We start from the raw sequence: 51,976 nt of genomic DNA on the forward strand, positions 1-51,976 counted from the left end.
GTCGTTGCCGAAGATCAGCGCCAGGCCGCTGCCGCCATGGATGACGTCGTTGCCGCCCTCGCCATGCAGGAAGTCGGCCGCGCCGATATCGGTGCCGGCATTGGTGATGATGTCGTCGCCTTCGCCACCGTGGACGTGGTCGACGCCGTAGCCGGCTTCTAGTGTGTCGTTGCCGCCATAGCCCCAGATCGTGTCGTCGCCTTCGCCGGCGATGATCGTATCGTCTTCTTCGGTGCCGCCCATGACGACGTGGTCGCCGCCGTGATAGGCCATGTAGTCGAGGTCGCCGTCACCATCGGTGTCGCGGCGCACGACCAGCGGGGTGAGGGCCTGCAGGATCGGATCGGTGAAGATCGGGTCATCGCCGACCTGTTTGCTCTCATCCATTTCAAGCGTGTAGTCGGGTGTCGAGAAGATGTCGCCCGGCAGAGAGGTGGAGCCCGCGCCGAGATCGGTGTTGCGCATGATGATCTTGCTCAGCGAGTTGTTTTCCAGCTCGTTGAGAAGGTTCAGGCCCTGGACACGCGAGAGATAGTAGAAGCGGTCGGATTCCTGCAGGTTTTCCATCTGCAGTTCGAAGACGAAGGAGAAGGTGGAGCCCAGCATGCCGCCGAAGTCCATCTTCTTCTCGGCAAGGCCGCCGATCCAGAGGTCGATGTCGTTCAGGCCGGTCTCGGCATTCGCCCAGGCGCCGGTCGAGTTCAGGAAGTCGAGGCGGTCGGACGGTGCGCCTGCCGTGCCGAGCACGATGGAGGCTGCCGCGGCGCGCTTGGCGTCGAGCGACGTTGCGCCGGTGATCGAGGAATGCGTGCCGTAGGCGGCGATGAAATTGACGATCGAGGCGGTGTTCTGCAGGTTCAGCGCAAAGTCCGTCCAGCTGACATAGGGCTTCAGCTGCGTATCCTGGCCGGCGGCCTGATAGAACTGCGCACGCGCCTCGTTGAGCGTCGGCAGGCCGACGTCGCGGCCGCGGGCGATGTTGAGGGCTGCAAGGTCGAGCGGGATGCCGACCAGCTGGTTGCGCAGCACGTCGGTGACGAATTCATCGATCTCGTTGCCGCCCTGGCGGGTCATGCCGCGGATGATCGCGCCGGCTGCCTGGTCGTGATCGATCAGTACGTCGCCGTTGGCATCGACCTCGCCGAGTTCGAGCGGGTTCAGGAAGCCGTCGAAGAGCGTGATGTTGTCGAAGCTGAAGGTGCCGTCGGGATTTTCGACGAGACGGTCGATATCCTGGTTCAGCATCGAGTGACCGAAGCGGTAAACCGCGTGGGCGAATTCGGCAAAGATCGCCGGGTTGATATCGGTCGACGGTTCGAAGAGGAAGGCGTCGATATCCGGCTGCATCTTGCGGCCGAATTCTTCGAAGACCAGATGCTGATACTGCATTTCGGTCGTGAAGCGGCCGGCCTGGAAGAGGCGCTCGCCGTTCCAGACAAGGCCTTCGAGCTCGGCTTCGGTGGTCGGCAATGTGGTGATCGGCTCAAGGAGCCACTGGTTGATGAAGACCAGATCAGCGCTGTCGAGGACCACCTGCTTCGTCTGCTCGACGACGCTGTTGTGTTCCGAATGGAAGATGTGGTGGATCGAGGTGAGGCCGATATTCTCGTTACCGCGGCCGTCGCCGGTGATGTAGTGGGCGTCGAGCAGCTCGTCGTCATAGGCGGTCTGCTGGCCGCGGGTGTTGAAGCCACCGGAATAACCGACGGCATCGTCGCCATCGGCCTGCAGCACGCCACCGGCGATGACCGGCACTGCGGCATGGGCGATATCGTCGAGGAAGGCATGGCCGATGCGAACGGCGCCGGCTGTGCTGACCGGGGCGCCCGGCGTGCCGGAGACGACGATGTCGTCAGCCGTGTTCGGGATGCCGTCGGCGCCAATGCCGGTGATGACCTGTGCGAAGCCGTTGGCATCGGGGATGAAGCGGCCATAGGGATCGGTGCGCAGCAGCGGAATGTTGGTGACATCGGCATCCGTCAGCTCGATGCCGAGCATCTCGCGGGCCTGTTCCTTGATGTCGGCCCAGGTCGGCAGGCCGCGGGCGCCGTCGAGCAGGTTGCCGGTCGCGACCGGCTTGCCTTCGTGCATGACATATTCGCGCAGGAAGACCTGATGCGAGGCATGCGAGGTATAGGTCTGGTTCTGGTCGACCCAGGGGGTCGTGGTGTTGGCGGCGACTTCGCCGTCGGCGTCGCGGCTGGCGCGGGTCAGAACCATGAAATTGGTATGCGGCGATGCCGGATTGTAAAGCGGGTCGTCCGGCGACAGCGGGATATAGACCGTGCCGGCGCCGCCCTTGGCCACGAGATCGAGGCCGTGGTCGAAGAACTGGCCGAACAGTGTGAACATCGAATTGTAAGGTGCGGAGTCGCCGATATCGGGCGAGACGTTTTCGAAGGTGTAGACGTAGACCGGCGTGCCGGCCGCAGCGAGAACGGTGCCGTCGGGACCGATCACGTCATTCGCATGGACGACGGCGGCGCCGTTGGCGTCCTGCATCGGCGCGCGGGTCGCCGTCTTGCCCTCGGCGAGCATGGCGTCATAGACCATGATCGCGGCCGGGTTATTGCTGGTCTGATCGACGATCAGGTTGGAGATGATGCGCGGATCGGCATCGACGACGGTGCCCGGGCCGACGGCGCTGGGAGTTCCCGGCGTATAGTTGCCGTTGGTGAGGACCGATCCCGGACCGAATGCCAGCGTGTCATCGTTCTCGTTGAGGTAGTTCGGCTGCACCAGCGGCGTGAACGGCTGGTCGGCTGCGCCCCAGGTTTCCTTGCCGTCGAGCAGATTATTGTAGCTGCCGTCGACTGTCCTGAGACCGTAAGGCAGGAGATGTGCCTGCGGCGCACCGGTGCCGGTCGCGCCGGCGGCTTCGCCGGCTTCGGCGACGAGTGCTGCGAGGTCGCCACCGGCCGCATGCTGTTCGGCGATGGCGATCTGCTTCAGGATGAATTCGAGGTCGTGTCTTACAAGCGTTACCATTTTCCCCTCCGTCGGCGCGCTGTCCCGGCGCCTGGTTTTTCGCAAACTTGTCCTGTCCGCCGGATCGCGCTGCGAAGCCGGCGGGGTTGAATTGCCCCTGATGTTTCAAGAAGCCCGCCTTGCACGGCTGGCTTGGGATGATGCGATCTTGCGGAAAATTGCCGGGGTTTTGAACGGCGCATGGTCGGACGATGTTTTCGATGTTCGTCCACCGGCGGAGCAGGTCTTCGGTCCTTATTACTCCGGGAGCAAAGTCCTATGATGAATTGGCCTTTGGTCTGATAGAATCGGCCTGCACCTATAGTATAAAAATGGTCCTTTCTTTCGCGCCGCAATACTGCGACGATAGAGGCCTGATCGGCATTGGGGGACGTTTTGCCGAGTGAATACTTTGGGGTGGGGATATTAACGTGCATGAAGAGGTGAAGGAGCCAGCGCAGCAGCGCTCGCCGCTGTTCACGCATGTGATCGCCTGGGTGACGCACCGGACGCTTTCGACGCAGTTTCTGATTGCGAGCGGGCTTGTCATCCTGATCGCCACGCTCTCGGCTGGCTATCTGACGACGCGGCTGGTGTCCGACAAGGCGCTGAACAGCAAGGCGGGGACGACAGCACTTCTGGTGCAGAGCCTGACGGAGGCGGAGGTCCAGGCGCTGGCGCTCTCGAAGGTTCTTCCGGCGGCCAGCATTACGCTGCTCGATTCATTGTTCGACGGCCCGGATTTCAAGGCGCGGTTTCCGCATATCGAGATATGGGCACCCGACGGTACCGTCGCTTACTCGCGGACCAAGCAGATGATCGGCCATCGGTTCAGTTTTCCGGAGGGCCTGAAGCGCGCCCTCAAAGGTGATATCGTTGCCGTCTATGCGGACCTTCATGCCGATGAGCATACATTCCGCAACATCGACACCCAGTATCTTGAGATATACAGCCCGCTGCACGACCAAGCCTCGGGGAGAATTATCGGTGTCGCCGAGATACACGAGGATCCGAGTGGCTTCGCCGGCGAAGTCGCGCGCCTGCGGATCGTCACCTGGACGACCGTCGCGCTGTTTTCCTTCGTTGTCATGCTCGGCCTGTTCCTGATCGTCAGGCGCGGCAGCCGGACGATTGAGACCCAGCGCCATGCGCTGAGCCATCGCGCCGAGGAGGCGGAGCTTGCCTCGAAGGAGCTGATGGAGCTGCGCGATACGGCGCGGCGGGCCTCGATGGAGCTCGCCAACATGAATGAGACCTTCATCCGCCGCATCGGCGCCGATCTGCATGATGGTCCCGTTCAGCTGATGACGCTCGCCATCCTGCAGCTCGACGAGCTGCGGGACCTGACCCGCAAGGATGAGCGCGACAGGGCTCTCGACGCGACGAACAAGGCGCTGGGGGAAGCGCTCATCGAAACGCGCGCGGTGACGAAGTCGCTGCTCCTGCCGGAGATCCTGCATCTCTGGGCCAAGGATGTGGTGGCCGAAGCGATCAAGCAGCACGAGGCGCGCACGCGAACCAAGGTCGCCTTCACCTCAAGCGGCACGAATGCCGATCTGCCCCCGGCGCTGAAGACGTGCATCTACCGCTTCGTGCAGGAGGGGCTCAACAATGCCTACCGACATGCCGGCGCCAACGGTCAGCGTGTCCGATGTCGGATCGACATGCCGGTCATCTCGATTTCGGTCGAGGATGACGGTCTGCCTCCGGGGACGCTGCCGCTTGCGGCGCGCGAAGGGGGAATGGGCCTTTACGGCCTTCGCCAGCGCATCGAAAGCTTCGGCGGGTCGCTGACCATCGGCAAGCGCCCGGATGGCGGCATGGTGCTGGCGATGACGCTGGAACTGCAGCAGGCGGATGCCGCCGCCCATTGAGCCGGAACTAGCCGAATTGATAGGTAGCTATAAGCATAGATGTGGCATAGACACAAATACGATGAAGTTAACCAAGCATTAAAATCCAGCTTTATGTTTTGCTCTGATTACATTAGAGCTGTTGGATAGAAAGACGAGGGGGTTATTCGTCATCATGTCTATCTCGGTCGCGTTCGTAGATGATCATCCAATATTACTGGATGGACTGGTTAATCTTTACTCCGCTAAGGATGACCTCCGGGTCACGGCGCGCGGGGAGAATGCCATCGACGCCCTGAAGATCGTCGAGGAGCATCGTCCCGATGTCCTCGTCACCGATCTCAGCATGCCGGGCGACACGCTGGCGGCGCTTGAGCTGATCCAGAAGAACTACGAAGGCACCAAGGTCGTGGTCTTCACGGCGACCGCCAATATCGACACGGCGATCCAGGTTCTCAATCTCGGCGTCTGCGGCTATGTGCTGAAGGGCAGCACGGCACGCGATCTCTACGAGGCGATCAAGACCGTCCATGACGGCAGCACTTTCATCACGCCGGGCTTTGCCACCAAGGTCATCCTGTCGATGAAGACGGCGGAAATCCGCCGCAAGGCGCAGATGCAGAAGCGGCTCAGCGCCCGCGAGGAGCAGATCGTCAACTACCTGCTGCAGGGCAAGACCAACCGCGAAATCGCCAGCATGCTCGATATCAGCGAGAAGACCGTCAAGCACTACATGACGCTGCTGATGCAGAAACTCGACGCCCGCAATCGCGTCGAAGTCGTGCTCGCGGCGCAGAAGCTGCAGGCGCCGGTCGAGACCAGCGCTCCGTCCTCGATGCTTCTCTCCTGAGCTGAGAAACTAGGCCGGCAATGCTGCCGGCTGGCCGCGGCCGAGCGAGAAGCGGATGCGGTATTCGGCCGGCGAAAGGCCGAGAATCTTCCTGAAAACCTTCCGGTATGTCTTCGGATCCTCGTAGCCGCTTTGCCAGGCCACCTGCTCGATCGTCATATGCGACCGCTCCAGCAACTCGCGGGACTTGGCGATCCGCAGGCGCTGGCAGTATTCGGTCGGATTGATGCCCGTCGCCTTCTGGAAGCGGCGCAGGAAGGTGCGCTCGCCAAGCCCGGCGCGCTCGGCCATGGCAAGCAGCGTCAATCCTTTCACGTTCGTCCCATGTAGCCAGTGCTGGATCTTCAGGATCACGGTGTCGCCATGATCGAGCTTCGGCGAGAAGGTGGCGTAGTAGCTCTGCTCGCGGGCGCCGGGATCAACCAGCATGAAGCGCGCGGTCGCCAGCATGACGCTCGAGCCCATCAGCCGGTCTACGAGTTTCAGCCCGAGATTGATCCAGGCCATCATGCCGCCGGCAGTCATGATATCGCCCTCGTCGATGATCAGCTTGTCGGTATTGACGCCGACATCGCCGTAGCGACTGGCGATTAGCTCCTGATGCGACCAGTGGGTGGTGATCGTGCGGCCGGAGGCGAGCCCGGTTTCTGCGAGCAGATAGGCGCCGCCGCAGACCGAGCAAATCGTCGTACCCTCGGCGTGGCGGGCGCGGATCCAGCCGGGAAGGCCGCCCATGCGGCGGCCGACCGGCAGGTCGTTCAGCGTTGGCGGCAAGATCAGCGCCATCAGCTTCTCGCCGGTGCCGGGCTGGCTTTCGAACATCTTGCGGACGGAACCATCCTCCTGCAGGTGCCAGTGGCTGACGCGCACCTGCGGCGCGGTCTCGCTGTGCTCGGCCGCCTGCATGCCGGCCACCTGGAACATGTCGGTCAGACCATAGATCGCCGACATCAGGGCACCCGGATAAATGACGATGCCGATATCCACCGGCGCGTCCAAAGCCGCTTTTGTCAATTCCGCCCCCATCGTTGTCAGCTTCGCCCGTCGAGAGCCTAGGCCCGCGGGTCTATCAAATCAACCAGCGCACCGGACAGGACGCGACGAGATCTGAGAGACCAACCGGAGGACAGGACAATGGCACAGGCAACCGCAGCAACCGCAATGATTTCCCGCAGAAACATGCTGGCCGGCGCATTCGGCGCAGCAGCGACGGCAACCGCACTTTCCACCATCGCAACCCCAGCCAAGGCCGAAACGAAGGCCAACCAGAGCAACGAAGGAACACGGACCATGGGCAGCAGGATCATCACCCGCGACGGCGTCGAGATCTATTACAAGGACTGGGGCAAGGGCCAGACGGTCATCCTCAGCCACGGCTGGCCGCTTTCGGCCGACAGCTGGGAAGCGCAGGCCTTCCATCTCGCCAATAACGGCTTCCGCGTCATCACCCATGACCGCCGCGGTCACGGCCGGTCCAGCCAGCCGTGGGACGGCAACGACATGGACCACTATGCCGATGACCTCTCCGATCTCATCGGGCAGCTCGATCTCAAGGAGATCATCCTGATCGGCTTTTCGACCGGCGGCGGCGAGATCAGCCGCTATATCGGGCGCCATGGCACAGGCCGCGTCGCCAAGGCCGGCCTCATCTCCGCCGTGCCGCCGCTGATGGTCAAAACAGACAAGAACCCGGGCGGCCTGCCGAAGGAAGTTTTCGACGGCATCCAGGCAGCGAGCCTCAAGGATCGTTCGCAGCTCTACAAGGATATCGCCGGCGGCCCGTTCTTCGGCTTCAACCGTCCGGGTGCCAAGGCTTCGCAGGGCATGATCGACAGCTTCTGGATGCAGGGCATGATGGGCGGCCACAAGAACACCTACGACAGCGTCGTCGCCTTCTCGCAGACCGATTTTACCGAGGATCTGAAGAAGTTCGACGTGCCGACGCTGATCGTGCATGGAGACGACGACCAGATCGTGCCGATCGATGCCGCCGGGCGTACTTCCAAGACGCTCATCCCGCACGCGATCCTCAAGGTTTATCCCGGTGCGCCGCATGGCCTGACGGATACCCACAAGGATCAGCTGAACGCTGATCTTCTCGAATTCGCCCGTTCGTAACCCCTGTCGCGGGCGGCGCCATCGATCCCGGCGCCGCCCTGCCTTACACCGAAACCGGAGGATGTTCAGATGACCCGCATGACCGAAACCAAGCCCTACAGCTTCGAACATGGTGCATTCGACATAACCGTCTTCAGCGATGGTTTCATCATGCTGCCGGACCAGATCATTCTGCCGGATACGCCGGCGGAGGATCGCCCCGCCATCCTCGGCCGTATCGGCGGCGATGCGACGGCCGCTCCTTTCCAGGTCAACATTCCGCTGATCCGGTCCGGCAAGGATTTGATCCTCGTCGACAACGGATCGGGCACGCGCTTTCAGGATACCGCGGGCCGCCTCGTAGGAAATCTGAAGGCCGCCGGCATCGACCCTGAAGCGATCACCAAGGTGATCTTCACCCATGTTCATCCCGATCACTCCGGCGCCACGGTCAATTCCGACGGAACGCTGCTCTATCCGAATGCCGACTACTATGTCAGCGAAGCGGAATGGGCCTTCTGGACGGACAAGGATTTCGAGATCCACATGCCCGAAGCGCTTCACGGCTTTGCCCGTGGCGCCCAGCGTGATCTGAACGCCGTCAGGGATCGCCTGACGCTGGTAAAGCCCGGCGACGAGATCGTCTCCGGCATGCAGGCGGTCAGCACGCGCGGGCATACGCCCGGCCATATCTCGCTCGAGCTTCGCGGCCGCGACAATCTGCTGATCACCGGCGATGCGGCAACCAGCAATGTCGTCTTCTTCGAGCACCCGGACTGGCACTTCGGCTTCGACACCGAGCCGGAGATCGCGCTCGCAAACCGCAAGATGGTGCTCGACCGCGCCGCCGGCGAGAAGCTCAAGCTGCTCGGCTACCACTGGGCCTATCCCGGTGTCGGCTATGCCGAGCGGCAGGGCACCGCATATCGATTTTCGGCTGCGGATTGATCGCGGGAGGGGAGTGGGCGGCCTTGATACAAAGGCTGCGTTTACTCCCCATTCACCATGTTCGCCGGATTTCCCCACTTTCCTCAGTGCTGTTGGCAAACAAATTATTGACGCTGATTTTGACTCGCGTACTATATCTAGTGTTCGAGGTTCTCGCGATTCGTAGGGATCGTGGGCTAAGACGGGAATTCGGTGAGACCCGCTGCAAGGCGGGACAATGCCGGAGCTGCCCCCGCAACTGTAAGCGGCGAGCATCTGTCCCATTTCGGGTCACTGGGTCATGAAGACCCGGGAAGGCCGGGATGAATGTGATGATCCGCAAGCCAGGAGACCTGCCTTGAGCGAAAAACGTCCACGGGCGGGGTGTCCGGCTGGCGAGCGATGAGGTGAGCGCATGATGCGGCTCTTCGCTTCCTCCGGTGTGTCCTGCATGAGCCACTTCGGGGTGAAGTCTTATGTCTTTGAGTTTCAGATCATACCGGCGCGAATGACGGGCTGCTGACGCCCGGCAATCGGCAACGGCTGCCTTCCATTTCGATCTTCCCAAGCGCGGACATCGGCGGATGTCCGAGCGATATCCCATGCCTTCCAGTCACGAGGTTTTCACAATGAGCATCACCGTCTACAGCAAGCCCGCCTGCGTCCAATGCACCGCGACCACCCGCGCCCTCGACCGCCAGGGCATCGACTACACGATCATCGACGTTTCCACCGATAGCGCTGCCTACGAGCTGGTACAGGGTCTTGGCTACCGCCAGGTGCCCGTCGTCATCGCCGGCGAGCAGCATTGGGCGGGCTTCCGCCCTGACATGATCAGCGCGCTCGCCTGATCGGCTGCCGCGATGGGCGAGATCGTCTATTTTTCCAGCCGGTCGGAGAACACCCATCGTTTCGTCGAGAAGCTCGGCCTTCCCGCGCAGCGCATCCCCATTACCGGCGAGACCCTGCAGGCAGGGTCGCCCTATGTGCTTGTCGTCCCGACCTATAGCGGCGAGGGCGGCAAGGGGGCCGTTCCCAAACAGGTGATCCGTTTCTTGAACGATGCGGCAAACCGTTCGAACCTTCGCGGCGTGATCGCTGCGGGCAACAGCAACTTCGGCGAGACCTACGGGCTCGCCGGCGACATCATCTCGCGCAAATGCCAGGTGCCGTACCTCTACAGGTTCGAGCTTCTCGGCACGGCCGACGACGTCGCCAATGTCAAACACGGATTGGAACGATTTTGGACACGGCAGTTCTCGAGCGCCCCTTGAAGGCGCAGGCCGCTGATGCCGCGTTGGATTATCACGCGCTGAACGCGATGCTGAACCTCTATGACGGCGAGGGGAAGATCCAGCTGGACAAGGACCGGCAGGCGGCCAAGCAATATTTCCTGCAGCACGTCAACCAGAACACCGTCTTCTTCCATAACCTCCGGGAGAAGCTCGATTATCTGGTGACCGAGGGCTATTACGAGCAGGAGGTGCTTGACCAGTATTCGTTCAATTTCGTCCGCGATCTCTTCGATCACGCCTATGCCAAGAAATTCCGGTTTCCGACCTTCCTCGGCGCCTTCAAATACTACACCAGCTACACGCTGAAGACCTTCGACGGGAAGCGCTATCTGGAGCGCTACGAAGACCGTATCTGCATGGTGGCGCTGGCGCTGGCGCGCGGCAACGAGGCGCTCGCCCGCGATATGGTCGACGAGATCATTTCCGGGCGCTTCCAGCCGGCGACGCCGACCTTCCTCAATGCCGGCAAGAAGCAGCGCGGCGAGCTCGTCTCCTGCTTCCTGATGCGGGTCGAGGACAATATGGAATCGATCGGCCGCTCGATCAATTCGGCGCTGCAGCTTTCCAAGCGCGGCGGCGGCGTGGCGCTGTCGCTGACCAACATCCGCGAGGCCGGTGCGCCGATCAAGCATATCGAGAACCAGTCGTCGGGCATCATTCCGGTGATGAAGCTCCTGGAAGACGCATTCTCGTACGCCAACCAGCTCGGCGCGCGGCAGGGGGCCGGTGCGGTCTATCTGAATGCGCATCACCCCGATATCATGCGCTTCCTCGATACCAAGCGCGAAAATGCCGACGAGAAGATCCGCATCAAGACGCTGTCGCTCGGCGTCGTCATCCCCGACATCACCTTCGAGCTCGCCAAGAACAACGAGGACATGTACCTGTTCTCGCCCTATGACGTGGAACGCGTCTACGGCGTGCCCTTCACCGAGATCTCGGTCAGCGAAAAGTATCGCGAGATGGTGGCCGACAGCCGCATCCGCAAGAAGAAGATCAAGGCACGCGACTTCTTCCAGGTGATCGCCGAAATCCAGTTCGAGAGCGGCTATCCCTACATCATGTTCGAGGACACGGTGAACAAGGCGAACCCGATCGCCGGGCGCATCACCATGAGCAATCTCTGCTCGGAGATCCTGCAGGTCAGCGAGGCCAGCGAATATAACGACGACCTGTCCTACAAGCATATGGGCAAGGACATCTCCTGCAATCTCGGCTCTCTGAATATCGCGGCAGCGATGGATTCGGCCGATTTCGGCAAGACGATCGAGACGTCGATCCGGGCGCTGACGGCGGTTTCCGACATGAGCCATATCTCCTCGGTCCCGTCGATCGAGAAGGGCAATGACGAAAGCCACGCCATCGGTCTCGGACAGATGAACCTGCATGGCTATCTCGCCCGCGAGCGGATCCACTACGGCTCCGAAGCGGGCGTCGATTTCACCAACATGTATTTCTACACGGTGACCTATCACGCCATTCGTGCGTCGAACCGGCTGGCGGTCGAGCGTGGCCAGAGCTTCAAGGGTTTCGAGAATTCGAAATATGCGTCCGGCGAATATTTCGACAAATACACCGAGCAGGAATGGAAACCGGCTACACAGACGGTTGCCGACCTGTTCACAAATGCCGGTATCGAAATCCCCACGCAGGAAGACTGGCTGGCGCTGAAGGAAGCGGTCATGTCTGGTGGTCTCTATAACCAGAACCTGCAGGCCGTGCCGCCGACGGGGTCGATCTCTTACATCAACCACTCGACCTCCTCGATCCACCCGATCGTCTCGAAGATCGAGATCCGCAAGGAAGGCAAGATCGGCCGCGTCTATTACCCGGCCGCCTTCATGACCAACGACAATCTCGACTACTACCAGGATGCCTACGAGATCGGGCCGGAGAAGATCATCGACACCTATGCGGCGGCTACCCAGCACGTCGACCAGGGCCTGTCGCTGACGCTGTTCTTCCGGGATACCGCGACGACCCGCGACATCAACAAGGCGCAGATCTACGCCTGGAAGAAGGGCATCAAGACCATCTACTACATCCGCCTTCGCCAGATGGCGCTGGAGGGCACGCAGGTGGAGGGGTGTGTGTCGTGCACGCTGTGATCCCTCAGCTTTAATGTTCTGAGCAAGCGGCCCCCTCACCCTAGCCCTCTCCCCGGGGGAGAGGGGGATGTTGAGCGAGACGCCGCCGCGGTATCCCTTCTCCCCTCGGGGAGAAGGTGCCGGCAGGCGGATGAGGGGGCTACAGATGAATTCCTTCCAAAGGGCACACTATGAACATCGCCGTAAAACCAATCAGCCGCATCCGCGCCATCAACTGGAACCGCATCGAGGACGACAAGGATCTCGAGGTCTGGAACCGCCTCACCGGCAACTTCTGGCTTCCGGAAAAAGTGCCGCTATCGAACGACATCCCCTCCTGGGCGACGCTGAAGCCCGAGGAGCAGCAGCTGACCATCCGCGTCTTCACCGGGCTGACGCTGCTCGACACGATCCAGAACGGCGTCGGCTCGGTGAAGCTGATGGCCGATGCCGCGACCCAGCATGAGGAGGCGGTGCTCTCCAACATCTCCTTCATGGAAGCGGTCCATGCGCGCTCCTATTCGTCGATCTTCTCGACGCTCTGCCTGACGCCGGATGTCGACGATGCCTATCGCTGGTCGGAGGAGAACGAATTCCTGCAGCGGAAGTCGGCGCTGATCATGGAGCAATATGCTTCGGGCGATCCGTTGAAGAAAAAGGTCGCGAGCGTATTCCTCGAAAGCTTCCTGTTCTATTCCGGCTTCTATCTGCCGATGTACTGGTCGAGCCGCGCCAAGCTGACGAACACCGCCGACATGATCCGGTTGATCATTCGCGACGAAGCGGTGCATGGCTACTATATCGGCTACAAATTCCAGCGCGCCGTCGAACGCCTGCCGGAGGCAAGCCGCCAGGAAATCAAGGACTTTGCCTTCGATCTGCTGCTGGAGCTCTACGACAACGAGGCGAAATACACCGAGGCGCTCTATGACAGCGTCGGGCTGACCGAAGACGTCAAGAAGTTCCTGCATTACAACGCCAACAAGGCGCTGATGAACCTCGGCTATGAAGCGCTCTTTCCGCCGGAAGCCTGCAAGGTCAATCCGGCGATCCTATCGGCGCTCTCGCCGAATGCCGACGAGAACCACGACTTCTTCTCCGGCTCCGGCTCGTCCTACGTCATCGGTAAGGCGGTGGCTACGGAAGATGAGGACTGGGACTTCTGAGGAGCCTCAGTTCAGCGATGCAAGGTCGGCGCTATGGCTGCCGACCTCGACCGTTGCCGTCAGTCCGGCGATCAGCTTGATGTCATCCGGCACCTTGTCGAGATTGATGCGGACGGGAACGCGCTGCGCCAGGCGCACCCAGCTGAAGGTCGGGTTGATATTGGCAAGCAGGCCGGTACCTGACGTGCGCTCGCGATCCTCGATGCCGGTGGCGATGCTGTCGACATGGCCTTCCAGCGTCTGGCGATGGCCCATCAGATGGATGGTGACGTTGTCGCCGACATGGATGCGCGGCAGCTTGGTTTCCTCGAAATAGCCTTCGACGCGCAGCGAATCCGTATCGACGAGCGCGACCTTCGCCGTTCCCGCCGTCACGTAGTCGCCCGGGCGCAGGCTGAGGTTCGAGACCGTGCCGTTGACGGTGGCCTTGACGGCCGAGCGGTCGAGATTGAGCTGGGCCAGATCGCGGTTGGCGACGGCCTGGAGGTAAGTGGCTTCGGCCTGGTCGGCGGCGGTGCGCGCCTGTTCCTTCTGCTGCATGGAAGCAGCGTCGCCGAGGCGCTCCTGGCGCTCGGTCTCGCGCCGCGCCTGTTCGAGGGCCGCCTTGGCGCCTTCGAGGGCCGCTTCGGTCTGAGCGAGAGCAATCTTGAAACGTTCGCCATCGACGCGGAAGAGGATGTCGCCCTTCTTGACCGACTGGTTGTCCTTGACCGCGACGTCGCTGACGAGGCCGGACACATCGGGCGCGATGCCGACGACATCGGCGCGCAGGCGCGCGTCGCGCGTCCAGGGTTCATCCATGTAATGCACCCAGAGGCCATGGCCGGCATAGGCGGCAGCGGCAACGAAGGCGAGGGTGACGATCAGGCGGGAGATTGATTTCAGCGTGTTCATGCGAAGTACCAGCGTGTCAGAGAGGAGACCGCTCCAAGGAGCAGCACATAGAGGGAGAGATCGAAGAGGCCGCGGTGCCAGACGAGCGAATAGGCGCCGAGCCAGCTCAGTCCGCGGCGGACGATCATCACGAGAAGAAGAGAGAGCACCATGAGAACGAGGAGGCGCGGCACATAGACGCCATAAAGATCGAATTCGGCAGGCATGACAGTTTACTCGGCTGCAATCTGAAGAGGGGTGGGGATGGTTTCGGGCGCGGGCCAATGTTCGGGTGGCGGCGCCTCGGGGAAGAGTGCGCGGCGGAGGCCAACCAGCGCATCGATATTGTCCCGGGTTTCCGCCTGTTCATGGGCGATCGTTCCCAGGCTGTCGTCGATCGTCGCCCGTAACATATCGGGCGGATCGATCGCCTGACCGGCGTCGAGCCTCGAGCGGTAAAAATCGGAAACGCCTGTCAGCACGCGGCCGATGGAGACGGCGCTCGCGCCGCTCAGTTCCTTCCGCTTCGTCTGCAGCATCAAGACGTTGAAGCCGAGACGGACATCGGCAAAGCCGTCGACCTTCTTCAGCTCCCGGTCTTCGACCGCGGCAAGGCGCGGAACGAGTTGGCCGAGGCGGTCGAGAATACGTCCGGAAAGCCGCTCGTGATCGGTGCGCCGCTCACCGGCTGCCGTTTCCGCCAGATCCTTCCATCCAGCACGCACCAGCCGCCAGGCGGCAAGTTCAGCGCCGAACGGCCTTGCGATCAGCGTCCAGACGAGGGCAAAGCCGATGCCGGCAAGGGCTGCGATCGCCTCATTGGTGAAAGTCGTGAAGTCGGACGTATAGCGATCCTGCAGGGCAATGAAGGAGGCGCTGTTCACCGAGAGCAGCATTGCCAGCATGTTGAACTGCGGACGGGTGATCAGAAGACCGAGCAGCAGGAATGGCGGGGCGAAGGCCACGACTAGGAGCTCATAGGAATTGACCGCTGGCAGGATGGCAAAGATGTAGGTGAAGGAGATGACAAGGCTCACCGCCGACCAGATGAACATGGAGCGGATGAAAGGCGCCGGACGATCCATCGCGGCGAAGAACGAGCAGGCGACGGCCGCCATGGTCACGAAGCCCGCGCCATTCTGCCAGCCGGTGAAGATCCAGAAGAAGCAGGCCACGGCAATGCCCGCCACGACCGAACCGGCAGCAAAGGCAATCAGCGCAAAATCATAGTGCCGGACGCGACCAACCACCTGGCGATGACGAAAAACCGGATGCCACGGGCCCGCATGACGGCCGCTGGCGATCTCGTCACGGAGCGTCAGGCAATCGTGCCAGAGATCGACGATCTCGCCGAGGCGGGCAAGCGCGCTGCGATAGAGGAGCGCATTCCAGCCGGTCTGGCTGCTTTCGGATCGCTGAACATCATCGATGCGGCGGCGAAGGCTGGCGCCAGTTCCGTCCGGCTTTCCGGCGCCGCCCTGCTGCAGCCAGGATGCGGCGTCGTTGAGAAGCACGGATAATGCGGGCGGCAGTTCCGGTCCCGCGGATTTCAAAGCATGGAGGCGGTCGGCGAGGGAGGAAAACAGCGGCAGCAGCATCAGCAGCCGCCCACGCAACTCGCGCGAATGGCGCACGATATCGCGGCCGTTGGCATCATGCCCGAGCTGGCTGATGACGAGATCGAGGCCGGTGACGTCGGAGGCGAGCTTCTGCCGCTTCAGTGGGGTCGCCGGCGAGGCGCCTTCGCCGCGCAGGATCTCGTCGGCCCAGCTTCCGGCATCGTCGAGCCAGGTGGTGATGCGCTGGCCAAGCAGCGAGCTGACGCTGGCCGGAAAGACGACGGCACTGACGAGGCTGGCGCAGACGATGCCGATGATGATCTCTTCCGAACGGGCAAGCGCAGTGTCGAAGACCGTCTCCGGTGAGCCGACGGAGGGCAGGGCGATCATCGGCAGCGAATACCCGGCAAGCATGAAGACATAGCTTCTGGCGCTGCGATCAAGCATCGAGATGAAGAGCAGCGTGCCCGTCCACAGCGCGACGACGATCGACAGCAGTTCGGGGGCGTTGACGAAAAGGGGAACGAAGAACACGGCCGCCGACGCGCCGAGCAGCGTGCCGAGCGCGCGATAGAGCCCCTTGGAGCTTGTGGCGCCCGCCAGTGGATTTGCCACGACATAGACGGCCGCCATCGCCCAATAGGGTCGCGGCAGGTCGAGCGACAGCGCCACGAAAAGCGCCAGCATCGACGCAAGGAACGCCTTGCCCGAAAACAACCAGTCACGCCATCCAGGTGTCACGACGCTGCCTCGATTTCCTTTTCGATGGCGCCGGTCTGCGTCACGTCGATATTGTCGAAGGCCTGAAGCACACGCACGGCGGCTTCGAGGTCAGCCTTGCTGACGTCCTGCATGATGCGTCCGCGCAACTCGTCGAGTACGGCTTCCATTCGCGCCGCAAGCGCGCTGCCTTCTTCGGTCAGGTAGAGACCCTTGGCCCGGCGATCGGCCGGGTCATCCTTGCGCACGACCAGACCGAGCGTCTCGAGCTGGTCGAGGAGGCGCACCAGCGAGGGGCCCTCGATGCCGACATGGCTTGCGAGCACCACTTGCCGGACACCGCCGCCGAGGCGGCCGATCCAGAGCAGAGGGGCGGCGCAGGCCTCGGAAATTCCGTGGCTGCTGAGGGCGAGATCGACGGCACGGCGCCACTGGCGGCCGGTCGAAAGCAGGTTGGCGGTGAAGACGCGCTGAAGGCTGTTGTAGGAGGTCATGCGGCGTATATAGCATCAAAATAGATAGGATTCAAATTATTCGCTATCTATTTTATCCGATGCGGCGATTTGGCCAGTCGTGGTTGCCAGAACCTTTCAGATCGCCGTGAAGCCGTTATCGACGAAGAGGTGGACGCCGTTGACGAAATTCGAGTCGTCGCTGGCGAGGTAGAGTGCGGCACGCGCCACATCCTCGGGCTCGCCGATGCGGCCCTGCTGGGCGGCGATCGCCGCGTCGGAGACATCGACGCCGAGCTTCTGCAGTTCGGCGACCTCGCGCAGGCCATGCGGCGTGCGGATGAAGCCGGGGCAGACGGCATTGCAACGGATATTGCGGTCGCGGAACTCGACGGCGATGGCGCGGGCAAACATGTGCACGGCGCCCTTCGTCGTATCGTAGAGAACTTCCATCGGCGTTGCCGCAACGGCCGAGATAGACGAAGTGCAGACGATCGAGCCGCCACCTGATGCAATCATCTTCGGCAGCACGGCCTTGGTCATCAGGAACATCGAGCGGACGTTGACGCCATGCAGCCACTCCCACTCCTCGAGCGTCGTTTCGAGGAACGGCTTGATGACGATCGTGCCGGCGTGGTTGAAGAGTACCGTGACCGCGCCGAACTTCTCCTCGACGCCCTTCACCGCATCATTGACGGCCATCTCGTCGGAGACATCGGCGACCCAATATTCGGCGGTACCGCCCGCATCCCGGATAGCCTTCACGGTCTCGGCGGAGGCGGCCTCGTTGCGGTCGATGATCGCCACCTTTGCGCCCTCGGCTGCAAAGAGCTTCGATGCCGCCCCACCCATGCCCGTCGCGCCGCCGGAAATGATCGCAATCTTGCCTGCCAGTCTTCCGGCCATGGGGACGTCTCCGTGTTTGATATGAATGGGTTCAGTTTGCCGTCGAAATTCCCGAAGAGCGCAGGTCGCGGCGAAAATCGGAGGGCGACATGCCGGCGATGTGCCGGAAGGATTTGTTGAAGGCGCTGATCGAACCGAAGCCGCTGTCCATGGCGACCTGCAGCACGTTCGCCTCCTCGCTCATCAGCATCGCCTGGGCGCGCGAGAGCCGCAGCAGGTTCACATATTTGCTGAGCGTCATGCCGGTCGATTTCTTGAAGAGGTTCATCGCATATTTCGGATGCAGATCGGCTGCGCGGGCGATATCGATCGTGTCGATATCCTCCATGAAGTTGGCGGCGATGAAATCGCACATGCGCGCCACGTTGCGCGACGACTGGGCGTAGGGCGGGTCGTTCTCGGCAAGCTCGGCGCCAAGGCCGATCATCGAATAGGGTTCGAGCAGAATACGCTCGATGCGCAGGAGCAGCTCGTCGACGGCGTGCTGCGACTTTGCCGGATCGCCGGAGGTCGCGTAGCGGTGCCAGCGAGCGAAATTCTCGTTGTCGGCGGCATCGGTCGCCGAAGTCAGCATGGTCGCGCCGCGCATCAGCTGGCCGGAGATGGCGACCGGCAGGCGCATGCGGAAGAAATAGACGAGCGGCAGATGGGCGCCGGCATAAATCGAATCGTCGGATGATTCGTCCATCTGATGCGGCTGGCCGCCCCAGAACAGGCACATCTCACCGGCTTTCAGGGAAAATTGGTGGTCGCTCATGCGGTAATGCACGGTGCCGCGCATCACGTAGTTGACCTCGACCTGCGCGTGCCAGTGGGGCATGACCATGACGGGCGGATGGGCGTGGAACATCTGCAAAGCGGTGGGTAGGCCCTCGATGCTGCTCGCACCCGGTTGATAGATGGCTCTTCCCGCGACCTTACTTTCCGCCAAATCCATATTCCCTTTTTAGGAGACAGCCGGTGCCTGCAAGCTAGTGTAGGCACGTTCGCTAAGGGACGGCAATTGAAAAGGGAGGATTTTCAATGCGCTTCAATCTTATCGGTGCGACGGCTGCTGTCGCGCTTCTTGCTTCCGGCTCCGCATATGCAGAGCAGGGCACGCTCACCATCTGGAGCTGGAACGTCGCCGCATCGGCGCTGAAATCCACAGTGGAAGGCTTCAACAAGAAATACCCCGACGTCAAAGTCGACGTTCAGGATCTCGGCAACCAGCAGGTCTTCGACAAGATGCTGGCCGCCTGCGCCGCCGGAGGAGACGGCCTGCCTGACATCGTCACCGTCGAAAACTTCGAGGCGGAAATCTTCTGGAACCGCTTCCCGGATTGCTTCACCAACCTGAAGGACCTCGGCTACAACGCCGATATCCAGGCGAAATTCCCCGACTTCAAGCGCACCGAGCTGGAAGTGGGCGATGTCGCCTACGCCATGCCATGGGATTCCGGCCCGGTCGCCGTCTTCTACCGCCGCGATTTTTATGAGAAGGCAGGCGTCGATCCGGCGAGCATCAAGACCTGGGACGATTTCATCGCTGCCGGCAAGAAGATCTCCGAAGCCAATCCCGGCGTCGTCATGGCCCAGGCCGATTTCAACGGCGACAGCGAATGGTTCCGCATGATCTCCAACGAGCAGGGCTGCGGCTACTTCTCCGAGGATGGCCAGTCGATCACCATCAACAAGCCCGCCTGCGTCGCGACCCTCGATAAGGTCAAGCAGATGAAGGATGCCGGCACGCTGACGGCCGCCATCTGGGACGAGAAGATCCAGGCAAACACCGCAGGCAAGGTCGCCAGCCAGATGTATGGCGGCTGGTATGAAGGCACGATCCGCTCCGGCTCGCCCGATCTTTCCGGCAAGTGGGGCGTCTACATGATGCCGAGCCTGACGGCTGATGGCCCGCATGCCGCCAACCTCGGCGGTTCGTCGCTGGCGATCGCTGCCAATTCCGAAAACAAGGAAGCGGCCTGGAACTACATCAACTACGCGCTGGCCACCAATGAAGGCCAGGTGACGATGCTGAAGTCCTTCGGCCTTGTTCCATCGCTGCTCTCTGCCGTCCAGGACCCGTTCGTCAACGAGCCGCAGCCCTATTGGGGCGGCCAGAAGGTCTGGGCCGACATTCTCTCGACCCTGCCGAAGATCGTGCCGAGCCGCGGCACGCAGTTCCAGACGGATGCGGATGCCATCTACAAGGCATCGCAGACCAAGTATTTCGCCGGTGGCTATCCGGATGCCAAGGCAGCGCTTGACGACGCTGCCAAGCAGATCGCCACCGCGACGGGTCTTCCGGTCGCAGAATGAGTAACGAAGCCGGGCGCCCCGCGCGCCCGGCGCTCCATCCCCCGGGATGGCTCGTTGCGTCTGTGAGGAGGAAAATATGCCGATCCGCAACCGGAGCGCCTACGCGTTCCTCGCGCCCTATCTTATTGTTTTCGCCACCTTCTGGGTGTGGCCGATCATCAGCTCGTTTCTGATCTCGTTTCAGAATACGCGCGTCAATCCGTGGAAGTTCAGCCTCTCGGCCAATTGGGGGCGCCTGTTCGGCGACCCGGCCTTCTACAACGCGCTCTACAACACGCTGATCATCCTGGTGATCCAGGTTCCGGTGATGATCGCGATCGCCACCGTTATGGCGGTGCTCCTGAATTCGCCGCTCCTGAAGCTGCGCCCGCTCTTTCGCTTTGCCTTCTTTGCGCCCGTCGTCGTCGGTGAAGTTGCCTATGCGGCCGTCTTCCGGCTGATGTTCAGCATCGATTTCGGCATCGTCAACAAGCTGATCACCTCGATCGGTCTGCCCGCCGTCTCCTGGTTCGACAATGCCAATGCCGCCATGGCGCTCGTCATCATCGCGGTGACCTGGCGCTGGGCAGGCTACAACGCCATCATCATCCTGGCCGGCCTGCAGTCTATTCCAGATGATGTCTATGAAGCCGCGACGCTCGATCGCGTCAGCAAGACGCAGCAGTTCTTTCACATCACCCTGCCGCTGCTGAAGCCGATCATTCTTTTCTGCGTGGTGCTCTCGGTTATCGGCACGATGCAGCTCTTCACCGAACCCTTCCTGATCACCAATCGCGGTGGCCCGGGTGGCGGCACCGAGACGCTCGGCCTGCTGCTTTACCGCCAGGGCTTCCTGTCGCTCAACTTCGGTTATGCGTCAGCCGTCGCTTACACAATGGCAGCGCTCGCCGTTGCAATCTCGCTGCTCAATCTGTGGGTCGGGAGGGAGCCGAAATGAAATCCAAGTCGCAATCGCTTCTCCTCAGAAAGATCGCGCTGCATGCGGTGCTGACGCCGCTGGCGATCATCTGGCTCTTTCCGCTCTGGATGATGTTCATCTTCTCTACCATGCCCGACTACGGCATCTTCAGCCCGGAGATCGTTCTGCTGCCGTCGACGAACTTCGTCGCTAACTTCCAGGATCTGGAAGCGCAGACCGGCTTTACCCGGGCAATGTTCACCTCGATCTCGGTCGCCGTGATCTACACCGTGCTTTCGGTGCTCCTGACATCGATGGCAGGCTGGGCGCTGGCGCGCTACCGCTTCGCGGGGCGTTCCGTCGTCGTCGCCATCATCCTCGGCACCATCACGCTGCCCTTTGCCGTCGTCGTCATTCCGCAGTTCATCATGGTGGCGCGCGAGTTCAAGCTCGCCAATACCTGGGTGGCGCTCATCGTTCCGCCGCTCTTCAATTCGCTCGGCGTGCTCTTCATGCGCCAGTCCTTCTCGATGATGCCGAACGAGCTTTTCGATGCGGCGCGCGTCGAGGGTGTCAAGGAATGGCAGATCTTCCTGAGGATCGCGCTGCCCTTGGCGCGGCCGACCATGGCGGCGCTCGCCATCATCCTCTTCCTGGTGTCGTGGAACAACTATCTTTGGCCGCTGCTCATCAATTCGCGTCCGGCGATGATGACGGCACCCGTGGCATTGGGAACGCTGATCGGCCTCACCAAGGTTTCCTGGGGCGGCATCATGGCGGGCGCCACGATGCTGACCGCGCCGATCCTCATCATCTTCGTGCTCCTGCAGCGCCACTTCATCGCCGGCATCGCCGCCGGCGCAATCAAATAATCGGGGAGCCGCATGGCAGAGCTTTCACTCACGAACGTCATCAAGCGCTACGGCGCTCTCGAAATCATCCATGGCGCCAATCTGGAGGTCAAGGACGGCGAGTTCGTCGTCTTCGTCGGACCGTCCGGCTGCGGCAAGTCCACTCTTTTGCGCATGATCGCCGGGCTTGAGGATATTTCCGGCGGCGAGATCAATATCGGCGGCAAGGTGGTCAATGATGTCGAGCCCGCCGACCGCGGCATCGCCATGGTCTTCCAGTCCTATGCGCTCTATCCGCATATGACCGTTGCGGAAAACCTTTCTTTCGGCCTGCGCATGAATGGCAATCCGAAAGAGGATACCGAAAAGCGCGTCCAGCACGCCGCCGGAATCCTGCAGATCAACGAGCTGATGCAGCGCCGCCCGAAGCAGCTGTCCGGCGGCCAGCGCCAGCGCGTCGCGATCGGCCGCGCCATCGTCCGCGAGCCGGAGGTCTTCCTGTTCGACGAGCCGCTGTCGAACCTCGATGCCGAATTGCGCGTTCAGATGCGCGTCGAAATCTCCCGCCTGCACAAGCAGCTCGGGACGACGATGATCTACGTGACGCACGACCAGACGGAAGCGATGACGCTTGCCGACAAGATCGTGGTGCTGCGCGCCGGCAATATCGAGCAGGTCGGCGCTCCACTCGACCTCTATGACGATCCGGCAAACCAGTTCGTCGCCGGCTTCGTCGGTTCGCCGAAGATGAATTTCATCAAGGCTGTTGTCACCGGCAAGGACACTGCGGGACTGACGATCGCGCTCGCTGCAGACAAGAATGTCCGGTTGACGCTGCCGCTTGCCGCGTCACTTACCGAGGGTACCGAAGTGACGCTCGGCGTCCGTCCGGAGCATTTCGGCGATGCCGGCAAGGGCGATGCCGACCTGACCGTCAGCGTCGATGTCGCCGAGCATCTCGGCAATACCAGCTACATCTACGCAACGTTCGGCGGCGAGCAGCTCATCATCGAGCGGCCGGAATCGCGCGCCACCGGCAATCGCGACAGCCTCACCGTCTCGCTCTTCGCCAAACGCAGCTTCCTGTTCGACAGCACCGGCCAACGCCTGCGCTGACCATTCGCAATCCCAAGACGCATGTTATGAAAGAGGAATAGATATGAGCTCAGAACAACCGATCCGCTGGGGCATTATCGGTCCCGGCACCATCGCCCGCACCTTTGCGGATGGCATCGCGCATTCGCGGACCGGCAAGCTTGCAGCGATCGCGACGCGCAATCCCGACAAGCCCGGCCTCGGCGACGGCTTCCCGGGCGCCCGCATCGTCAATGGCTATGACGCGCTGCTCACCGACGCCGAGATCGACGCGATCTATATCGCCACCCCGCATACCGGCCATGCCGAATGGGCGATCAAGGCGATCCGCGCAGGCAAGCATGTGCTCGTCGAAAAGCCGATTGCGCTTTCCGCTTACGATGCCGACGCCATCTATCACGAGGCCAGGAAGGCTGGCGTCTTTGCCGGCGAAGCCTTCATGTATCGCGTCCATCCGCAGACCGCGAAGATCGTCGAGCTGGTGAAGAGCGGCGTCATCGGCACCGTCAGGATCATCCGCTCCAGCTTCGGTTTCAACATGGGCAGCTTCAAGTCCGAGCACCGGCTGTTTTCCAATGACACCGCAGGCGGCGGCATTCTCGATGTCGGCGGCTATCCGGTGTCGATGGCGCGGCTGATCGCCGGGGCTGTCGAAGGCAAGCCTTTCCTGGAGCCGGAAAAGGTCTCGGGCGTTGCCCATCTCGGCCAGTCCGGTGTCGACGAATGGGCCTCGGCGGTGCTGAAATTCCCCAACTCGATCATCGCCGAAGTCTCGTGCTCGATCATGGCCAACCAGGACAACACGCTGCGTATCATCGGCTCCGATGGACGTATCGAGGTCAAGGATTTCTGGTTCGCATCCGGCCACAAGGGCGGCACCGGCAAGATCGAGATCATCAAGGGTAACGAGCAGGAGACGGTCGAGGTCAAGGAAGACCGTTGGCTCTATTCCTTCGAGGTCGATGCCGCAGGCGATGCGATCCGCGCTGGAAAGCATGAGTTCACCTCGCCGGGCATGAGCTGGGCCGATTCTGTCGGAAACCTGAGGGTTCTCGACCAGTGGCGCGCTTCCGTCGGCCTGGAATACGGGGTCGAGAAGGCAACGAAGCGGACGCTCAATCTCGCAGGCGCACCGGTCAAGCTCGGCAACAGCATCCCGAAGCGAGAAATTCCAGGCATCCTGAAGCCCGCTTCGGTCGTGACGCTGGGCTTCGAATTCTTCCCGAATTTCGCCGCCGCATCGCTGACGCTCGATGCCTTCTACGAGGCAGGCGGCAATGCCTTCGACACGGCCTATGTCTATGGCGGTGGCAAGACGGAGGCGATCTTCGGCGACTGGCACACGAGCCGCAAGGTTTCGCGCGACGAGATCGTGCTGATCGGCAAGGGCGCCCATTCGCCGCTTTGCTACCCTGACATGATCGCCAAGCAGCTCGACCAGTCGCTCGACCGTCTCAAGACCGATTACGTCGACATCTATTTCATGCACCGCGATAACACGGCCGTCCCGGTCGGCGAATTCGTCGATGCTATGGATTCAGAGGTCAAGCGCGGCCGCATCCGCGGCATTTTCGGCGGCTCGAACTGGACCCGGGCGCGCATGGAAGAGGCGATCACCTATGCCGACAAAAACCGCAAGACGGCGCCGGCAGCCCTTTCCAACAACTTCTCGCTGGCCGAGATGCTGGATCCGATCTGGGCCGGTTGCGTCGCGGCTTCCGACGACGAGTGGAAGGCGTGGCTGAACAAGAAGCAGATCCCGAACTTCGCCTGGTCGAGCCAGGGCCGCGGCTTCTTCACCGACCGCGCCGGCCGCGACAAGCACGACGACGAGGAAATCGTCCGTTGCTGGTATTCGGATCGCAACTTCGAACGCCGCGACCGGGCCATCGAACTCGCCAACAAGCTCGGCCGCAGCCCGATCCATATCGCGCTCGCCTATGTGATCGCCCAGCCCTTCCCGGTCATCCCGCTGATTGGCCCGCGAACGATCGCCGAACTGGAAGACAGCCTCTCGGCACTCGACATCAAGCTGACGCCCGATCAGGTGAAGTGGCTGGAAGGCTGATCGAAGGTTCGGGGGGCCTCGCAAGGGCGCCCCGAATGCTTACAGGGCGGTCGTCACCTGCGACCTGACATCGTCGGCGAAGGAGTGAAGCTCGTTGCTCGGCAGCGAGCCGACGAGGCTATAGCCGAGACCGTCATTCGCCCAGCTCCAGCCATTCACGGCCCCGCTGGAACTCTCGATCATCGGTCTGTTTTGGTCGACCAGCATTTTGCGTGACAGCATCACCAGCCGACTTCCATGGTCGTTGTCATACATCAGCATGACGCCGGGACCATGCAGCGTGGACACCACCCGTCCGCCCATCAGCCGGTATCCGGCTTTCGACAGATCCGGGATGACTGCAGAGGCGCCCAGCGTCGAGGATGCCAGCTGCTTCAGCGTATCGCTCTCGTTGGCGCGAACTTCGACCGGGCGGACCTTGTCGGAAGCGAAGGTTCCGTAGCTCGCCGACGCTTCTTGCGCCAGCATCGCGACACCCTCGGTCGCAGGTGCCGTCATGCCCTTCACCAACCAGCCGCCGGTAGCGCCGACGGCCAGAAGCGCCATCGCCGCGGCGGCCATAGGCGCAAATCCGGCACGCGCCCGAGGCCGTCGGGCGGCGGCGATATGAGTCAGATTGAGCCGGCTCGGGACAGGCTCCTGCATGACGGGATCCATGGCTGAGCGCAATGCTGCAACCTGGCTTGCATAAGAGGAAAGGCGAGCGGCGGCTTCCGGGTTGCCCTGCAGATAATCCGAGACTTCGCGATGGCGCTCGGCATCGAGAACATCGTCAACATAGCCCTGAAGATCGTCTTCGGTGATGGGTTTCCTGGTCATTTGATCCTCCGCAGGTGCGGTCCGGCAGATGGCATATTGATGGGCTTACGCTCAAGCAGCGTTCGCAGCTGTTCCCTGGCGCGCGAGAGACGCGACATGACGGTGCCGATCGGAATATCGAGCACCTTGGCCGCTTCCGAATAGGTCATGTCCTCGACGGATACCAGAAGCAGGATGCTGCGATAATCGGGTGGCAGGCGGTCGATCGCCGCCATCACTTCCTGTCCATAGACAATGCTCTCCTGGACGGCCTCTCCAACGTTGCCGGCTTCCGGCACGTCTTCAATAGCGACCGCAAAGCCGCGGCGCGCCTGTTGCCGTAGGCGATTGACCGCCAGATTGTGGAGAATGGCGAAAACCCAGGAACGCGGGTCGTCGTTGCGCCGCCGGTGCCAGTTGGCCACGACCTTTTCCAGACAGTCCTGAACTGCGTCATCCGCGCTCTCGGGATCGCCGAGCAGACCGCGCGCGTAGCGGCGCAGCGCCGGAATCATCGGCTCAACATGTGAAAGCATATCGTCCATGTCACCAGTCTCCGCGAGGATGGCCCGCACTGCAAGCGCGGGCCATCCCTTTGTTATTCCACCTGGACCTGAACGATCTTGCCCGGCTTGCCGTCGGCCGAAGCGGCGACCACTAGGTAGCGCTGCTCGTCCTTGTGCTTGGCCTCGACGATCTGCCGGATCGGACCGACAGCGTTGACGATCGCTGCGCCCGCCGGATTGGTCATGAAGGCCGAAAGACTCTGCAGTGGGCCGCTGCCATCCGGCTTTTCAGAGAGAGCCAGGATATAGGGCGTCTTCGCATCAAGTCCGGTGACCGAAGCCTGCAGCACCTGCGTCAGACCCTGGTCGAACAATGAGACTGAGGTCGGCGCCTTGTCCTTCGAGCCCTTGGGACCGAGCTTGAAATGAGCTGCCTCGCCCGCCGCGCCGAGCGGCATGAGGTTCTGCATGCCGTCTCCCTCAGGCACGGCATTCGGCACGTAATTCACCGCCTGGGCAGCCTGCCCGATCGGAATGGTGGCGATGACCTTGTTGGTCAGGGTATCGATCGCGGCCATGGCATCGGCATTCTCAAGGCCGACATAGACGCGGGTGCCGTCACCGGAGGGCCAGATGCCGTGTGGCAGATTGCCGACCGGGATGGTGGCCACTTGTTCGAATGTGTCGGTGCGGAATGCCTTGACCTGATTGAGGCCGCCGACCGTGACGTAGGCGAAGCTGCCGTTCTTGTTGGTGACGAGATTGACGTGGTTGGTGATCGGTCCCGTATCGATCGTCTTGATCACGTCGAAGGGTGGCTTTGCGTCGAAGACCTGCACCTTGCCAGTGTCCTTCAGGGTGAACCAGACCTGCTTGCCATCTGGCGACGCCGCAATATTCGGGCAGAAGGGGCTCGCCTGCTTCACATGGCCGACGATCTGATGATCGGCGACGGAAACGGCGACGGTGTCGGGGTTAAAGGACGAGCAAATATAGGCATATTTGCCATCCGGCGAGAAGATCTGCATGCCCGGGCCAGAGGGAACCTTGATCTGAGCCTTTTCTGCAAAGCTGTCAGCGTCGATGACCGAGATATAGTCCTCGCCGCGGACGGTAACCCAGACTTCCTTGCCGTCAGGCGTGTAGAATGCTTCATGTGGCGAGCGGCCGATATAGGTGGTGTGCTTGACGGTGTTCGTTGCGGTATCGATGAAGGTCACCGAATTCGAGCCAATCGAGACAACTGCGATGGTCTTCTTGTCAGGTGAGAAGCCCATGCCATGAACGAGGACCTGTCCCTTATACAGCGGGCTCAGATTGCCCGGCTGCGGATCGCCGAGCTTGATGACGCCAAGCAGCTTGTTGGTGGAGGGATCGGTCACCGAGACGGTGTTGGAAAACTGCTCGGCAGCATAGACGCGATCTTTGCTGCTGACCGGGATGTCTGCATCGGAGGCGGCAAAGGGTGCCTGGCCGGCAAAGGCGGAAAGTGGTGCGAGCGTGCTGCCCGCCAGCAAGGCTGCGGCGATTGATCTGCGAATGGTCATGGGGCAATGCCTTCTTTACATCTTCATGTTCGGATCCATGCCCTGCATGGTTCCGGCTGGGGTATTATCCGGTGTGGCCTGGGTCGGGGCCGCCTCGGATGGTGGGAGCGGATCGCTGATCGCCAGCTTCATGGCGGCGATTTCCTGCTGCTGATCCACGATGATTTCCTGGGCGATACGCTTGATCTGCTCGTTCTTCCCGTATTTCAGGACGGCGATCGCTATATCGATGGCTCCCTGATGATGCGGTGTCATCATGGCCACGAAGTCGCGATCGACATCGCCGCTCGGCTTGAGCTCCATGTCGGCCATCATCTTGTCCATCGCGCTGTTGTTCTCGGCGAGATAGGCGGCTTCCGGACTGTCGGATATTGCGGCCGCGGCTGGCTGGTGCTGCGCGTCATGGGCAAAGGCGGTACAGGCACCAGCGGCTGCGAGGATCACGGCGATCGCCGCCGCGGATGTCTTGTGGGAATAGGCTCTCATGGCTTCCTTCCTTGCTGTGATGAATCGGTAGACACTGGCCGAGGCGGTCTATTCCCAGCCGGGCGAAAAAATTACGTCGGGTCGTCGAGGCCAAGCGAGGCGACCAGGGCAATGGCCGTTAGGCCGAGGACGATCTCTAGGGATGAGCCGAGCAGAAGAAGCCGGTTGGCGAGCTGCGGATATTTGCGCTGCATCGGCACGGCGCCATAGCGGTTGGCGGTTGCGATGACGGTCATTGAAAGGACTACCGCCATCTTGAGGGCGAGCTTTTCTTGATACGCGGATCGCATATCTGCAGGCAGATGGCCGAGAATCTGCAGGCTGTTTGCAAGCCCGCTAGCGAGTACCAGTGCCACAGCACCATGCCCAATCCGCGAGAAGCGCCGCAGCGACTTTACCGCCTCGGCCCGGAGGTCAGGTTGCCGCGCCAGCTGCATCAGAACAAGGAATGGCACCAGCGCGCCAAGCCACGCGGTCCCGGCAAGGATATGAATCGCCTCGGCCGAGATTTTTAGGACGCCAGCTGGCCCCCAACTCTCAGCGGCATGGCCGAGCAGCGCCGCCTCGGCAAGAGCCAGGCCGGACAAGAGGATGGCAGCTCTCCGGTAGCCCGCAAGGAACACCGCGAACGCTACGGAGCAGGTTAGAGCGCGGATCAAAAGCGCAAGGCCGACATTGGTCGAAAAAGCGACGCTATTCAGCAGGTCAGGATCGAGCGCTACTGCCCAATCGGAAACGATCTCGGCGGTCTGGATGGGGATGGCGGCGAGACCGGCGAATGCGGCCAAACCACTGGCCGCAGGCAGCAGTGTTCTCATCTGGTGATACAGGTGCGCAGGGATAGCGCCGGTGCAGATGAGTGCAAAGCCGCCGCCGCCCCAAACGACGCTCAGACCGGCATCGCAGGCGAACCGCGCCAGCACCAGCGCGGCGTGCGGGCTCACGGTTCTACCGTGAAGCCGAAGGAGCCGGATGTCTTGTGCCCATCGACCGACAGGATCTGCCATTCGACCGTGTAGGCTCCGGGTGAAAGCGTGCTCGATGGCATGGCAGAGAGCGCCTTGCCATCCGCTTTTTCATTCGTGAGCGGCACCAAATCGCCGGAAGCCGCAGTCAATGTCAGGTGTGAAAACGCGGGCTCGATGTTTTCGGTGAGGGTGATTGATATGCTGTTCGGCGCCGCCGTCAGCTTTGCGCCATCCGCAGGCATTGCGGTTTCAAGATGGGCATGCGCTGAGGCCATTCCGGCAGTGAGCAGTGTTGCGAAGAGGGAGGTGGCGAGGATCGCGGGTATCTTGCGGGGCACGTCCTGTTCCTTTCGAACTGGTTACATGCCGGTAGACACCCGCGACTGAAACGTATTCCACAGTCTGGAAAAAAATGCCGGAGAGCGAAGCTGCCTATGCAGCCGCAATCAACGTAGCCGCACCGCGAAACAGGAAGACCGTCGCGACAGCGGCGACCGCAGTCAGCGCGAGCCCGCCCAAAATGACCAGGCCATCGCGCTCGATGAGGCCGACGGCCATGACGCAGATGGCGACGGCGGGTGCGATATTGCCGAAGGGTATCGGCAGGGCGATGACGATCGCGAGTGCGAAGACCGGGACGCCGAGCAGGCATGGGAGGAAGCGGCCGGCGAGGGCCTTCATGCGCTGTGGCCGGATCAGCTTCTCGACCTGCCGCACCATCGGTCCGGCGTGACGCTCCATGCTCTCGAAGACCTTGCCGGAGAGACGGCGGTTGCGGAGCATGGCGGGCAGCCAGGGGCTGCGGGCGCCGAAGACGAATTGCAGGGAGATGATCGCCAGCGCCGTGCCGAACACCGCGCCGAACGGGCCGGGGATCGGGATCAGCGGCGGGATGGCGAGCAACAGGATGACAAACCCGAAGCCCGACGGTCCCATTTCATCGATGACTTCGCCGATGCTGAGACCGTCCCGCTCGCGGGCGGCGGCGGCAAGGCTGGCGAGCGTGCGCGACGCCACGCCTTCTGATCGCTGCGCATCCGCCATGCGTCAGGCCTCGGCGTCGCCGCGTTCACCCTGGAAGATCTGCGTCAGGGCGGCGCAGCTCGGATCGCTGGTGTCGAAGAGTGTGGTCGGCGAGGTCCAGCCGGTGGCGATGCCGATTGCCGTGCCGGTTGCCCAGACCGGCTCTTCGCCGGCGCGCTGCAGCAGGCGCGGGCCGTGGGTCGCAACGCATTGCTGTGATTGCTGCAGGGCCTGAACCGGAAGATTGGCCGCATCGACGCGCTCGCGGATTTCAGCGTGCAGCGGATCGACGACGAACAGGGCAAAAAGCCAGGCGGCGATTTCGGAGATCAAGGTGGTGCTCCCTTGGCGTCGGCGCGAATGTCGGAAATGGTCCGACATCGCGAAAGTGCCGAAGCTTTCGCCAGAGGGGCCCGGACCAGCGGGTCACGCGCTCATTTGGGGATCGCGGCGCCGGTTTCAAGTGCTGGTAGCAGCCAAAATGATGCGTCGCTGAGAGGCTGGAGTGGGCTCGGCGCATTGCTTCAGCCTCGTCCAGGCGAACTGATATCCTTTTAAATTCAGATCAATAGCACACCACGGTTGCAGTTTTTGCCCTTGAGACCTTGCGCCTCGCCTTTGGCTTTTGCTAGCTACGCATAAAGTTGATTCTAAGACTCATGTTTTTGAATCCTTTTCCGGCGATGAGCGTGGGGGCGTAGAGATGTCATTGAAACTTAAAAAACTGCAGCTGCTTTCGGCTGCTGCATTGCTTGCGGTCGCGGCTGCCGATACCGCCTGGGGACAATCTGCAGAGCAAGAGAAACCGGCCTCCGGTGATGGCGCGACGAACCTCGCGCCGATCGTTGTCGAAGGGCGCGATCAGGGCGTTGCAAAGATCGTCGAGACAGATGGCTACGTGCCGAAATCCGGACGCACGGCGATGAAGACCGATACGCCGGTTGCCGAGACTGCCCAGTCCGTCTCGGTCATCAGCCGCAAGCAGCTCGACGACCGCCTTCCGCAGAATGTTGGCGAGGCCGTAAGCTATACGCCCGGTGTCCGCGCCGGCCAGTATGGCGCCGAGCCACGTTACGACGCCTTCAAGATCCGCGGCATAGACCTCACCTATACCGGCATCTTCCGCGATGGCCTGCGCCAGATCAGCAGCCCGAACGGGCTCTTCCGCATCGAGCCCTATGGCGTCGAGGTGCTGACGGTCCTGCGTGGGCCGGCCGCATCCATCTATGGCGCCAGCAGCTCGGGGGGCATCGTCGATATCATCTCGAAGCGCCCGACCGAGGAGCGGTTGCGGGAAATCGAGCTGCAATATGGTTCCTACGGCCGCGTTCAGGCCGCCTTCGATCTTTCCGGACCGGTGACCGATGACGGTGTCTTCCTCTACCGGCTGACGGGCGTCGCCCGCGATGCCCGCAACGAGATCGAGGCCATCAAGGACGACAGGCTGATGATCGCGCCGGCCTTCACCTGGCAGCCGGACGAAGGCACCAAGCTGACCATTCTCGGCGAATATATGGATTCCACCACCGGCGGCACCTGGGGCTATATCAACAACTACGACAGTTCAGGGTCGTCGATCGGGGCAACGCCTGTTTACGGCGGTGATGAGCGGTTCAACGATTTCACGCAAAAGCAGTGGCGCATCGGCTACGAATTCGAACACGAGCTGACAGAGGGCCTGACGCTGCATCACAAGCTGCGCTATTCCGAGCTCTCTGCCCGTCAGGAATGGGTTTTCGCCGACTATCCCGGGATCGGCTACGAGGACAATCACGGTCTCGCGGCAGACACCTATCTCGAAGGCGATTTCAGCACCGGCGCTGCCCAGCACAAGCTGATCGCCGGTGTCGACTACAGCTTCATGGCATATGATGCCCGCCAGGGCTCCGGGCCCGATCTCTTCACCGACACCTACACCTATGTGCCGGCGCTGACTTACTTCGAAAAGCAGAAGCAGAACTCGATCGGCATCTACCTGCAGGATCAGATCGAGATCGGCAACTGGCGGATCGCGGCCGGACTTCGCCACGACTGGCATCGGAGCGAATATACGCCCGGCGGCGTCGACTACGTGCGCAACGACAGCGAGACGACAGGGCGCGCATCGATCGGCTATGTGACGCCCTGGAACGTCATGCCTTACATCAGCTACGGCACCTCCTATGTGGCAAATCCGGGTGTTGTGCTCACCAGCGGCGGTGTCGGCCACCAGGCAAACCCGACGCTCGGCGAGCAATATGAAATCGGGCTGAAGTACCAGATACCGGATCAGAACGTGCTGATCTCGGCAGCCTATTTCAACATCGATCAGAAGAACGCCTCGGTCTACGAGACCTCGTCGGGCGTCAATCTCCTGCGCCAGCTTGACCTGCGCTCGCGCGGCTTCGAGCTCGAAGTTACGGCGTCGCTGGATAACGGCCTCAGCTTCACCGGCGGCTACTCCTATAATGACGTCGAGATCACCAAGCTGACGCCAGAGACGGTCGGCAATCAGCTCAATTCATCGCCCTATCACATGGTCTCGCTCTGGGCGGATTACGAGGTTCAGAGCGGTCCGCTCGAGGGGCTGGGTGTTGGCGCCGGCGTTCGCTATGTCGGCTCGAGCTTCGGCGACAACAAGCATACGCCGGTCTTGAACAACGGTGCCCGCACCTTCGTCGATGCAGCGCTTCGCTATGATCTCGGCAAGCTCAACCCGTCGATGGAAGGCGTCAAGCTGCAGGTCAACGCGACCAACCTTCTCGACCAGGTGGATCAGGTCTGCACCACGGGCTTTTGCTACTACGACGAAGGCCGCAAGATCGTCGGCAGCGTGAGGTACCGGTTCTGATGTCCGCCAGCGAAGCCTCACCCGCAGAGTTCCCGTCGCCGGTCGCCATCTTCGTCGCCATCGGCGGCGTCTACGTGGCCCAAAGCGTTATCGGCGGGCTGACCATGCTCGGCCTTCCCGCCGTGCTGAGACAACAGGGATTGCCGCTCGACCAGATCGGCCTTCTCTATCTGACGGTACTTCCCTGGGCTGTGAAATTCCTGTGGTCGCCGCATATCGAGCGGTTCCGCCTGCCAGCCATTGGCCGCAACCGTTCGAACGTCATCGTCATGAGCGGCAATCTGCTTTGTGTTGCCGGTATCGTCGCGGTCGGCATCCTGCAGCCCGCAGTGCTGCTGCCGGTGATCCTGACGCTCGCCTTCGTCGCGCTGGTGGCTTCGACGGTCGATATCGCCTGTGATGGCTATGCTGTCGAAAACCTCGCCAAGCGGCATCACGGCTGGGGCAATGCGGCGCAGGTTGGCGGCTCCTACCTCGGCTCGGCGATCGGCGGCGGGCTGTTCCTCGTGCTGGTGGACAAGATCGGCTGGCAATATGCTTGCTTCATCATGGCGGGGGCGATCCTGGCGCTCAGCCTGCCGTTTTCGCTTGGCCCTGCGGCAAACGAAGGCGAGCGGCAGCGCAGCCATACGCCCTCACTTGCCGCAACCATCAGGCGCCCGGAAATCCGCCGCGGGATGATTGCAACCGGGCTCTTCGTTGCTGCCCAGAAATGGGGGCTCTCGATGCTCGGGCCGTTCCTGATCGACCAGGGCTTCGATCTCGCCACCATCGGCCTGCTCAATGGCGCGGGAAGCATGTTCGTCGGCCTAGCAGGTGCGCTTGCGGGCGGAGCGCTGGTGCGCATGTTCGGGACGCGGGCGGTACTTGCGGGATCGCTTGCCGTCCAGGCGCTCCTGCTTGCTGGTCTGCTCTATGCCGGTCTCGGCGGCGGGATGCCGCGATCCGCGACGCTCGCCATCGCCATTGCCAGCTCCTCCGGCATCATGTCGATTGGCTTTGTTGCCCTCTATGCCCAGTTCATGGATTGGTCGGATCCGCGCCAGGCCGGCGTCGATTTCACGGTCTTCCAGTGCATGGATGGGATCGTCAGCATTGTAGGAGGCCTCGGTGCCGGATGGCTTGCCGAGCGTCTCGGCTATGAGAGCCTGTTTGGTGGTGCTGCCGTGCTCTGCATTGCCGCCATCGTCCCGATCTTCCGGTTGCTGCGGAGAGTTGGCTAAAGCGGCGCTGGTATCTTTGGCAGGGTCGTATATCCATGTGAGCGGACGATGAAACCTGCATCCACGGACGCCCGCAATGCTCACCAAAGACGATCGCATCCTGATCCTCTCGCCGCATCTCGATGATGCGGTGCTCAGCTGCGGTGGCCTCATGGACAAGGCTGTGAGGGATGGCATCCCCGTCGTCGCAGCGACGATCTTCACCGCAGATACCGATATCGGTAGCGAGCCGTCGCCGCTGGTTCGTGAACTCCATGAGTGGTGGGGTCTGGGTGCCAATCCATACGAGGTGCGCCGCGGGGAGGATATCGCTTCGATCAGCTATCTCGGCGCGGATCATATCCATGGCGGCCTGTCGGATTCGATCTATCGCCGCGGCCCGGATGGTGCGTCCCTCTATGCGACGCGCCAGGCGGTCTTTTCGCCTCCCGTCGCCGATGATCCCGCATGGGACGAGGTGCGGGCGCTTCTCGGGCTATGGCTTGCGGAGACAAGGCCGACCATCGTTCTCTGTCCGATGGCGGTCGGGCTGCACCTCGATCATGTGGTGACGACGGAGACGTTCCGCGGCATTCACGACGCGTCGGATGCGGAGGTCTATCTCTATGAGGATATTCCCTATTCGGCCGGTTTCTTCCCGCCGAATTATCCGGACAACGTGCCTGCTGCATTGGAGCGGACGAAGTGGACGATCGACGGGCCTGCCGATATCGCCGTCGATTTCGAGCGAAAGTTTGCGGCGATCCTGAAATATGAATCCCAGATCGCCGAAATCTTCCCCGGCCTTGATGCGAGGGAAGAACTCCGGAAATATATGGGCGACGGCTCCGGCTACAGGGAGCGGTACTGGCGCGTCAGGCGCTGAGGACTGTCCGGGGCGGCGTCAGGCCGCCGTTGGAGCGCGCGTCCTGTTTTCGGGTTCGCGCTGCCAGCGCGTCCATCAGCGCTGCCTTCACCTTGTCGAGATGATGCGGCTTGGTCACGACGTTGACCGCGCCCTCGAAGTCGGCGACCAATTCCGGATTGCCGGTCATGAAGACGACTTCGATGCCGTATTGATCGATCAGCGTGCGGGCGATCTGCGGGCCGGTCGGCCCGTCGGCGAGCTGGACATCGACGAGAGCGATATCGGCCCGCCGTGCCAGTGCTATGGCTTCGATTTCCGTTCTTGCGAGCCCTGCGACTTCAAAGCCGTTGTCGAGCACCATGCTTTCGAGATCCCAAGCGATGATGCCCTCGTCCTCAACTATCAGTACTTTCATATCACTTCCAACTGCTGCCCCTGCGAGCGGAATTAGAGATGGGGGCTGGAAGGTCAATAGCGCTGGTTAAGAGTTTGGTAACGAGGGCGTGATGAGCCGCCTCACGACGGCTGCAGTTTGAAATCGCTTCCCTCGGGCAACAGCTGCCCGCCATCGACGACGATGGTCGTGCCGGTGATGTAGCTCGCATCGTCGGATGCCAGGAACAGGAAGGCATTGGCGACATCGCGCGGGCTGCCGAGCCGGCCGAGCGGGATCGCATCCTCCATGTTCTTGATGAAGGCCGGGCCGCGGTGAAGTTGCATGGCCTCGGTCATGATATTGCCCGGCTCGACGCCATTGACGGTGATGCCATAGGAGGAGAACTCGAGCGCCGCCGCGCGGATGAAGCCGTTGATCCCCGCCTTGGTCGCCGAGTAATGCCCATGACCCGGGCTCGTCACATGCGGGCCGGTGATCGACGAGGTGAAGAGGATACGGCCGTAGCCCTGCTTCTTCATCGGATCGAGTGCGGCGCGCGCAGCATTGAAGGAGCCGCGCAGGTTGACGGCGATCACATTGTCCCAATCCTCGGGGCTCGTGTCCTCGATCAGTTGCCAGGGATAGACGCCGGCATTCTGGACGATGATATCGAGCCTGCCATAGGTCTCGACCGCGAAGGCGACGACAGCCTTCGCATCTTCCATCTTGGAAATGTCGGTCTTGAAGAAGGCGACGCCGAGGTCTGCGGCGGCCGCGCGGCCGCCTTCCTCTTCGTAGTCGGCGAGAACGATGGTCGCGCCTTCTTCCTGAAAGCGCTTGGCGGTTGCCTTGCCGATGCCGCGGGCCGCACCAATGACGATTGCGATTTTTCCGTCCAGTCTTCCGGTCATGCGAGCCTCTGACGCAGTTTTTGCTTGAAGGTATCGAGAAGGACTGCCGCCAGCACCAGGAAGCCGTGGATCACCTGGGTGAAATTGGCGGGCAGGCCCATGAGATTGATCGCCGTGTTAATCGACGACAGGAGAAGCACACCGGCATAGACGCCGGGGAGCGCACCGACGCCACCCTTCAGGCTGACGCCGCCGATGACGACGGCCGCGAAGGCGTTGAAGAGCAGGCCGACGCCGAGATTGGCAGTGGCGCCCGAGGTACGGATGGCAAGCAGCCAGCCGGCGAGCCCGGCGATCGCACCGGCCATGACGAAGGCAATGATCAGGTTGCGCTGCACCGGAATACCGGCGCGGAAGGTTGCCGTCTCGTTGCCGCCGATCATCGTCAGATGCCGGCCGAACGGGGTCTTCGCCATCATCACCGAAAACACGATGAAGCAGAAGATTGCGATCCAGGCCGTCAGCGGCAGGCCGATGAGGCGCTGGATGCCGAACCAGCGGATGGCGGGCGCCAGATCCTGCGCCGAGCGGCCGCCGGAGACGGCGAGCACGATGCCGCGCACCCAGATGTAGGAGGCGAGCGTGATGATGAAGGCATTCATCTTCACCTTGACGATCAGGAAGCCGTTGAGCAGCCCGATCAGCCCGCCGACCGCAAGCGCGATCAGCAGCGAGACCGGCACCATCAGCCATTCCGGGCTGAGCGTGAAGCCCATGCCGATACCGGCCGAGCAGAACAGGATGCCGACGGCCATCGCCGAAAGGGCGGCGACCGATTCCACCGAGAGGTCCATGTGACCGGCGATGATGACAAGCGCCAGGCCGATCGACATGACGCCGAGAACGCTGGAAGCCTCGATGATATTGGCGAAGATGCCGAGCTGGAAATAGTTCGGGACGAGCGCCGAAAAGACGGCGAGCACGAAGATGAGCATGAACCAGACGAGATTGTCGAGGACGAGCTCAAAGAATTGACGCGTGCGAGGTGTCATGCGGCCGATCCGGTTGTCTTTGAGGGAGCCCGGGCCTTGAAGCCCGGGCGCTGGAATGTCGCTCATTCGACGGATTTCACCTGAGCGGTCGGCGCTTTCTGGTTACCCCAGAAGGCCGGGTCGTCGACATTCTCCTTGGTGATGGCGGCACCGGGGATCTTGATGTTCGGGCCCCATGCCTCCTTGGTGACGACGCCCTTCAGGCCGAGCACGTCATATTCGCCGGGCTTGATCTCTTCCTTCTTGGCGATCCTGTCCATGAACATGGCAACGGCTGCGGCCTGGGCATAAAGCGGCTGCTCGACTTCGACATTCAGCCAGCCCTTGCGGATCAGGTCGAGACCGACAGGAGCACCGTTCGAGCTCATCAGCATGACGTCGCCGGGCTTCTTGCCGGCCGCTTCAAGCGAAGCGACGGCGGCGACCGAGAGATGCGCGGCATGGCTGAAGATCAGGTCGATATCAGGATTGGCGAGCATCTGGTCGGACACGATCGTTCCGGCATTGCTGGCTTCCCACTGCATGGCGGGCACCGAGATGATCTTCACATTGGGGAAGGCCTTCATCTTCTCTTCGAAGCCCTTCTGGATGTCGAGCGTATAGGGATCGCCCGGGTCGCCCAGAACCTGGAGAACCTTGCCCTTCACGTCGCCGTTCTTGGCCTTCAGGAGTTTTTCGGCCTGTTCGGCGGCGACGTAACCGATCTCGATCGTTCCGGCAACAGAGGTGAAGTCGGATGGCGTCGAGGTGATCTGACGGTCGAATTCGACGACCGGGATACCGGCGGCACGAGCTGCCTCGATCGAGGGTTTCAGCGCGTTGAAATCGACGGCGGCAAGGATGATCGCCGCGGGTTTCAGCGCGATGACGTCGTTCATCTGCGATTGCTGCGCATCCGTCTTGTTGTCGGCGTTCAGCGTCTTCATTTCATAGCCGGTCTGCTTGAGAAACATCTCGAGCGCGCTGACCGAGCCGGTCTGGAATTCGTCAAGCAGCGTCGGGACGAGGTAATAGACGGTGCCTTTCGACTGCGCGAAGGCAGTCGTCATCAATGACAGGCCGAGTGCCAGAACGGTCAGCGCGGCTAAGACTATTCGCTTCATGTCGTTCTCTCCTTTTGCGCCGGACCCTCAGTTTTTATGACCCCACCGGTCCGGCACCGGCGAGGTTTTGTCCGGTGATCATGCCGATCACCGCGTCTGCATTTGTCTTCGATGTCTCGACATCGCCCGCGACGACGCCCTGGCGGATCACCACGATCCGGTCGGCCACTTGGAAGGCCTGCTGCATGATGTGGGTGATGATGACGACGCCGATGCCCTGGTTGGCGACATGGCGGATCATTTCCAGGCCGCGGCGGGTCTGTTCGACGCCGAGTGCCGCAAAGGGTTCGTCGAGCAGTACCAACTTGCCGCCCCAATGGACGAAGCGGTTGAGCTCGATCGCCTGACGCTGGCCGCCCGAGAGATGCTCGACCTTGCTGCGCAGCGAGGGGATGCGGGTGCCGGCATTGGCGAGCGCATCGCCGACCACCTTTTCCATGGCGCGCTCATCGAGGAAGGGGATGCCGAGCACCTTGCGGGTGATCTCGCGGCCCATGAAGAAATTGGCGACGACATCGACATTGGTGGCGAGCGACAGGTCCTGATAGACGGTCTCGACACCCGCCGCCTTTGCCTCGGCCGGGGTCTTTGCCACATAGTCGCGGCCTTCGAAGATCATCCGTCCCGAGCTCGGCTCCAGACCGCCGGAGATGATCTTGACCAGTGTCGACTTGCCCGCGCCGTTATCGCCGAGCAGCGCCACGACCTCGCCCTTGCCGATCGAGAAGCTGACGCCTTTCAGCGCTTCGATGGCGCCGAAATTCTTGCGGATATTGTCGAGCACCAGCAGCGGTTCGCTCATGCGGCGATCCCTTTCTCGTCGGGGGTGGAAAACATCTGGCCGAAGCGCGGCGAGAGCACGCCGGAGACGGCGAGTGCAGCCGCGCCGCGCAGCACCGAGTTCTGGCAGTCGCTCGCCATGACCAGCCGCGGATGGCTGCGTCCCTCGCGCACGGCAACGGAGTTCGGCAGGCCTACAGAAGCGACCAGCTTTTCGATGAGTTCGGGCGGCGCGAGCCCGCCGAGCACGATCGTCTGCGGATCGAGCAGGTTTTCGATGGTGCGGATGGCATTGTGGAAGATCGGGCGGATTTCCTCGGCCCACATTTGTTGCGAAAGACCACGGCGATTGAAGGCGTCGAGCGAGAGATAGCGCTCCAGGCAGCCGCGGTTGCCGCAGGGGCAGGGCTCGCCATCGGGAACCGCTGGGATATGGCCGATTTCACCGGCATTGCCCCAGCCGCCGCGCATCACCGCGCCGTCATGAACCATGGCACCGCCAAGGCCGACGCCGAAATAGAGGTAGTAGTAGTTCGAAAGCTCGGCACCCAGGCCGTAAAGCTGTTCGCCAAGGGCAGCACAGGCCATGTCGGTGTCGATGAAGGCGGGCAGGCCGGAGGCCTCGCCGAGCCGCTCCTTGAGCGGCACGTCCTTCCAGCCCGTCATCGTCGTCGGGCCGATGAAGCTCATGGATTCGACGCCGAACGGACCTGGCAGGGCCATTCCGGCGCTCAAGATCCGTTTCGTCTCGCCGGTACCGCGCAGTTCGGCAACGAGTTCGCCGATCAGCCGGAAGGCAAGGTCGGGGGCGACGTTCGGGGCGGTGCGATGAGCGCTCTGGACGATATTGCCGCTGAGATCGACGAGCGCCGCATCGATGCCGAGTGGCGTCAGGTGAATACCGGCGACATAACCGCCCCCGGGATTGATCCTGAGCACGGACGGGGGAATGCCGCGGCCCTTCGGCTCTTCGCGGACGGAGAGGATATAGCCTTGTTCTTCAAGTTCGCGGACGATGGTGGAAACGGTCTGCACCGTCAGGCTGACGCGCTTGGCGATCTCGGCGCGTGTGACCGGGCCGTTCAGCCGGATCGCCTCGAGGACGATACGCCGGTTGTACGGACGGCCTGATTCCTGATTGGTACCGCGCAACGTCATGTCACTGCCCCCAAGAACATGAGCAGCTTCTCACCGAGTTTTTATTTAGTCAAACGGTTTTCAGAAATAATGCTGACGGTCGCCCAAGCTTGGTCCTGCGCTGTCAGGCGCCGATGCGATTGATGGAATTTGATCAAGAATTATCCCGCCAAGTCAGGCGCTCTCGCCTAGTTTCCGATCAAACGCCATGAACTTCGGGAGGATGGGATGAGCAACTGGGTCAAGGCCTGCGAGATCGATGATGTCGAGAATGAGGATGTGATCCGTTTTGATCACGCCGGCAGGACATTCGCGGTCTATCGCAGCCCCGATGACAAGTTCTTTGCGACCGACGGCATGTGCACGCATGAGAAGGTGCATCTGGCCGACGGGCTGGTCATGGACAACATCGTCGAATGTCCGAAACATAACGGCCGCTTCGATTATCGCACCGGCGAGGCCCGCGGCGCCCCTGTCTGCGTCAACCTCAGGACCTATCCCGTGAAGGTCGAGGATGGCGCGGTCTATCTCGGTCTGGAGTGATGCCGATGGCCGATTTCGTCATCATCGGCGCCGGGCAGTGCGGGGCGCGGGCAGCCATGGCGTTGCGCGAGCAAGGTTTTGAGGGGCGCATCACGCTCGTCGGTGATGAGCGGCATCTGCCTTACGAGCGCCCGCCGCTTTCCAAGCAGCATATGCTGGTGTCAGAGGGTGCATTGCCGCCCTTCATTGCCGATGGCGCCGCCTTTGCGGAGCGGGGTATAACAGTTGTCACCAATGATGCGGCCGCCCAGATCAATCGCGACAGCAGGACGGTCCGTTTGGCCAGTGGCCGCACGCTCCCTTATGACAAATTGCTGCTCGCAACCGGTGCCGCACCCCGGCGGCTGCCGGCTACCGAGGGCCTGGAACATGTCTTCTATCTCCGCACCCATGACGATGCGGCGCGTCTTTCCGGGCGACTGACGCCGGGCAGCCATCTTGCCATTATCGGCGCCGGGTTCATCGGCCTCGAGCTTGCCGCTTCGGCACGAAAGCGTGGGCTTGAGGTGACTGTCATCGAAGCGCTGCCGCGCATCCTGATGCGCGCCGTGCCGGAGGCTATAGCCGAGAAAGTCCAGGTTCTGCATGAGGCCAACGGGATCAGCATTCTTCGCGGGTTCGGAATCGAGCGCCTTACAGGCAGTGCTGACGGTGTAAACCTGACGTTGGCTGATGGGACGGTGGTGAACGCCGATATGCTCGTCGTCGGTATCGGCGCCCAGCCGCGCGTCGAGCTCGCAGCGCAGGCAGGGCTTACGATCGAAAACGGCATTGCCGTCGATCAAAGTTTGCAGACCTCTGATCCTACGATCTTCGCTGCCGGCGACTGCTGCTCCTTTCCCTATGACGGGCGGCGGATCCGGCTCGAAGCCTGGCGCAGCGCGCAGGATCAGGGTGCCCATGCCGCTGCCAGCATGCTCGGCGACACCAGGCCTTATGAAGCCGTGCCATGGTTCTGGTCGGATCAGTTCGACTACACGCTGCAGATCGCAGGCCTTGCGGACAAGGCCGTGTCAGCAGTGCGCCGCGATATCGGCGACGACGCCTTCATTCTCTTCCATCTTGCCGAAAACGGCCGTCTCGTCTCGGCGAGCGGCTGGGGGCCGGGCAACAGGATCGCCAAGGACATCCGGCTCGCCGAAATGCTGATCGCCAAACATGCGACACCCGACTCAAGCGAACTGACTTCGCCTTCAGTGAACTTGAAATCCCTGTTGCCACGCGGCTAGGGTTGGATCAGCGAAATTCTGGGAGGAAATTCAATGGCAGAGGTCAGGATCGGCATTATCGGCACAGGCGTGATGGGCAGCGATCATGCCTCGATCCTTGCCGAGGGTGTCGCCAATGCAAGGCTCGTCGCCGTGCAGGATTTCAGCCGCGAGCGGGCGATTTCCGTCGCCGGGCAGCTCGGCGTCCGCGTCATCGCCGAAGCCGATGCGCTGATTGGCGACCCCGAGGTCGACGCCGTCATGGTCTGCTCGCCGGACGAGACGCATGCGGCGCTGGCGCTGAAGGCGATTGCCGCGGGCAAGCCGGTCCTCGTCGAAAAGCCGCTGGCCTCAAGCCTTCCGGAAGCCGAAGAGATCATCCGCGCCGAGGAGAAAGCCGGCCGCCGCCTCGTGCAGGTCGGCTTCATGCGCCGCTTCGATCCTGGCTATCGCGAGATCAAGCAGGCCCTGAACACAGGCGAGTTCGGCCGAGCGCTGTTTCTCCATTGCATCCACCGCAACGCGGTTGCGCCCGACTACCTGACCTCGGATCTCGTTATTGCAAATTCCGCCGGGCACGAATTCGATATCGCCCGCTTCCTGCTCGACGAGGAAATCGTCTCGGCCTACGTCGCAAGCCCTCCGGCGACGCGCAATGCGCCGAACCGCCAGCCGCAATTCATCCTGCTCCAGACCGCATCTGGCGTCGTCGTCGACATCGAGGTCTTTACCGACGCGCAATATGGCTATGATGTCCGCGCCGAGCTTGTCTGCGAGGACGGAACGGTGGCGCTCGATCCGTCGCCCCATACGTCTCTGCGCGTGAAAGGAAACGATGGCTTCCGCACGCCTGCCGACTGGCGCCCGCGTTTCCGCCAGGCCTATCGCGCGCAGCTGGAGGCCTGGACGGCAGGCATCCTCAGTGGAACGCCGACCGGCGCCAGCGCCTTCGACGGGTTCATGGCGATGCAGGTCACCAAGGCCTGCCTGCATGCCTGGAAATCGGGCGAGCGGGTTGCCGTGGCTCAGCACGAGAAACCAGCGCTCTACCGCCTTTGACCTGCCGCTCCTTCAGAGCCGCGACCAGAGCGCCCTGATCTCGTCTTTCAGGAACAGGGCTTCCTGCCAGCGATCCGTGCTGTCTTCGCCATCGCGCCCGGTGATCGCATAGGGTTTCGGGCCGAGTTCGCAGGTGAAGGCGAGCGCCTCATCCGGTCCGGCGCGCCCCTTCCAGCTGCGGAAGCCGTACTCCCACCAGGTCATGAAGAGATCGAGCCAGGGCTTGTGATGCGGGAAGGAGATCTCGATCTGCACCTGCTCGCGCGAGGCGACGCGGCCGTGAAAGGCCCAGGAACTGTCGAGAATGCGGTTGATCAGCGCGTGGTTCTCATCGGAAACTGGCCAGGCGAATTCGCGGCCGACCAGGAAATGCGAGAGGTCGCCGAGCAGCTTCAGATCCGGTAGGCGGTCCATCAGGTCGAGGGTGAAGAAGAGATCGGTGGTCATCCGGTCGCGATGCGTCTCGATGAAGACGGGGATGCGCGCCTCTTCGGCCAGACGATGCCAGCCTTCGAGCAGCGGCAGGCAGTCCTCGATCCGGCGCAACCGGACATCCGGCTGCAGGCAGAGATGGGCGACACCGAACTCCGCCGCATTCTCCAGCGCCGGCTTCAAGTCATCGACGGTCTTCGGAAAACACTGTCCTTCCGCCTTCAGCCCGTGATCCCTCAACAGCCCGGCGAGGTTCTGCACATAGCTGCGATCATACCAGTGGGCGCTGACGCCATCGAAGCCCGCCTCAGCGATCAGGCGGATGTTCTCTTCCAGGGATCGCTCCTGCTGTCTCGCGCTTCGAAGTTCCATCGCCCAGAGCGACTGGAAGACATTGAGGGTCTGCATGGCTTACCTCCCGAGTGTTTTGGTTAGAGATTCTGCGCGCTGATGGTCATGAACCGCACGGGATCGGTGATGACCTCGGTGCGGATGATGTCGAGCTTGCGCAGAATGAGATCGACGGAGCGGCGCGCCTGCACTTCGGGCGCCTGGTCGAGACAGATGTCGAGAAGGCCGTTTTCCAGATAGCGCTTCTTCTTTTCGGTCAGTTCGTGGCCGACCCAGAAGATATCCCGCTGCTTGGCCCATTGTTGCAGGACGATGGCGACGCCCTCATCACCACCGCCAGCCGAATAGACGCCGATGATCTCGGGGTCGCGCCTGAGCGCTTCTCCCAGCAGCTCGGCGCATTGCAGATCGTCGTCGCGGCCCATCATCACCAGCGAGAGCGCGTGGCCTTCAGCCCCGCGCTCGGCCATATAGTCCGAGAATCCCTGAATGCGCTGGCGGTGGTTCGAATAGGCGCCGCTATGGCAGATGGCCGCGAAATGTCCTGGCCGCGCCGCCAGCATGCCGGACATGTAATAGGCGGCACTGCGGCCAGCCGCATAATTGTCGATGCCGAGGTAGGGAACCTCGGGATCGTCGCAGCGGGTCACCACCTGTGCAACCTCGACGCCTGAGGCACGCACCTGGCGCAGCGCCTCGATCACCTTCGGATGGTCCTGAGAACAGATGATCAGTCCCGATCGGCGAAAACTCGGATTGGCAATGTGGTGCGCCATGCCGATCGGATCGCTTTCCTTGATGAAGGTGCGGTGCAAGATGACGGCGCGGTCGAGCGAGGCGGATATGCGCTCGAAGGCCTGGTTCAGCCGGGCGAAGAACGACGTCTCCGGCCGCACAAGAATGACCTCGATGCGGATCGCGCCACGATGGGTCTCGGTCGAACGCTCGCCATAGCCGAGCTTCTTGGCGGCGCGGATGACCTTCTCGGCGGTCTTTTCGGTGACGCCGCCGCGGCCGTTGATGACCCGCTCGACGGTGGCGATCCCCAGTCGTGCCTCCCGGGCGACATCCTGCAGCGTCGTCTTTTTCATCAAAACCTCCCCCAAACTCGCCTGGACAGTCAAGCATTCCAGCCTCTCGGGCGAAATACCGCAATTGATCAAAACACATCAAAACAGCGATGGGAATTGGCCCTGCGGCTGCGGTAATTTTTGCCTCACGAGTTGGAGGATTTCAGATGGACGACACACTATACGGCAAACGCAACAAACGCGGCGACTGGGCGCCGTTCAAGCTCATCCAGTATCCGCCTGTGTTCATCTGGCCGGTCCAGCCGCTGCGTTTCCTGAAATGGCTGTTTGGCTATCCGGGCTATCTGATGCCCTGGAACGTCCTTTACGCGGTGATCGGCACCCTGCTCTGGCTCTACGCCACGCCGTCGCTGGAGACGGCAAAGACCTTCTCGATCGGCTGGATCGCCTATCTGCTCATCCGCAATGCGGCGATCGTGCTGGTCTTCTTCGGCGCCTTCCATCTGCGCCTCTACATGCAGAAGAAGCAGGGCACGAGCTTTAAGTTCAACGCCAAATGGCCCTCTGTCGGCAACGACGCCTTCCTTTTCGGCAACCAGACGGTCGACAATGTCATCTGGACCTTTGCCAGCGCGGTGCCGATCTGGACGGCATTCGAGGTGCTGACGCTCTGGGCTTTCGCCAACGGCATCATTCCCTATGTGTCCTTCGCCGAGCACCCGGTCTATTGCGTCGTCGTGATGTTCTTTATTCCGACCTTCCGCGACCTGCATTTCTATCTGGTGCATCGCCTCATCCACTGGCCGCCGCTGTATCATGCCGTCCACAAGCTGCATCATAACAACGTCAATCCCGGCCCCTGGTCCGGTCTTGCCATGCACCCGATCGAGCACCTCCTCTATTTCTCCGGTGTGCTGATCCACTGGATCGTGCCGTCCAATCCTGTCCATGCGATCTTCCACCTGGCGCATGCAGGCCTTGCCCCGGCACCGGGCCATGCCGGCTTCGACAAGATCGTCGTCGGCGAGGAGAGCGCCATTGATACGCACAGCTACGACCACTATCTCCATCACAAGTATTTCGAGTGCAATTACGCCGATGGCGTCATCCCGCTCGACAAGTGGTTCGGCACTTTCCACGACGGTTCGCCCGAGGCCCAGGAGCGCATGGACAAGCGCTTCATGGAGCAGGCAAGGCGCCGCGCCGAAAAGAAGGCGCGCGGCGAGCAGCAGGCAAGCTGACTGATTTCCCAAGCGAGCGACCGAGAAAGGCCCGGCTGCAGAGCCGGGCCCTTTGCTATGCGGATGCCCTGCAAATGAGGCGTTTTCATCAAATTATCGGCGGACCGCACGGCCTTCCCCGGCTAACGTTTTCCTGCGGCCGCCTGGCGCCGCCTTATCTCTGGGAGGAGAGAACATGCTGAAATTGCTGACCGCCAGCGCCGTTGCGCTGGTGCTTGCGTCGCAGGCGCACGCTGCCGACCGTATCGGTGTTTCGATGGGCACGCTGTCCAACAACTTTCAGACGCTCATCGTCAACGGCATGGAAGACTACGCCAAGTCGATCGGCGTGGAGCTGCAGATCGAAGACGCGACGACCGACGTCAACAAGCAGCTCGATCAGGTGAAGAATTTTGCCGCCGGCGGCGTCTCTGCCATCATCGTCGACCCCGTCGATTCCGACGGTACGCCGGCTCTGAGCAAGGTTGCCGAAGATGCCGGTATTCCGCTCATCTATGTCAATGTCCAGCCGACCGACCTCAACACGCTCGGCAAGCAGCAGGCCTTCGTCGGCTCCAACGAAACTGAATCCGGCACGTTGCAGACCAAGGAAGTCTGTCGCATGCTCGGCGGCAAGGGCAATGTCGTCATTATGATCGGCGACCTCACCAGCCAGGCGGCGCGCCAGCGCACGCAGGACGTCCACGATGTCGTCAAGACGCCTGAATGCAGCGGCATCAACGTCGCCCAGGAGCAGGTCGGCAACTGGAGCCGCGTCAACGGCGCCGATCTGGTTTCCAACTGGCTGACATCGGGCGTCGAATTCAATGCCATCATCGCCAATAATGACGAGATGGCGCTCGGCGCGATTTCGGCGCTGAAGGCCGCCGGCGCCTCGACCGACAAGATCATCGTCTCAGGCATCGACGCGACGCCCGAGGCGCTGCAGGCGATGAAGACAGGCGATCTCAAGGTCACCGTGTTCCAGGATGCCAAGGGCCAGGGCAAGGGATCGATCGATGCCGCGATGAAGGCGATCAAGGGCGAGAAGCTCGACCGCGAGGTCTGGATCCCCTTCCAGCTTGTCACCCAGAAGAACATGGCGGATTTCGAGCATCTGAACTAAGGCGCGGCCTGCCTCACGGGCGGTGTCAGGACGGCCACGATGCGCTCAGGCCATCGTGGCCATTCGCATGTCAGGCGGCTGGCAGGGGCTCGCTGATGACGACGAAATTGGCGCAACTATGCTCGACATTGGCTATGCGGATGCGCAATTCGCGCCGCGAGGTCAGCAGAAACAGGAAGACCTTCTTGGCCCGCTGCGCTCTGCGCAGCACTTCCTCGCCGCCGAAAAGCAGGCCATCGCGCTCTCCGAGTTCGAAAGCGACATGCTCACTATAGTTCTCGTCCGTGATGGTGATTGTTCCGAGACCCGACAGCATGTGAGCATTCCTCATGATGGGAATGACTTTTGTCGAAGTCCTAAATTAGTGCAACACGGTGTTCCGGTTTTCCACGAGATGTTGGAAAGCGTACCGGCGATCATAGAAAAGGGCACGCCGAACGAAGGCGTGCCCTTACATTGGGGAGATGGGTGGCGCCTAGAACTTGACGCCGACGCCGATCATGATCGTGTTCTGGTTCAGGTCGAAATCGCCGCCAGCCGCGCCGAAATTGCCGCTGCCGTAATCGGTGTAGCGATATTCGCCGCGGGCAAAGATATTCTGGGTGAAGGCGTAGTCGATGCCGGCGCCGATGGTCCAGCCGTTCAGCGTATCCGATTCGTCTGGCCCGACATCCGGATTGGCCTCGGCCCGGGCGATTGCCCAGCCGGCCGTGCCGTAGATCAGCGCATTGTCGAAGGCATAGCCGACGCGGGCGCGAACCGAGCCCTGCCAGGTCGTCTCGACCGAGCCAAAGGCTACATCCTCCTTGTTCCAGTTGTGCAGGACGTCACCTTCGACACCGACAACCCAGTTGTTGTCGAACTGATAGTTATAGCCGCCGAAGACGCCGAGAATGCCGCCATTGGCATCGACATCCGATGCCCCGGAAGGATCGAAGGTGTTCCAGCTATAGCCACCCTCGGCGCCGATATAGGGGCCGGACCAGGTGAAGACAGGTGTTATCGCTTCGGGCTCGCCAGGGGCGGGCGGCGGCGTCAGGTCCGCGGCCTGAGCGGAAATGCCGGCAAGTGAGGCAGCCAGCGCGGTGAGAATAACGAATTTCATATTCGGTCTCCCTAATGCTTAAGGGTCAAGTAGGGTGCCTGATCCAAAAGTCTCTAATTAATTTTGTAGCTGAGACCCCGGAATACAAGACTGGCGACCGGCCTGCGACAGATGCGCCATTGACTTCAGGCCGGGAAAACGACAGGTTCCGCCCATTCCGAGGGGAGCATCTGACGATGCTGAGATGGCGGTGAGCCGGACCCTTGAACCTGATCCGGGTCATGCCGGCGTAGGAACGGAACAAGATGCCGGCGGCATCTCCCCTTCTTCTTCGCTTTGCCTGGATCTCCAATTCTGTCTGGAGATCGCTTCGCCATGTCTGTCTTTCCGTTCCCGCATCCGGCCCGCGCGAAGGCCTAGCGATGCGTCCGCTCAACGCCCTCGGCGGCGTGGCCCTGCTGATCGCTCTCTGGCAGGCGGCCATCTGGATCTTCGCGCCCGCGCATTTCATTCTGCCGTCGCCTGCCGACGTCGTCGCCGTCTTCGGCAGGCAGCCGCTCTTCCTGCTTGAGCAGAGCCTGACGACGGCGCTCGAAATCGTCCTCGGCCTGCTCTGCGGCGCCATATCGGGCGCGGCCGTCGCCTTCGCGCTCGCCGCCTTTCCGGCGGCCGCCACGCTCGTCTGGCCGATGGTACTGATCCTTCAGGCTTTCCCGGTCTTCGTGCTGGCGCCGATCCTGGTTATCTGGCTGGGTTTCGGCATTGCCTCGAAGATCGCCATGGCGACGATCATCATCTTCTTTCCCGTCGCCTCCGCCTTTGCCGACGGGCTGCGCCGCACCGAGCGGGATATTCTCGATGCGGTATCGCTGACAGAGGCCAGCCATTGGCAGACGCTGATGCGGATCCGCCTGCCGCTCGCCCTGCCGTCCCTCGTCTCCGGCCTCAGGATCGCTGCACCCCTCGCGCCACTCGGCGCCGTGATCGGCGAATGGGTCGGGGCGTCGTCCGGCCTCGGCTTCGTCATGGTCCAGGCCAATGCCCGCATGCAGACGGACATGGTCTTTGCCGCCATGGCCGTGCTCGCCGCCATGACCGTTATCTGCCGCGTCGCCGTCGACAGGCTTACCTCCGGCTGGACCCCATGGGCCACCACGGACTGACTTCTTCTTCCCGCATAATCATGGAGCAAACATGCTGCGTCTGATATCCGCCACTCTCCTTGCGATCGCGACCCTCGCATCGCCCTCCTTCGCCAACGACAAGCTGACCGTCATGCTCGAATGGTTCGTCAATCCGGACCACGCGCCGATGGTGATCGCACAAGAGAAGGGCCTGTTCGCCGCCGCCGGTCTCGATGTCACCCTCATTCCGCCCGCCGACCCCTCCGCGGTGCCGCGTCTCGTTGCCGCCAAGCAGGCCGATATCGGCATCCACTACCAGCCCAATCTCTATCTCGATCATGAAGCCGGATTGCCGATCGTCCGCATCGGCACGCTGGTCGAAACGCCGCTGAATACGGTGACCGTTCTGGCCGACGGGCCGATCAAGAGCCTGGCCGACTTGAAGGGCAAGAAGGTCGGCTTCTCCGTCACCGGTTTCGAGGATGCGATGCTGAAGCGGATGCTCGAAAATGCCGGTCTCAAGAAGGACGATGTCGAGCTCGTCAATGTCAACTTCTCGCTCTCGCCGTCGCTGATCGCGGGCAAGGTCGATGCGACCGTCGGCGGCTTCCGCAATTTCGAGCTGACGCAGATGAAGCTCGAGGGTCACGAGGGCAAGGCCTTCTATCCGGAAGAAAACGGCGTGCCGCCCTATGACGAACTGATCTTCATCGCCCATCGCGATTCGGTTGCCGATTCGCGTCTGCCGCGCTTCCTCGGTGCGATCGAGCAGGCCTCCGTCTTCATCACCAACCACCCCGATGACGCCTGGCAGATGTTCATCAAGGCCTATCCTGATCTCAACGACGAGCTGAACCGCAAGGCTTTTTTCGACACGCTGCCGCGCTTCGCCAAGCGCCCCGCCGCTCTCGATACCGGCCGCTACGAGCGCTTCGGCGCCTTCATGCAACAGATGGGACTGGTCAAGACGGCGCCCAAGGTCGAGGACCTCGCCGTCGAGATAAGGTAGTCTGTGGCGCGTCTGCCACGGCCCTTTGCAAAGCCCCCCGGCCGTTAACCGAATGTACCGGCCGGGAGCCCCGCGTTAACTATTTGTTAACCACGAAGCAGCTACACCGAAGCAATCAAAAATTAACCAAGATTGCTAATGTGTTAACCGACGCACGCTCCATCCGTATCAAAGGCCGTTCGTTCCTGGCGGTCGTTTTGACGCCCGATCTGCCCTTCGAGGAGTGGCTGGTCCGGCTCGACGATCTGGCCTCGCGCTCGGCAGGATTCTTCCTGGGGCGTCCCGTGGTTCTCGACGTTTCGGACCTGCAGGCCGACCGGGCGCTGCTGAAATCGATGATTGCGGCGCTCGCCGAGCGCAATGTGCGGATCATGGGGATCGAAGGCGCGCGTCCCTCGCAGCTTGACGCGACGATGCCTCCGGGCATGACGGGCGGCCGCCCGGCGCCGGATGTCGAGGTGACGGAAACGGCGCCTGCGCCTGTGAAGGGCGCTGCACCGAAGGCTGAAGAGCCGGTACAGGTCGTGGCGCCGCAGGTGATCACCCGCGCGCCGCTCTCCTCGATGGTGCTGCACGAGCCGGTCCGCTCCGGCCAGTCGATCATCTTTCCGGAAGGCGATGTGACGATCATCGGTTCGGTCGCCTCGGGCGCCGAAGTCATCGCCGGCGGTTCCATTCATATTTACGGCGCGCTGCGCGGCCGGGCGCTTGCGGGCTCGGTCGGCAATGCATCGGCGCGCATATTCTGCCGCAAGCTCGAAGCCGAGCTTCTGGCGATCGACGGCATTTACAAGACCGCGGACGATCTGCCCGCGGACCTGCGCGGCCACTCCGCGCAGCTTTGGCTCGAAAACGACGCGATCATGGCATCGCGGCTCATTTAACAGACGAATTGGTTCAGGAGCAGGAGAGGGGATATGGGTAAGGTCATAGTTGTTACCTCGGGTAAGGGTGGCGTTGGCAAGACGACCTCCACCGCGGCACTCGGCGCAGCACTCGCGCAGCGCAACGAGAAGGTCGTCGTCGTCGACTTCGACGTCGGTCTGCGCAATCTCGATCTGGTCATGGGCGCCGAGCGCCGGGTCGTCTACGATCTGGTCAACGTCATCCAGGGCGATGCCAAGCTGCCGCAGGCGCTGATCCGCGACAAGCGGCTCGAGACGCTGTTCCTGCTGCCGGCCTCCCAGACCCGCGACAAGGACTGCCTGACCGAAGAGGGCGTCGAGCAGGTCATCAACGACCTGAAGCGCCATTTCGACTGGATCATCTGCGACAGCCCCGCCGGTATCGAGCGCGGCGCGACGCTCGCCATGCGCCATGCCGATATCGCCGTCGTCGT

Annotated in this window: 51 protein-coding genes and 2 riboswitches (2 of these 53 only partly in view); of the genes, 25 read left to right on the forward strand and 26 right to left on the reverse strand. The window is 61.9% G+C overall.

What is annotated here, in order from left to right; translation table 11 throughout:
- Positions 1-2,988: the 5' portion of a peroxidase family protein gene (locus F2982_RS26225; protein WP_203430439.1), read on the reverse strand. The gene continues 4,056 nt to the left of window position 1, outside the view; 2,988 of the gene's 7,044 nt are visible here — the first part of the coding sequence; the start codon lies at positions 2,986-2,988; its stop codon lies beyond the left edge, outside the window.
- Between the two features lie 410 nt (positions 2,989-3,398).
- Between F2982_RS26225 and F2982_RS26230 the strand changes: the two genes are divergently transcribed.
- Both F2982_RS26230 and F2982_RS26235 read left to right on the forward strand, forming a co-directional pair.
- Entirely contained in the window at positions 3,399-4,841 is a 1,443-nt protein-coding gene (locus F2982_RS26230; RefSeq protein ID WP_246777606.1) for an ATP-binding protein, read from the forward strand.
- A 154-nt stretch (positions 4,842-4,995) separates the two neighbouring features.
- Positions 4,996-5,670: a response regulator transcription factor gene (locus F2982_RS26235; protein ID WP_203430440.1), complete on the forward strand. Its 675-nt coding sequence runs from the start codon at positions 4,996-4,998 to the stop codon at positions 5,668-5,670.
- Positions 5,671-5,679: 9 nt separating this feature from the next.
- Here F2982_RS26235 and F2982_RS26240 read toward each other — a convergent pair whose 3' ends face one another.
- A complete protein-coding gene (locus tag F2982_RS26240) occupies positions 5,680-6,684 on the reverse strand; it encodes a helix-turn-helix domain-containing protein (RefSeq protein WP_246777607.1) in 1,005 nt (334 codons plus the stop codon).
- 120 nt (positions 6,685-6,804) lie between these two features.
- Between F2982_RS26240 and F2982_RS26245 the strand changes: the two genes are divergently transcribed.
- The 6 genes from F2982_RS26245 to nrdF all read left to right on the forward strand — a co-directional run bounded on the left by F2982_RS26245 (position 6,805) and on the right by nrdF (position 13,242).
- On the forward strand, positions 6,805-7,788 hold the full coding sequence (locus F2982_RS26245; RefSeq protein ID WP_203430442.1) for an alpha/beta hydrolase: 984 nt from the start codon (positions 6,805-6,807) through the stop codon (positions 7,786-7,788).
- Positions 7,789-7,857: 69 nt separating this feature from the next.
- Positions 7,858-8,715, forward strand: a complete 858-nt coding sequence (locus tag F2982_RS26250) for an MBL fold metallo-hydrolase (RefSeq protein ID WP_203430443.1) — start codon at positions 7,858-7,860, stop codon at positions 8,713-8,715.
- Between the two features lie 130 nt (positions 8,716-8,845).
- Positions 8,846-9,070, forward strand: a riboswitch (cobalamin riboswitch).
- A gap of 253 nt (positions 9,071-9,323) precedes the next feature.
- Positions 9,324-9,545 (forward strand): glutaredoxin-like protein NrdH, encoded by a 222-nt coding sequence (gene nrdH, locus F2982_RS26255; protein WP_109462202.1) that lies wholly within the window; start codon positions 9,324-9,326, stop codon positions 9,543-9,545.
- 12 nt (positions 9,546-9,557) lie between these two features.
- Positions 9,558-9,968 (forward strand): class Ib ribonucleoside-diphosphate reductase assembly flavoprotein NrdI, encoded by a 411-nt coding sequence (nrdI, locus tag F2982_RS26260; protein WP_112718572.1) that lies wholly within the window; start codon positions 9,558-9,560, stop codon positions 9,966-9,968.
- Positions 9,938-12,097, forward strand: coding sequence for a class 1b ribonucleoside-diphosphate reductase subunit alpha (gene nrdE / locus F2982_RS26265; protein WP_112718570.1), 2,160 nt, complete (start codon positions 9,938-9,940; stop codon positions 12,095-12,097). The genes nrdI and nrdE overlap by 31 nt, the downstream gene beginning before the upstream one ends.
- Before the next feature lie 170 nt (positions 12,098-12,267).
- Positions 12,268-13,242, forward strand: coding sequence for a class 1b ribonucleoside-diphosphate reductase subunit beta (gene nrdF, locus F2982_RS26270; RefSeq protein ID WP_112718568.1), 975 nt, complete (start codon positions 12,268-12,270; stop codon positions 13,240-13,242).
- Between the two features lie 6 nt (positions 13,243-13,248).
- Here nrdF and F2982_RS26275 read toward each other — a convergent pair whose 3' ends face one another.
- The 6 genes from F2982_RS26275 to F2982_RS26300 all read right to left on the reverse strand — a co-directional run bounded on the left by F2982_RS26275 (position 13,249) and on the right by F2982_RS26300 (position 18,689).
- On the reverse strand, positions 13,249-14,136 hold the full coding sequence (locus F2982_RS26275; RefSeq protein WP_203430444.1) for an HlyD family secretion protein: 888 nt from the start codon (positions 14,134-14,136) through the stop codon (positions 13,249-13,251).
- Positions 14,133-14,342 (reverse strand): DUF1656 domain-containing protein, encoded by a 210-nt coding sequence (locus F2982_RS26280; protein ID WP_112388635.1) that lies wholly within the window; start codon positions 14,340-14,342, stop codon positions 14,133-14,135. Before F2982_RS26280 ends, F2982_RS26275 begins: the two co-directional genes overlap by 4 nt.
- A 6-nt stretch (positions 14,343-14,348) precedes the next feature.
- Positions 14,349-16,361 carry an FUSC family protein gene (locus F2982_RS26285; RefSeq protein ID WP_203431188.1) on the reverse strand — a complete coding sequence of 671 codons (2,013 nt, stop codon included), beginning with the start codon at positions 16,359-16,361 and terminating at the stop codon, positions 14,349-14,351.
- Positions 16,362-16,411: 50 nt separating this feature from the next.
- On the reverse strand, positions 16,412-16,888 hold the full coding sequence (locus F2982_RS26290; RefSeq protein ID WP_112718646.1) for a MarR family transcriptional regulator: 477 nt from the start codon (positions 16,886-16,888) through the stop codon (positions 16,412-16,414).
- 96 nt (positions 16,889-16,984) lie between these two features.
- The gene (locus F2982_RS26295; RefSeq protein WP_203430445.1) at positions 16,985-17,752 is read right to left on the reverse strand and encodes an SDR family oxidoreductase; all 768 of its coding nucleotides are present in this window, start codon (positions 17,750-17,752) and stop codon (positions 16,985-16,987) included.
- 31 nt (positions 17,753-17,783) lie between these two features.
- Positions 17,784-18,689 (reverse strand): helix-turn-helix domain-containing protein, encoded by a 906-nt coding sequence (locus tag F2982_RS26300; protein ID WP_203430446.1) that lies wholly within the window; start codon positions 18,687-18,689, stop codon positions 17,784-17,786.
- Between the two features lie 86 nt (positions 18,690-18,775).
- Here F2982_RS26300 and F2982_RS26305 point away from each other — a divergent pair, with 86 nt between their 5' ends.
- The 5 genes from F2982_RS26305 (at position 18,776) to F2982_RS26325 (ending at position 24,962) form a co-directional block, all read left to right on the forward strand.
- Positions 18,776-20,050 (forward strand): ABC transporter substrate-binding protein, encoded by a 1,275-nt coding sequence (locus F2982_RS26305; RefSeq protein WP_203430447.1) that lies wholly within the window; start codon positions 18,776-18,778, stop codon positions 20,048-20,050.
- 76 nt (positions 20,051-20,126) lie between these two features.
- Positions 20,127-20,987: a sugar ABC transporter permease gene (locus F2982_RS26310; protein WP_203430448.1), complete on the forward strand. Its 861-nt coding sequence runs from the start codon at positions 20,127-20,129 to the stop codon at positions 20,985-20,987.
- The gene (locus F2982_RS26315) at positions 20,984-21,820 is read left to right on the forward strand and encodes a carbohydrate ABC transporter permease (protein WP_203430449.1); all 837 of its coding nucleotides are present in this window, start codon (positions 20,984-20,986) and stop codon (positions 21,818-21,820) included. Before F2982_RS26310 ends, F2982_RS26315 begins: the two co-directional genes overlap by 4 nt.
- 12 nt (positions 21,821-21,832) lie before the next feature.
- The gene (gene ugpC, locus F2982_RS26320; protein WP_203430450.1) at positions 21,833-22,915 is read left to right on the forward strand and encodes a sn-glycerol-3-phosphate ABC transporter ATP-binding protein UgpC; all 1,083 of its coding nucleotides are present in this window, start codon (positions 21,833-21,835) and stop codon (positions 22,913-22,915) included.
- Positions 22,916-22,958: 43 nt separating this feature from the next.
- The gene (locus F2982_RS26325; protein ID WP_203430451.1) at positions 22,959-24,962 is read left to right on the forward strand and encodes an aldo/keto reductase; all 2,004 of its coding nucleotides are present in this window, start codon (positions 22,959-22,961) and stop codon (positions 24,960-24,962) included.
- A 39-nt stretch (positions 24,963-25,001) separates the two neighbouring features.
- On the opposite strand, the gene F2982_RS26330 is transcribed toward F2982_RS26325, so the two are convergent.
- The 8 genes from F2982_RS26330 to F2982_RS26365 all read right to left on the reverse strand — a co-directional run bounded on the left by F2982_RS26330 (position 25,002) and on the right by F2982_RS26365 (position 30,623).
- On the reverse strand, positions 25,002-25,781 hold the full coding sequence (locus F2982_RS26330; protein ID WP_203430452.1) for an anti-sigma factor: 780 nt from the start codon (positions 25,779-25,781) through the stop codon (positions 25,002-25,004).
- On the reverse strand, positions 25,778-26,305 hold the full coding sequence (locus F2982_RS26335; protein ID WP_130280871.1) for an RNA polymerase sigma factor: 528 nt from the start codon (positions 26,303-26,305) through the stop codon (positions 25,778-25,780). The genes F2982_RS26330 and F2982_RS26335 overlap by 4 nt, the downstream gene beginning before the upstream one ends.
- Positions 26,306-26,358: 53 nt before the next feature.
- Positions 26,359-27,813 carry a YncE family protein gene (locus F2982_RS26340; protein ID WP_203430453.1) on the reverse strand — a complete coding sequence of 485 codons (1,455 nt, stop codon included), beginning with the start codon at positions 27,811-27,813 and terminating at the stop codon, positions 26,359-26,361.
- Positions 27,814-27,828: 15 nt separating this feature from the next.
- On the reverse strand, positions 27,829-28,299 hold the full coding sequence (locus tag F2982_RS26345) for a DUF305 domain-containing protein (RefSeq protein WP_203430454.1): 471 nt from the start codon (positions 28,297-28,299) through the stop codon (positions 27,829-27,831).
- A 71-nt stretch (positions 28,300-28,370) separates the two neighbouring features.
- Positions 28,371-29,243, reverse strand: coding sequence for a CopD family protein (locus F2982_RS26350; protein WP_203430455.1), 873 nt, complete (start codon positions 29,241-29,243; stop codon positions 28,371-28,373).
- The gene (gene copC, locus F2982_RS26355) at positions 29,240-29,605 is read right to left on the reverse strand and encodes a copper homeostasis periplasmic binding protein CopC (RefSeq protein WP_281438220.1); all 366 of its coding nucleotides are present in this window, start codon (positions 29,603-29,605) and stop codon (positions 29,240-29,242) included. The genes F2982_RS26350 and copC overlap by 4 nt, the downstream gene beginning before the upstream one ends.
- Before the next feature lie 94 nt (positions 29,606-29,699).
- On the reverse strand, positions 29,700-30,311 hold the full coding sequence (locus F2982_RS26360) for an exopolysaccharide biosynthesis protein (protein WP_203430456.1): 612 nt from the start codon (positions 30,309-30,311) through the stop codon (positions 29,700-29,702).
- Between the two features lie 3 nt (positions 30,312-30,314).
- Complete coding sequence (locus tag F2982_RS26365; protein WP_203430457.1) at positions 30,315-30,623, reverse strand: hypothetical protein; 309 nt, start codon at positions 30,621-30,623, stop codon at positions 30,315-30,317.
- Positions 30,624-30,993: 370 nt separating this feature from the next.
- On the opposite strand from F2982_RS26365, the gene F2982_RS26370 reads away from it, so the two are divergent.
- The 3 genes from F2982_RS26370 to F2982_RS26380 all read left to right on the forward strand — a co-directional run bounded on the left by F2982_RS26370 (position 30,994) and on the right by F2982_RS26380 (position 35,208).
- The gene (locus F2982_RS26370; RefSeq protein ID WP_203430458.1) at positions 30,994-33,120 is read left to right on the forward strand and encodes a TonB-dependent siderophore receptor; all 2,127 of its coding nucleotides are present in this window, start codon (positions 30,994-30,996) and stop codon (positions 33,118-33,120) included.
- Positions 33,120-34,343 (forward strand): MFS transporter, encoded by a 1,224-nt coding sequence (locus F2982_RS26375; protein WP_203430459.1) that lies wholly within the window; start codon positions 33,120-33,122, stop codon positions 34,341-34,343. The genes F2982_RS26370 and F2982_RS26375 overlap by 1 nt, the downstream gene beginning before the upstream one ends.
- Positions 34,344-34,419: 76 nt before the next feature.
- Positions 34,420-35,208 (forward strand): PIG-L family deacetylase, encoded by a 789-nt coding sequence (locus F2982_RS26380; RefSeq protein ID WP_203430460.1) that lies wholly within the window; start codon positions 34,420-34,422, stop codon positions 35,206-35,208.
- Here the strand turns inward: F2982_RS26380 and F2982_RS26385 are convergent.
- The 6 genes from F2982_RS26385 to F2982_RS26410 all read right to left on the reverse strand — a co-directional run bounded on the left by F2982_RS26385 (position 35,198) and on the right by F2982_RS26410 (position 40,510).
- Positions 35,198-35,605: a response regulator gene (locus tag F2982_RS26385; protein ID WP_112718538.1), complete on the reverse strand. Its 408-nt coding sequence runs from the start codon at positions 35,603-35,605 to the stop codon at positions 35,198-35,200. The two genes, F2982_RS26380 and F2982_RS26385, sit on opposite strands and share 11 nt — an antisense overlap.
- Positions 35,606-35,706: 101 nt before the next feature.
- Entirely contained in the window at positions 35,707-36,477 is a 771-nt protein-coding gene (locus F2982_RS26390; protein WP_112718536.1) for an SDR family oxidoreductase, read from the reverse strand.
- A complete protein-coding gene (locus tag F2982_RS26395) occupies positions 36,474-37,469 on the reverse strand; it encodes an ABC transporter permease (protein WP_203430461.1) in 996 nt (331 codons plus the stop codon). The genes F2982_RS26390 and F2982_RS26395 overlap by 4 nt, the downstream gene beginning before the upstream one ends.
- 62 nt (positions 37,470-37,531) lie before the next feature.
- Complete coding sequence (locus F2982_RS26400) at positions 37,532-38,572, reverse strand: sugar ABC transporter substrate-binding protein (protein ID WP_203430462.1); 1,041 nt, start codon at positions 38,570-38,572, stop codon at positions 37,532-37,534.
- A gap of 34 nt (positions 38,573-38,606) precedes the next feature.
- The gene (locus F2982_RS26405; protein WP_130280895.1) at positions 38,607-39,374 is read right to left on the reverse strand and encodes an ATP-binding cassette domain-containing protein; all 768 of its coding nucleotides are present in this window, start codon (positions 39,372-39,374) and stop codon (positions 38,607-38,609) included.
- The gene (locus F2982_RS26410; protein ID WP_203430463.1) at positions 39,371-40,510 is read right to left on the reverse strand and encodes an ROK family transcriptional regulator; all 1,140 of its coding nucleotides are present in this window, start codon (positions 40,508-40,510) and stop codon (positions 39,371-39,373) included. The genes F2982_RS26405 and F2982_RS26410 overlap by 4 nt, the downstream gene beginning before the upstream one ends.
- A gap of 207 nt (positions 40,511-40,717) precedes the next feature.
- Between F2982_RS26410 and F2982_RS26415 the strand changes: the two genes are divergently transcribed.
- Genes F2982_RS26415 through F2982_RS26425 form a run of 3 tightly spaced genes read left to right on the forward strand, consistent with a single transcriptional unit; the run spans position 40,718 to position 43,299 of the window.
- Entirely contained in the window at positions 40,718-41,032 is a 315-nt protein-coding gene (locus F2982_RS26415) for a MocE family 2Fe-2S type ferredoxin (protein ID WP_112718528.1), read from the forward strand.
- A gap of 5 nt (positions 41,033-41,037) precedes the next feature.
- A complete protein-coding gene (locus tag F2982_RS26420) occupies positions 41,038-42,261 on the forward strand; it encodes an FAD-dependent oxidoreductase (RefSeq protein ID WP_203430464.1) in 1,224 nt (407 codons plus the stop codon).
- Positions 42,262-42,294: 33 nt separating this feature from the next.
- Positions 42,295-43,299 carry a Gfo/Idh/MocA family oxidoreductase gene (locus F2982_RS26425; RefSeq protein WP_203430465.1) on the forward strand — a complete coding sequence of 335 codons (1,005 nt, stop codon included), beginning with the start codon at positions 42,295-42,297 and terminating at the stop codon, positions 43,297-43,299.
- Between the two features lie 12 nt (positions 43,300-43,311).
- On the opposite strand, the gene F2982_RS26430 is transcribed toward F2982_RS26425, so the two are convergent.
- Together F2982_RS26430 and F2982_RS26435 are read right to left on the reverse strand one after the other, a co-directional pair.
- On the reverse strand, positions 43,312-44,139 hold the full coding sequence (locus F2982_RS26430) for a TIM barrel protein (protein ID WP_203430466.1): 828 nt from the start codon (positions 44,137-44,139) through the stop codon (positions 43,312-43,314).
- A gap of 23 nt (positions 44,140-44,162) precedes the next feature.
- A complete protein-coding gene (locus tag F2982_RS26435) occupies positions 44,163-45,173 on the reverse strand; it encodes a LacI family DNA-binding transcriptional regulator (RefSeq protein ID WP_203430467.1) in 1,011 nt (336 codons plus the stop codon).
- A gap of 146 nt (positions 45,174-45,319) precedes the next feature.
- Between F2982_RS26435 and F2982_RS26440 the strand changes: the two genes are divergently transcribed.
- Complete coding sequence (locus F2982_RS26440) at positions 45,320-46,354, forward strand: sterol desaturase family protein (RefSeq protein ID WP_203430468.1); 1,035 nt, start codon at positions 45,320-45,322, stop codon at positions 46,352-46,354.
- Positions 46,355-46,529: 175 nt separating this feature from the next.
- On the forward strand, positions 46,530-47,459 hold the full coding sequence (locus tag F2982_RS26445; RefSeq protein ID WP_203430469.1) for a sugar ABC transporter substrate-binding protein: 930 nt from the start codon (positions 46,530-46,532) through the stop codon (positions 47,457-47,459).
- 70 nt (positions 47,460-47,529) lie between these two features.
- Here the strand turns inward: F2982_RS26445 and F2982_RS26450 are convergent, their stop codons facing one another.
- Together F2982_RS26450 and F2982_RS26455 are read right to left on the reverse strand one after the other, a co-directional pair.
- Positions 47,530-47,775: a hypothetical protein gene (locus tag F2982_RS26450; RefSeq protein WP_112718516.1), complete on the reverse strand. Its 246-nt coding sequence runs from the start codon at positions 47,773-47,775 to the stop codon at positions 47,530-47,532.
- Between the two features lie 159 nt (positions 47,776-47,934).
- The gene (locus tag F2982_RS26455; protein ID WP_203430470.1) at positions 47,935-48,564 is read right to left on the reverse strand and encodes an outer membrane protein; all 630 of its coding nucleotides are present in this window, start codon (positions 48,562-48,564) and stop codon (positions 47,935-47,937) included.
- A 150-nt stretch (positions 48,565-48,714) separates the two neighbouring features.
- Positions 48,715-48,817, forward strand: a riboswitch (TPP riboswitch).
- A 109-nt stretch (positions 48,818-48,926) separates the two neighbouring features.
- Here F2982_RS26455 and F2982_RS26460 point away from each other — a divergent pair.
- From F2982_RS26460 to minD, 4 genes are all read left to right on the forward strand, one after another.
- The gene (locus F2982_RS26460; RefSeq protein WP_203430471.1) at positions 48,927-49,667 is read left to right on the forward strand and encodes an ABC transporter permease; all 741 of its coding nucleotides are present in this window, start codon (positions 48,927-48,929) and stop codon (positions 49,665-49,667) included.
- Positions 49,668-49,698: 31 nt separating this feature from the next.
- Positions 49,699-50,637, forward strand: a complete 939-nt coding sequence (locus F2982_RS26465; RefSeq protein ID WP_203430472.1) for an ABC transporter substrate-binding protein — start codon at positions 49,699-49,701, stop codon at positions 50,635-50,637.
- A 131-nt stretch (positions 50,638-50,768) separates the two neighbouring features.
- Positions 50,769-51,521, forward strand: coding sequence for a septum site-determining protein MinC (gene minC, locus F2982_RS26470; protein WP_203431190.1), 753 nt, complete (start codon positions 50,769-50,771; stop codon positions 51,519-51,521).
- A gap of 33 nt (positions 51,522-51,554) precedes the next feature.
- Positions 51,555-51,976, forward strand: the 5' portion of a protein-coding gene (gene minD / locus F2982_RS26475) for a septum site-determining protein MinD (protein WP_112718510.1). Its footprint extends 394 nt past the window's final position; only the first 422 of its 816 coding nucleotides appear in the window; it begins with the start codon at positions 51,555-51,557; the stop codon falls past the right edge of the window.

Origin of the sequence: Rhizobium sp. BG4 (genome assembly GCF_016864575.1) — a bacterium.
GTDB lineage: Bacteria > Pseudomonadota > Alphaproteobacteria > Rhizobiales > Rhizobiaceae > Rhizobium.

Bases quoted from the DNA above. Each gene is read 5' to 3' on its own strand.
- F2982_RS26235 (WP_203430440.1), top strand. From the start codon at position 4,996: ATGTCTATCTCGGTCGCGTTCGTAGATGATCATCCAATATTACTGGAT.
- F2982_RS26245 (WP_203430442.1), top strand. From the start codon at position 6,805: ATGGCACAGGCAACCGCAGCAACCGCAATGATTTCCCGCAGAAACATG.
- F2982_RS26250 (WP_203430443.1), top strand. From the start codon at position 7,858: ATGACCCGCATGACCGAAACCAAGCCCTACAGCTTCGAACATGGTGCA.
- nrdH (WP_109462202.1), top strand. From the start codon at position 9,324: ATGAGCATCACCGTCTACAGCAAGCCCGCCTGCGTCCAATGCACCGCG.
- nrdI (WP_112718572.1), top strand. From the start codon at position 9,558: ATGGGCGAGATCGTCTATTTTTCCAGCCGGTCGGAGAACACCCATCGT.
- nrdF (WP_112718568.1), top strand. From the start codon at position 12,268: ATGAACATCGCCGTAAAACCAATCAGCCGCATCCGCGCCATCAACTGG.
- F2982_RS26275 (WP_203430444.1), bottom strand. From the start codon at position 14,136: ATGAACACGCTGAAATCAATCTCCCGCCTGATCGTCACCCTCGCCTTC.
- F2982_RS26280 (WP_112388635.1), bottom strand. From the start codon at position 14,342: ATGCCTGCCGAATTCGATCTTTATGGCGTCTATGTGCCGCGCCTCCTC.
- F2982_RS26285 (WP_203431188.1), bottom strand. From the start codon at position 16,361: ATGCTGGCGCTTTTCGTGGCGCTGTCGCTCGACCTGCCGCGACCCTAT.
- F2982_RS26290 (WP_112718646.1), bottom strand. From the start codon at position 16,888: ATGACCTCCTACAACAGCCTTCAGCGCGTCTTCACCGCCAACCTGCTT.
- F2982_RS26295 (WP_203430445.1), bottom strand. From the start codon at position 17,752: ATGGCCGGAAGACTGGCAGGCAAGATTGCGATCATTTCCGGCGGCGCG.
- F2982_RS26300 (WP_203430446.1), bottom strand. From the start codon at position 18,689: ATGGATTTGGCGGAAAGTAAGGTCGCGGGAAGAGCCATCTATCAACCG.
- F2982_RS26305 (WP_203430447.1), top strand. From the start codon at position 18,776: ATGCGCTTCAATCTTATCGGTGCGACGGCTGCTGTCGCGCTTCTTGCT.
- F2982_RS26310 (WP_203430448.1), top strand. From the start codon at position 20,127: ATGCCGATCCGCAACCGGAGCGCCTACGCGTTCCTCGCGCCCTATCTT.
- F2982_RS26315 (WP_203430449.1), top strand. From the start codon at position 20,984: ATGAAATCCAAGTCGCAATCGCTTCTCCTCAGAAAGATCGCGCTGCAT.
- ugpC (WP_203430450.1), top strand. From the start codon at position 21,833: ATGGCAGAGCTTTCACTCACGAACGTCATCAAGCGCTACGGCGCTCTC.
- F2982_RS26325 (WP_203430451.1), top strand. From the start codon at position 22,959: ATGAGCTCAGAACAACCGATCCGCTGGGGCATTATCGGTCCCGGCACC.
- F2982_RS26330 (WP_203430452.1), bottom strand. From the start codon at position 25,781: ATGACCAGGAAACCCATCACCGAAGACGATCTTCAGGGCTATGTTGAC.
- F2982_RS26335 (WP_130280871.1), bottom strand. From the start codon at position 26,305: ATGGACGATATGCTTTCACATGTTGAGCCGATGATTCCGGCGCTGCGC.
- F2982_RS26340 (WP_203430453.1), bottom strand. From the start codon at position 27,813: ATGACCATTCGCAGATCAATCGCCGCAGCCTTGCTGGCGGGCAGCACG.
- F2982_RS26345 (WP_203430454.1), bottom strand. From the start codon at position 28,299: ATGAGAGCCTATTCCCACAAGACATCCGCGGCGGCGATCGCCGTGATC.
- F2982_RS26360 (WP_203430456.1), bottom strand. From the start codon at position 30,311: ATGGCGGATGCGCAGCGATCAGAAGGCGTGGCGTCGCGCACGCTCGCC.
- F2982_RS26370 (WP_203430458.1), top strand. From the start codon at position 30,994: ATGTCATTGAAACTTAAAAAACTGCAGCTGCTTTCGGCTGCTGCATTG.
- F2982_RS26375 (WP_203430459.1), top strand. From the start codon at position 33,120: ATGTCCGCCAGCGAAGCCTCACCCGCAGAGTTCCCGTCGCCGGTCGCC.
- F2982_RS26380 (WP_203430460.1), top strand. From the start codon at position 34,420: ATGCTCACCAAAGACGATCGCATCCTGATCCTCTCGCCGCATCTCGAT.
- F2982_RS26385 (WP_112718538.1), bottom strand. From the start codon at position 35,605: ATGAAAGTACTGATAGTTGAGGACGAGGGCATCATCGCTTGGGATCTC.
- F2982_RS26390 (WP_112718536.1), bottom strand. From the start codon at position 36,477: ATGACCGGAAGACTGGACGGAAAAATCGCAATCGTCATTGGTGCGGCC.
- F2982_RS26395 (WP_203430461.1), bottom strand. From the start codon at position 37,469: ATGACACCTCGCACGCGTCAATTCTTTGAGCTCGTCCTCGACAATCTC.
- F2982_RS26400 (WP_203430462.1), bottom strand. From the start codon at position 38,572: ATGAAGCGAATAGTCTTAGCCGCGCTGACCGTTCTGGCACTCGGCCTG.
- F2982_RS26405 (WP_130280895.1), bottom strand. From the start codon at position 39,374: ATGAGCGAACCGCTGCTGGTGCTCGACAATATCCGCAAGAATTTCGGC.
- F2982_RS26410 (WP_203430463.1), bottom strand. From the start codon at position 40,510: ATGACGTTGCGCGGTACCAATCAGGAATCAGGCCGTCCGTACAACCGG.
- F2982_RS26415 (WP_112718528.1), top strand. From the start codon at position 40,718: ATGAGCAACTGGGTCAAGGCCTGCGAGATCGATGATGTCGAGAATGAG.
- F2982_RS26420 (WP_203430464.1), top strand. From the start codon at position 41,038: ATGGCCGATTTCGTCATCATCGGCGCCGGGCAGTGCGGGGCGCGGGCA.
- F2982_RS26425 (WP_203430465.1), top strand. From the start codon at position 42,295: ATGGCAGAGGTCAGGATCGGCATTATCGGCACAGGCGTGATGGGCAGC.
- F2982_RS26430 (WP_203430466.1), bottom strand. From the start codon at position 44,139: ATGCAGACCCTCAATGTCTTCCAGTCGCTCTGGGCGATGGAACTTCGA.
- F2982_RS26435 (WP_203430467.1), bottom strand. From the start codon at position 45,173: ATGAAAAAGACGACGCTGCAGGATGTCGCCCGGGAGGCACGACTGGGG.
- F2982_RS26440 (WP_203430468.1), top strand. From the start codon at position 45,320: ATGGACGACACACTATACGGCAAACGCAACAAACGCGGCGACTGGGCG.
- F2982_RS26445 (WP_203430469.1), top strand. From the start codon at position 46,530: ATGCTGAAATTGCTGACCGCCAGCGCCGTTGCGCTGGTGCTTGCGTCG.
- F2982_RS26450 (WP_112718516.1), bottom strand. From the start codon at position 47,775: ATGCTGTCGGGTCTCGGAACAATCACCATCACGGACGAGAACTATAGT.
- F2982_RS26455 (WP_203430470.1), bottom strand. From the start codon at position 48,564: ATGAAATTCGTTATTCTCACCGCGCTGGCTGCCTCACTTGCCGGCATT.
- F2982_RS26460 (WP_203430471.1), top strand. From the start codon at position 48,927: ATGCGTCCGCTCAACGCCCTCGGCGGCGTGGCCCTGCTGATCGCTCTC.
- F2982_RS26465 (WP_203430472.1), top strand. From the start codon at position 49,699: ATGCTGCGTCTGATATCCGCCACTCTCCTTGCGATCGCGACCCTCGCA.